Annotated in this window: 51 protein-coding genes and 1 pseudogene (1 of these 52 only partly in view); 9 read left to right on the top strand and 43 right to left on the bottom strand. The window is 72.6% G+C overall.

All coding sequences use genetic code 11. The features are described from left to right. Positions 1-125: 125 nt before the first annotated feature. On the bottom strand, positions 126-1,046 hold the full coding sequence (locus AB0469_RS32130; RefSeq protein ID WP_366455000.1) for a hypothetical protein: 921 nt from the start codon (positions 1,044-1,046) through the stop codon (positions 126-128). 186 nt (positions 1,047-1,232) lie between these two features. On the opposite strand from AB0469_RS32130, the gene AB0469_RS32125 reads away from it, so the two are divergent. Further along, a complete protein-coding gene (locus AB0469_RS32125; protein ID WP_366454999.1) occupies positions 1,233-1,910 on the top strand; it encodes a uracil-DNA glycosylase in 678 nt (225 codons plus the stop codon). Positions 1,911-1,940: 30 nt separating this feature from the next. On the opposite strand, the gene AB0469_RS32120 is transcribed toward AB0469_RS32125, so the two are convergent. The 6 genes from AB0469_RS32120 to AB0469_RS32095 form a co-directional block, all read right to left on the bottom strand. Beyond that, positions 1,941-2,747, bottom strand: coding sequence for a methyltransferase domain-containing protein (locus AB0469_RS32120; RefSeq protein WP_366454998.1), 807 nt, complete (start codon positions 2,745-2,747; stop codon positions 1,941-1,943). 48 nt (positions 2,748-2,795) lie between these two features. Further along, a complete protein-coding gene (locus AB0469_RS32115) occupies positions 2,796-4,004 on the bottom strand; it encodes an aminotransferase class V-fold PLP-dependent enzyme (RefSeq protein ID WP_366454997.1) in 1,209 nt (402 codons plus the stop codon). Then, the gene (locus AB0469_RS32110; protein WP_366454996.1) at positions 3,997-5,316 is read right to left on the bottom strand and encodes a pyridoxal-phosphate dependent enzyme; all 1,320 of its coding nucleotides are present in this window, start codon (positions 5,314-5,316) and stop codon (positions 3,997-3,999) included. The genes AB0469_RS32115 and AB0469_RS32110 overlap by 8 nt, the downstream gene beginning before the upstream one ends. Beyond that, positions 5,313-6,812, bottom strand: coding sequence for a Y4yA family PLP-dependent enzyme (locus AB0469_RS32105; protein WP_366454995.1), 1,500 nt, complete (start codon positions 6,810-6,812; stop codon positions 5,313-5,315). The genes AB0469_RS32110 and AB0469_RS32105 overlap by 4 nt, the downstream gene beginning before the upstream one ends. An 82-nt stretch (positions 6,813-6,894) precedes the next feature. Further along, a complete protein-coding gene (locus AB0469_RS32100; protein ID WP_366454994.1) occupies positions 6,895-7,446 on the bottom strand; it encodes a GNAT family N-acetyltransferase in 552 nt (183 codons plus the stop codon). Between the two features lie 42 nt (positions 7,447-7,488). Continuing rightward, positions 7,489-8,577, bottom strand: coding sequence for an exo-alpha-sialidase (locus AB0469_RS32095; protein ID WP_366454993.1), 1,089 nt, complete (start codon positions 8,575-8,577; stop codon positions 7,489-7,491). Positions 8,578-8,801: 224 nt separating this feature from the next. On the opposite strand from AB0469_RS32095, the gene AB0469_RS32090 reads away from it, so the two are divergent. Both AB0469_RS32090 and AB0469_RS32085 read left to right on the top strand, forming a co-directional pair. Then, positions 8,802-9,902: an NADH:flavin oxidoreductase/NADH oxidase gene (locus tag AB0469_RS32090; protein WP_366454992.1), complete on the top strand. Its 1,101-nt coding sequence runs from the start codon at positions 8,802-8,804 to the stop codon at positions 9,900-9,902. 123 nt (positions 9,903-10,025) lie between these two features. After that, the gene (locus tag AB0469_RS32085) at positions 10,026-10,391 is read left to right on the top strand and encodes a helix-turn-helix domain-containing protein (protein WP_366454991.1); all 366 of its coding nucleotides are present in this window, start codon (positions 10,026-10,028) and stop codon (positions 10,389-10,391) included. Between the two features lie 73 nt (positions 10,392-10,464). Here the strand turns inward: AB0469_RS32085 and AB0469_RS32080 are convergent, their stop codons facing one another. Further along, a complete protein-coding gene (locus tag AB0469_RS32080; protein WP_366454990.1) occupies positions 10,465-11,823 on the bottom strand; it encodes an FAD-dependent oxidoreductase in 1,359 nt (452 codons plus the stop codon). Positions 11,824-11,877: 54 nt separating this feature from the next. Then, entirely contained in the window at positions 11,878-12,534 is a 657-nt protein-coding gene (locus AB0469_RS32075; protein WP_366454989.1) for a DUF305 domain-containing protein, read from the bottom strand. A 77-nt stretch (positions 12,535-12,611) separates the two neighbouring features. Between AB0469_RS32075 and AB0469_RS32070 the strand changes: the two genes are divergently transcribed. Further along, positions 12,612-14,096, top strand: a complete 1,485-nt coding sequence (locus AB0469_RS32070; RefSeq protein ID WP_366454988.1) for a hypothetical protein — start codon at positions 12,612-12,614, stop codon at positions 14,094-14,096. Positions 14,097-14,102: 6 nt separating this feature from the next. On the opposite strand, the gene AB0469_RS32065 is transcribed toward AB0469_RS32070, so the two are convergent. The 3 genes from AB0469_RS32065 to AB0469_RS32055 form a co-directional block, all read right to left on the bottom strand. After that, on the bottom strand, positions 14,103-14,726 hold the full coding sequence (locus tag AB0469_RS32065; RefSeq protein ID WP_366454987.1) for a helix-turn-helix domain-containing protein: 624 nt from the start codon (positions 14,724-14,726) through the stop codon (positions 14,103-14,105). 116 nt (positions 14,727-14,842) lie between these two features. Next, entirely contained in the window at positions 14,843-15,778 is a 936-nt protein-coding gene (locus AB0469_RS32060) for a M56 family metallopeptidase (protein ID WP_366454986.1), read from the bottom strand. A 102-nt stretch (positions 15,779-15,880) separates the two neighbouring features. Beyond that, a complete protein-coding gene (locus tag AB0469_RS32055) occupies positions 15,881-16,438 on the bottom strand; it encodes a DUF5134 domain-containing protein (protein WP_366454985.1) in 558 nt (185 codons plus the stop codon). A 142-nt stretch (positions 16,439-16,580) separates the two neighbouring features. Here AB0469_RS32055 and AB0469_RS32050 point away from each other — a divergent pair, with 142 nt between their 5' ends. After that, on the top strand, positions 16,581-17,120 hold the full coding sequence (locus AB0469_RS32050) for a GNAT family N-acetyltransferase (RefSeq protein ID WP_366454984.1): 540 nt from the start codon (positions 16,581-16,583) through the stop codon (positions 17,118-17,120). 70 nt (positions 17,121-17,190) lie between these two features. Here AB0469_RS32050 and AB0469_RS32045 read toward each other — a convergent pair whose 3' ends face one another. After that, a complete protein-coding gene (locus AB0469_RS32045) occupies positions 17,191-17,883 on the bottom strand; it encodes a glycerophosphodiester phosphodiesterase family protein (RefSeq protein ID WP_366454983.1) in 693 nt (230 codons plus the stop codon). A gap of 191 nt (positions 17,884-18,074) precedes the next feature. Continuing rightward, positions 18,075-18,713 carry a PadR family transcriptional regulator gene (locus AB0469_RS32040; protein ID WP_366454982.1) on the bottom strand — a complete coding sequence of 213 codons (639 nt, stop codon included), beginning with the start codon at positions 18,711-18,713 and terminating at the stop codon, positions 18,075-18,077. 49 nt (positions 18,714-18,762) lie between these two features. On the opposite strand from AB0469_RS32040, the pseudogene AB0469_RS32035 reads away from it, so the two are divergent. Further along, a pseudogene (locus AB0469_RS32035) lies at positions 18,763-18,984 on the top strand (LLM class flavin-dependent oxidoreductase); the annotation flags it as partial. Between the two features lie 28 nt (positions 18,985-19,012). Here the strand turns inward: AB0469_RS32035 and AB0469_RS32030 are convergent. After that, positions 19,013-19,219, bottom strand: coding sequence for a hypothetical protein (locus tag AB0469_RS32030; protein WP_366454981.1), 207 nt, complete (start codon positions 19,217-19,219; stop codon positions 19,013-19,015). 163 nt (positions 19,220-19,382) lie between these two features. Here AB0469_RS32030 and AB0469_RS32025 point away from each other — a divergent pair, with 163 nt between their 5' ends. Then, the gene (locus tag AB0469_RS32025; protein ID WP_366454980.1) at positions 19,383-19,619 is read left to right on the top strand and encodes a helix-turn-helix transcriptional regulator; all 237 of its coding nucleotides are present in this window, start codon (positions 19,383-19,385) and stop codon (positions 19,617-19,619) included. Positions 19,620-19,672: 53 nt separating this feature from the next. On the opposite strand, the gene AB0469_RS32020 is transcribed toward AB0469_RS32025, so the two are convergent. Then, complete coding sequence (locus AB0469_RS32020; protein ID WP_366454979.1) at positions 19,673-19,903, bottom strand: hypothetical protein; 231 nt, start codon at positions 19,901-19,903, stop codon at positions 19,673-19,675. A gap of 135 nt (positions 19,904-20,038) precedes the next feature. Here AB0469_RS32020 and AB0469_RS32015 point away from each other — a divergent pair, with 135 nt between their 5' ends. Beyond that, on the top strand, positions 20,039-21,010 hold the full coding sequence (locus AB0469_RS32015; RefSeq protein WP_366454978.1) for a LuxR C-terminal-related transcriptional regulator: 972 nt from the start codon (positions 20,039-20,041) through the stop codon (positions 21,008-21,010). Between the two features lie 45 nt (positions 21,011-21,055). Here AB0469_RS32015 and AB0469_RS32010 read toward each other — a convergent pair whose 3' ends face one another. The 6 genes from AB0469_RS32010 to AB0469_RS31985 all read right to left on the bottom strand — a co-directional run bounded on the left by AB0469_RS32010 (position 21,056) and on the right by AB0469_RS31985 (position 24,716). Continuing rightward, positions 21,056-21,691 (bottom strand): class I SAM-dependent methyltransferase, encoded by a 636-nt coding sequence (locus tag AB0469_RS32010; RefSeq protein WP_366454977.1) that lies wholly within the window; start codon positions 21,689-21,691, stop codon positions 21,056-21,058. A 232-nt stretch (positions 21,692-21,923) separates the two neighbouring features. Further along, a complete protein-coding gene (locus AB0469_RS32005; RefSeq protein WP_366454976.1) occupies positions 21,924-22,433 on the bottom strand; it encodes a hypothetical protein in 510 nt (169 codons plus the stop codon). A 247-nt stretch (positions 22,434-22,680) separates the two neighbouring features. After that, positions 22,681-23,103 (bottom strand): hypothetical protein, encoded by a 423-nt coding sequence (locus tag AB0469_RS32000; protein WP_366454975.1) that lies wholly within the window; start codon positions 23,101-23,103, stop codon positions 22,681-22,683. Further along, positions 23,100-23,306, bottom strand: a complete 207-nt coding sequence (locus tag AB0469_RS31995) for a hypothetical protein (protein ID WP_366454974.1) — start codon at positions 23,304-23,306, stop codon at positions 23,100-23,102. Before AB0469_RS31995 ends, AB0469_RS32000 begins: the two co-directional genes overlap by 4 nt. Then, a complete protein-coding gene (locus AB0469_RS31990; RefSeq protein WP_366454973.1) occupies positions 23,299-23,457 on the bottom strand; it encodes a hypothetical protein in 159 nt (52 codons plus the stop codon). Before AB0469_RS31990 ends, AB0469_RS31995 begins: the two co-directional genes overlap by 8 nt. A gap of 83 nt (positions 23,458-23,540) precedes the next feature. Beyond that, on the bottom strand, positions 23,541-24,716 hold the full coding sequence (locus tag AB0469_RS31985) for a helix-turn-helix transcriptional regulator (protein WP_366454972.1): 1,176 nt from the start codon (positions 24,714-24,716) through the stop codon (positions 23,541-23,543). 93 nt (positions 24,717-24,809) lie between these two features. Between AB0469_RS31985 and AB0469_RS31980 the strand changes: the two genes are divergently transcribed. After that, positions 24,810-25,343, top strand: coding sequence for a flavoprotein (locus AB0469_RS31980; protein ID WP_366454971.1), 534 nt, complete (start codon positions 24,810-24,812; stop codon positions 25,341-25,343). 62 nt (positions 25,344-25,405) lie between these two features. Here the strand turns inward: AB0469_RS31980 and AB0469_RS31975 are convergent, their stop codons facing one another. From AB0469_RS31975 to AB0469_RS31875, 21 genes are all read right to left on the bottom strand, one after another. Next, positions 25,406-26,992 carry a hypothetical protein gene (locus AB0469_RS31975; RefSeq protein WP_366454970.1) on the bottom strand — a complete coding sequence of 529 codons (1,587 nt, stop codon included), beginning with the start codon at positions 26,990-26,992 and terminating at the stop codon, positions 25,406-25,408. Positions 26,993-27,001: 9 nt separating this feature from the next. After that, on the bottom strand, positions 27,002-27,268 hold the full coding sequence (locus AB0469_RS31970) for a hypothetical protein (protein ID WP_366454969.1): 267 nt from the start codon (positions 27,266-27,268) through the stop codon (positions 27,002-27,004). Between the two features lie 2 nt (positions 27,269-27,270). Continuing rightward, positions 27,271-27,534, bottom strand: a complete 264-nt coding sequence (locus tag AB0469_RS31965) for a hypothetical protein (RefSeq protein ID WP_366454968.1) — start codon at positions 27,532-27,534, stop codon at positions 27,271-27,273. A gap of 20 nt (positions 27,535-27,554) precedes the next feature. Next, on the bottom strand, positions 27,555-28,496 hold the full coding sequence (locus AB0469_RS31960; protein ID WP_366454967.1) for a peptidoglycan-binding protein: 942 nt from the start codon (positions 28,494-28,496) through the stop codon (positions 27,555-27,557). A 65-nt stretch (positions 28,497-28,561) separates the two neighbouring features. Further along, positions 28,562-28,915 (bottom strand): hypothetical protein, encoded by a 354-nt coding sequence (locus AB0469_RS31955; RefSeq protein ID WP_366454966.1) that lies wholly within the window; start codon positions 28,913-28,915, stop codon positions 28,562-28,564. Then, positions 28,912-29,391 (bottom strand): hypothetical protein, encoded by a 480-nt coding sequence (locus AB0469_RS31950; protein WP_366454965.1) that lies wholly within the window; start codon positions 29,389-29,391, stop codon positions 28,912-28,914. Before AB0469_RS31950 ends, AB0469_RS31955 begins: the two co-directional genes overlap by 4 nt. Positions 29,392-29,405: 14 nt before the next feature. Then, the gene (locus AB0469_RS31945; RefSeq protein ID WP_366454964.1) at positions 29,406-32,072 is read right to left on the bottom strand and encodes a hypothetical protein; all 2,667 of its coding nucleotides are present in this window, start codon (positions 32,070-32,072) and stop codon (positions 29,406-29,408) included. 20 nt (positions 32,073-32,092) lie between these two features. Continuing rightward, the gene (locus AB0469_RS31940; protein WP_366454963.1) at positions 32,093-35,287 is read right to left on the bottom strand and encodes a hypothetical protein; all 3,195 of its coding nucleotides are present in this window, start codon (positions 35,285-35,287) and stop codon (positions 32,093-32,095) included. Positions 35,288-35,435: 148 nt separating this feature from the next. After that, on the bottom strand, positions 35,436-35,873 hold the full coding sequence (locus AB0469_RS31935; protein WP_366454962.1) for a hypothetical protein: 438 nt from the start codon (positions 35,871-35,873) through the stop codon (positions 35,436-35,438). A gap of 17 nt (positions 35,874-35,890) precedes the next feature. Then, complete coding sequence (locus tag AB0469_RS31930) at positions 35,891-36,349, bottom strand: hypothetical protein (protein WP_366454961.1); 459 nt, start codon at positions 36,347-36,349, stop codon at positions 35,891-35,893. Between the two features lie 65 nt (positions 36,350-36,414). Continuing rightward, complete coding sequence (locus AB0469_RS31925; RefSeq protein WP_366454960.1) at positions 36,415-36,834, bottom strand: minor capsid protein; 420 nt, start codon at positions 36,832-36,834, stop codon at positions 36,415-36,417. Further along, positions 36,827-37,180, bottom strand: coding sequence for a minor capsid protein (locus tag AB0469_RS31920; protein ID WP_366454959.1), 354 nt, complete (start codon positions 37,178-37,180; stop codon positions 36,827-36,829). Before AB0469_RS31920 ends, AB0469_RS31925 begins: the two co-directional genes overlap by 8 nt. Beyond that, positions 37,177-37,488 carry a hypothetical protein gene (locus AB0469_RS31915; RefSeq protein ID WP_366454958.1) on the bottom strand — a complete coding sequence of 104 codons (312 nt, stop codon included), beginning with the start codon at positions 37,486-37,488 and terminating at the stop codon, positions 37,177-37,179. The genes AB0469_RS31920 and AB0469_RS31915 overlap by 4 nt, the downstream gene beginning before the upstream one ends. Further along, entirely contained in the window at positions 37,485-37,904 is a 420-nt protein-coding gene (locus tag AB0469_RS31910) for a hypothetical protein (protein WP_366454957.1), read from the bottom strand. The genes AB0469_RS31915 and AB0469_RS31910 overlap by 4 nt, the downstream gene beginning before the upstream one ends. A gap of 12 nt (positions 37,905-37,916) precedes the next feature. Further along, entirely contained in the window at positions 37,917-38,423 is a 507-nt protein-coding gene (locus AB0469_RS31905) for a hypothetical protein (RefSeq protein ID WP_366454956.1), read from the bottom strand. 9 nt (positions 38,424-38,432) lie between these two features. Next, entirely contained in the window at positions 38,433-38,765 is a 333-nt protein-coding gene (locus AB0469_RS31900) for a hypothetical protein (RefSeq protein ID WP_366454955.1), read from the bottom strand. 10 nt (positions 38,766-38,775) lie between these two features. After that, on the bottom strand, positions 38,776-39,366 hold the full coding sequence (locus tag AB0469_RS31895) for a hypothetical protein (protein WP_366454954.1): 591 nt from the start codon (positions 39,364-39,366) through the stop codon (positions 38,776-38,778). Next, complete coding sequence (locus tag AB0469_RS31890; protein ID WP_366454953.1) at positions 39,359-39,706, bottom strand: hypothetical protein; 348 nt, start codon at positions 39,704-39,706, stop codon at positions 39,359-39,361. The genes AB0469_RS31895 and AB0469_RS31890 overlap by 8 nt, the downstream gene beginning before the upstream one ends. A 4-nt stretch (positions 39,707-39,710) precedes the next feature. Further along, entirely contained in the window at positions 39,711-40,775 is a 1,065-nt protein-coding gene (locus AB0469_RS31885; protein WP_366454952.1) for a major capsid protein, read from the bottom strand. A 17-nt stretch (positions 40,776-40,792) separates the two neighbouring features. Then, the gene (locus AB0469_RS31880; RefSeq protein ID WP_366454951.1) at positions 40,793-41,584 is read right to left on the bottom strand and encodes a hypothetical protein; all 792 of its coding nucleotides are present in this window, start codon (positions 41,582-41,584) and stop codon (positions 40,793-40,795) included. A gap of 168 nt (positions 41,585-41,752) precedes the next feature. Beyond that, a protein-coding gene (locus tag AB0469_RS31875; protein WP_366454949.1) for a phage minor capsid protein crosses the window boundary here: on the bottom strand, positions 41,753-42,260 show its 3' end. Its footprint extends 641 nt past the window's final position; the window shows 508 of its 1,149 coding nt (coding positions 642-1,149); the start codon falls outside the window, past its right edge — the gene reads right to left on this strand; it ends in the stop codon at positions 41,753-41,755.

The raw sequence follows: 42,260 nt of genomic DNA, 5'->3' as shown, positions 1-42,260 counted from the left end.
AGCTTCCTGGGTCCCTGCGGCTTCCGGTCTCCCCGGATCTCGAAGTCCATCGCACCCCTTGAAGTGGGGTGTTGCGACGACTCCTAGAACCCAAGGCGTTCCGGACGGGCCCTCCCCGGGTGGTCCTACTGGGCCGGCGCGCCCAGCTGGATCCCCAGGGCCGCGCTGTACTGGGCGACGGCGAGCTTGCCGAGCGCCGGGTAGGCGCCGAGCACCTCGGCGGTGGCGCAGTCGGCCTCCTTGCAGGCCGTGTCCAGCAGCCCGTCGGCCGCCTCCGGGCCGATCAGGTACGGCGCCAGCGCGAGCTGGACCGCGCCGGCACCGCGCAGCTCCGCGGCGACCGCGGCCACGGAGCCCTCCTGGTCCAGCGCGGCGGCCATCACGGGCACCGCGAGCCGGGCGGCCAGCAGCATGCCGGTGATGCCGGCGGCCTGGACGGCCTCCTCGCCGCCGGTGGTGGCCAGGATGATGCCGTCGGCGGCGGTGGCCACGGTGAACAGGCGGGCGCGGTCGGCGCGGGCCAGGCCGGCCTCGGAGAGGCGCACGTGCAGCCCCTCGGCCAGCAGCGGGTGCGGGCCGAGGACGTCGGCCAGCTCGGCGGCGGCCGAGGAGTCCATCAGCGCCTGGCGCACGCGGCGCAGCAGGTCGGCGTCCGGGCCGGCGAGCAGGGGCACGACCACGGCGTCCGGGCCGGTCGGCGCGGGCACCTCGTGGCCGGCGGCGCGGGCGAACTCCGCACGCACGGTGCGCTCCTCGGCGACGGCGCTCAGCACGCCGGACAGCGAGGGGAACTCGCTGTCCTCGGTGTCCTCGCCCTCCAGGTATCCGATCCGGGCCTCCAGGCCCGGCAGCTCGGAGCGGCCGATGCTGATGATCTCCTCGGCGAGGCCCCGGGAGGCGGCCGAGGGGGCACCGGGCACGGCGAGCACCAGCGCGGGCGCGCCCTCGGGCGCCACCGCGGGCTCGGGCCGGCGGTGCCGTCCGGTCTGGCGGGGTCGCGGCATTCGTACGGGCAGGCCGTTTGCGGGCCCAGTGGGGGAGCTCATGGCGCCGCATGCTACTGGCTTATCGGAAGCAGGTGTTCGGGCAGGGCCCGCCCAGGTGGCATCTGTCCTCATTTATCCGTTGAATGTCATACACGCTTCAACCGGATCAACTGACGGACGGCGAGCGCCGGTCGACGGAACGTGGCGGTAACGCCCTGTCAGCGTGACCCAGTAGAGTGACGCAGCGTGGCACCACGACCCTTGAACGAACTTGTCGAGGCGGGCTGGGCGAAGGCCCTGGAACCCGTCGCGGACCGCATCGCGGGCATGGGGAACTTCCTCCGGACCGAGATAGCGGCCGGCCGGACCTACCTCCCGTCCGGGGCGAACGTCCTGCGCGCGTTCCAGCAGCCCTTCGACGACGTCCGCGTACTGATCGTCGGACAGGACCCCTACCCGACACCCGGCCATGCCATCGGGCTGAGCTTCGCGGTCGCCCCCGAGGTGCAGCCGGTGCCGGGCAGCCTGGAGAACATCTTCCGGGAGATGCACACCGACCTGGGGCTGCCCAGGCCCTCCAACGGGGACCTGACCCCGTGGACGAGGCAGGGAGTGCTGCTGCTCAACCGGGCCCTGACCACCGCGCCGCGCAAGCCCGGATCGCACCGGGGCAAGGGCTGGGAAGAGGTCACCGAGCAGGCCATCCGGGCGCTCGCCGCCCGCGGCAAGCCGCTGGTGTCCATCCTCTGGGGCCGCGACGCCCGCAACTGCCGGCCGCTGCTCGGCAGCCTCCCGGCGATCGAGTCGGCCCACCCCTCGCCCATGTCGGCGGACCGCGGCTTCTTCGGCTCGCGCCCCTTCAGCCGGGCCAACGAGCTGCTCGCCCGGGAGGGCGGCCAGCCAGTGGACTGGCGCCTTCCGTAACACCCCGCGGCCGGCGGCCGGGGCCGCCGGTCAGCGGACGGCGGCCAGGACGTGGCTCGGGCCGACCTGCCAGACGGCCCCCACGTCCGTGAACCCCGCCTCGCGCAGCAGCGCGACCTGGCCGGACACCGTGAGGTCGTTGCCCTCGCACGGGGCCCGCCCGCCCTCCCCGCCGTGGGAGAGCAGGGGGGCCAGCTCCGGGTCGCCGGCCGCTCCCGACCACCAGGACTCCCAGTCCTCCTCGTGTCCGCACACGGCATGGCGTTCGGCGTGGCGGCGCCCGACGTCCCGGGCGAGTTCGGACATCCTCGCCGAGTCCGGGCTGATGTGGTCGCCGTTGACCAGGATCCCGCCCGGCCGCAGCAGCCCGGCGAGCTCCCCGTACACCCGGCGCAGGGTCCGCTCCCCGAGGTAGTGGAGGGCGGTGGTCGACACCACCGCGTCCGCGGGCCGGTCCAGGCCCAGCCGGTCCAGCCAGCCCGGCTCGCCGATCATCGCGTTGACGAAGCGCAGGGCCCGGCCGTAGTGGGCGCTGCCGAGTTCCAGCAGCAGCGGGTCCGCGTCGACCGCGAGCACCTCGGCGCCCGGCAGCCGGGCGGCGAGCCGGGCGGCCAGGCACCCGGGGCCGCTGCCCAGGTCGAGCACCAGCGGAGCCGGCCGGCCGCCCGCGACGTGCTCGACGAGGTCGGCGATGACCGCGAACCTCTCCTCGCGGTCGACCGCGTACAACTGCTGCTGGCGCTCCCAGCGCTCGACCCAGCGCGCCGCCGTCCCCGTGCTCACACCCGCGCCCGCACCCATGCCCGTGCCCATGCCCGTGCCCATGCCTGTGCCCATGCCGCTCGCACTGCCTCCGTCGCCGAAGCCGCAACCCGCTCATGGAAATCATTCCAGACTGGCGAGGGCGGCGAGGAGCCGTTCCACCTCCTCGGGGGTGTTGTGGACGTGCAGGCTGACGCGCACCGAGCCCTCCCGCGCACCGGGTCCGGCCTGGCAGTGGCCGTCCGTCCGCACCATGAACCCGTGACTGAAAAGGATGAACCCGAGATCCCGCGAGTCGATCCCCCGATGGCGGAACGTGACCAGGCTGCGCCGCCGCTGGACCCGTGACCCGGCCGCCAGACTGGTCCGGCAGCCCAGCACCTCGTAGGCGTCCAGCCGGTCCAGCCCGTCGGTGAGCAGCGCGGTCAGCGCCACCGTCCAGCGCTCGATCCGGCCGGTGCCGGCGGCGTCCAGCCAGTCCAGGGCCGCCGCCAGGCTCGCGATCCCGGCCGTGTTCGGGGTCCCGCTCCAGCCGCCGGGCCGCAGCCGCGGGCCGCGCAGTCCGCGGGCCCAGACCGCGCCCGACCCGGGCAGGGCCATCGCCTTGTGGCCGGAGAACACCACGAAGTCCACGTCGAGGCCGGCCACCGAGACCGGCAGGTGGCCGATGCTCTGCGCCGCGTCCAGACAGATCGGCACCTGCGGCCCGACCACCTGGCGGATCCGGTGCACGTTCATGTCGGCCCCGTACACGTGGTGGACGTGGGTGGCGGCCACGAAACGGGTCCGCGGCCCGGTGACCGCCGCGAGCGCCCGCGGATCGTAGTCGCCGGAAGCCGCCTGGTACGGCAGCTCCCGGACCCTCACGCGCACCCCCTGGCGGGCCAGCAGGTCCCGGGCCTCCAGCCACGGCGCCAGGTTCGCCTGGTGGTCGGCGAACGGGACGACGATCTCGTCGCCGTCGACGAGCAGGGCCGGCAGCCAGTCCCGCGCCACCGTCCGCAGCCCCTCCGTGGTCCCGCTGGTGAAGTGGACCGAGGACCGCTCCGGATCCGGATCGCCCAGGAAGCGCTTGACCCGTTCCCGGGCGCCCTCCACCAGCGCCGTCGTCGTGTTGGCCCAGGGGTAGGAGCCGCGCGCCGCGTTGGCGTTGGAGGTGGTCAGGTACGCCTGCACCGCGTCCAGGACGGGCTGCGGCTTCTGGGAGGTGGCGGCGCTGTCCAGGTAGACCAGGTCCGGGTTGCCCCCGATGATCGGGAACTGGGCGCGCAGCGGCCGCTGCCAGTCGGCGAGCGCCGCCAGCTCGGCGGCGGGCACGGCCACGTCAGTCACGCACCAGGGGAGCGCCGGCGTCCCGCCAGGCGATGATCCCGCCGGCCAGGCTGCGGACGTCGGGGTGGCCCATGCGGGTCAGCAGGGCCGCGTACAGGGCCGACTTCTCGCCGACCGGGCAGGCCAGCAGCACCGGCCGGCTCCGGCCGAACGGCAGCCCGCCCCGTACGAGTTCGTCGAAGAGCTCGTCCACGATGTTCACCGACCCCTCGATGTGCAGCGCGGCGTAGGCGAACGGGCCGCGCAGGTCCACCACCAGCGGGTCGCGCTCCGCGATCCACGCGCGGGCCTCGTCGACGCCGATGACGGCGGCCGAGGCGGCCTCCGCCCCGGTCAGGGTGGCGACCGAGTTCCTGACGGGCGGCAGCCCGAGGAGGTCCGGGCGGCGCCGGCGGACGTAGCCGGTGTAGCTCTCCACCCGGTCGCAGACGATGAACACCGCCGTCCTGCGCTCCGTCAGCCCGGCGTCGAGCTCCCGCAGATGGCGGACCGCGCCGAAGTAGGCGGCCCCGCCGGTCGGTCCGGCCAGCAGTCCGCAGCGGCGCAGCAGCGTCAGCATCCCCTCGATGGCCTCGTCGGAGGTGACCGGCTCCAGTGCGTCGTAGGTGGCCGGGTCGAAGATGCCGACCTCCTGCACCTCGTCGATGGTGCGGATGCCCGGGATGAAGTCGGCCTTCTCGCCGACCAGGCCGAGGACGCGCACCTTCGGGTCGTGCGCGCGCAGCGCCCGCGCCACGCCGGTGGAGGAACCGGCCGTGCCCACGCAGGCGACGAACCAGTCGGGGGCCCGGCCGTCCAGGTCCGCGATGATCTCCGGGCCGGTCCCGGAGGCGTGGGCCTCGGTGTTGCGGGGGTTGAAGTACTGGTCGGTGTGGAGGTGGGCGCTGCCGGGCAGGTTCAGCTGCCGGTGGAAGAGGGTCAGCGGGTCGTCCTCGTCGGTGGGGTCGAGGCACTCGCTGCGGCCGGGGAGCTCCTCGATCTCGGCGCCGAGCAGCAGGAGCAGGTCCTTGACCTCGGGTATGCGCATCCGGTTGGTGACGCTCTTGAAGGGCAGTCCGTGCAGTCCGGCGATGAGCGCCAGGGCCTTGGCGGTGTTCCCGCTGGACAGTTCGACGACCGTCTCGCCGCGCTCGGCGGCGCCGGCGAGCGCGCCGCGGGTCATGTTCCAGGCGGCCCGGTCCTTGAGCGAGCCGAAGGGGTTGAGCATCTCCAGCTTGGCGTAGAGGTCGATGTGGCGCAGGCCGTGCACGGCCGCGTCGATGCGGACCAGCGGTGTCCCGCCGATCGCTTCGGTGATGCTGTCGTACCTCATCCCTGGGCTTCCCCCGTCCGTGTGAGCGGCCAGTACTGCTCGTCCAGGCACCACTGCCAGCCGCCGTCCTCCTCCCGGTGGACGGCGACCTTGCGCGCGACGGCCTGCCCCTGGGCGCGGGTGGCGCCGAAGTCCATGCAGTAGCCGGCGGTGTTGGCGAAGGCGAGGAGGTCGCCGGGGCGCGGCTGCCGGGGCAGGAACACGGTCCGGCGGGTGATCAGGTCCGATTCCAGGCAGAGGTTGCCCATGAGGTGCACCGCCACCGGCCCCGCCGCGTCGGCCGGGGCCGGGCCGCGGGGCAGGACCACCGGGTCCACGAGGACCCCGTGGTCCTCCAGGCCGACGTCGCCGGCGTTCATCGCGAGGCGCACCAGCTTCTCCCCGCCGTCGGAGTCCCGCACCTCCAGGACCCTGCCGAGGGTGAGCCCGCACTGGTCGGCCAGGGCGCGGCCCGGTTCGGCGTAGAGGTCGTAGAGGCCCTCCAGGAGCAGGGTGCCCAGCGGGCGGCCCAGCCCGGGCGCCGGATGCGCGAGCAGCTCGTCGAGGTATCCGGGGCCGGCGGTGGGCCGGTGGGCCGGGTAGAGGCCGAGCGCGCCGCGCAGGGTCCCGTTCTCGGCGCGCAGGCCGTAGCCGTGGCCGCCCCAGGACAGGGGCGGGCGGGTTCCCATGACGGCGCGGGTGAGCTCGGTGGTGTAGCGCTCCCACTGGGCGGCGCGGGCCAGGTAGCCGACGCCGAAGCCGCCGCCGACGTCGATCGCCGTCGGCCGCAGGCCGCGCGTCCTCAGCTCCTCCATGGCGTGCAGGCAGCCCTCCAGCGCCGTCGCCTTCTCCTCCACGCTGGTGGTGTCGAGGTGGTAGCCGACGCCGACGGGCTCCAGCTCCCCGCGGTGGCGGTCGAGGACGTCGAGCAGGTGGTGCAGGGACTTCACGGAGGTGCCGAAGCGGCTGCGGCGCGAGAGCCGCCGGGCCCCGGCGGCCTCGAACCCGGACAGCCGCAACAGGACGCGCAGGCGCGGCAGTCCGTGCCCGCGCACGAGGGCCGCCGCCCGCTCCAGCTCGCCGGGTCCGTCGGCGTTGACGAGCGTCCCGCTGCGCGCGGCGAGCCAGAGGAACTCGGGGTCCTTGGGACCGGTCGCCATCACGTCGGCTCCGGCGAACCCGGATCCCAGGGCGTGCTGCAACTCCGTGAGCGAGGCGGCGTCGAGGGCCGCTCCGGTGGTGGTGAGCCGGCGGACGAGGGCGCTGGAGCGGTTGGCCTTGTGCGCGAAGAAGACGCGTCCGGCGAGCCGGTGGCGGGCGAACACCGCGCGGAAGCCGCGGACGTTGTCGGCGATCTGGTCGGGCAGGATCACGTTGAGGGGGGATCCGAGGGCGTCGACGAGGGTGTGCAGGAGCGCCGGTGATTCCAGGAGGGCCGCCGCGCGCGGTGCGAGCCTCGGTTCCAGGTACAGGGGGGCGTGGTGCGAAGGGTCGCCGTACGAGGGGTCGTTGCTCATCCCAGCTGTTCCTCTCCGTCGAGGAATGCGTACCGGTGCCGGCGAACGGTCATAAGACCGTAACCCCCGCGGGGCATTTTTGTCAGAGGACGAGGCCCATCAGGATCTCGTCCCGGTCGTCGCCGGGCGCGACCCGCAGCGCGCCCGGCCACCGGCCGACCTCAACCCAGCCGAGCCCGCGGTAGAAGTCCTCCAGGCCGAGGCCGCCCCGGACGGCGATGGCCAGCCGTTCCAGGCCCATCTCCTCCCGGGCGACGTCGGGTACCCGGTTCATCAGGGCGGTGGCGATCCCGCGGCCGCGCAGCCGGGGGAGGGTCTGGACGTGGTTGACCGCCCCGCGGTGCGCGACGAGCGGGTGGCGGTCGCGGCGCACGACCAGCCAGCCGGCGAGCGCGCCGCCGACGGTGGCGACGAGCAGCCTGCCGAGGTCGGGGTCGAGGGAGCGGACGAGCCCCTCGACCACGGGGGCCACGTGGGAGCGGCGTACGGGAGGCAGCGGGAATTCGGCGGCGATGACCGCGCCGCCGGAGTTGACCACCGCCTCCCAGCAGTCGACGAGCTCCTCCCGGAGCTCCGGGGTGACCTCCTCGGGCCGGGTCAACTGCCGCAGTTCCGGGGGTTCGTGCGCGCTCATGCCCGCCAGCCTCCCAGACGCGGGCCCCTTCGCGCGGGAGGTTCAGGGCAGTACGGCGGCCCGGACGCAGAGCACGTCGGGGAGGTGGTCGGCCAGCAGCCGCCAGCTGTCGCCGTCGTCGTCGCTGGCGTACAGCTCGCCGTTGCGGTTGCCGAAGTAGACGCCCGCCGGGTCCGCGTCGTCCGTGCACAGGGCGTCGCGCAGCACCGTGCCGTAGTGGTCCCCGTCGGGCAGCCCCTTGGCCAGCGGCTCCCAGGTGGCGCCGGCGTCGCGGGTGCGGAAGACGCGGCAGCGGCGTCCCGCCGGGACCCGGTCGGAGTCGGCGTTCAGCGGGAAGACGTAGGCCGTGTCCGGGCGGTGCGGATGGGCGGCGACGGCGAAGCCGAAGTCGGACGGCAGGCCGGAGCCGATGTCGGTCCACTCGGCGCCCGCGTCGTCGCTGCGGTAGACCCCCCAGTGGTTCTGGAGGTAGAGCCGGTCCGGGTTCCCGGCGTCCTGGGCGATCTTGTGGACGCACTGGCCGAACTCGGGGTCCGGGTCGGGCAGGAACACCGCCGAGACCCCGTGGTTGGAAGGGCTCCAGCTCGCGCCGCCGTCCCGGGTGCGGAACACCCCGGCGGTGGAGACCGCCACCGTCACCGCGGCCGGGTCGGCGGGGTAGGTGATCACGGTGTGCAGCCCCTCGCCGCCGCCGCCCGGCACCCATGCGGAACGGGTCGGGTGCTCCCACAGCGGCCGGACCAGCTCGAAGGACCCGCCCCGGTCGACCGAGCGGAACAGGGCGGCCGGCTCCGTCCCCGCGTAGACCACGTCCGGGGCCTCCGGGCCGGCCGGGTGCAGCTGCCAGACCCGTTCCAGGGAGGCGCCGGTGTCCTTCGGGAACCTCACGGCGGGCGCGGCGGGCTCCTGCCAGGTGGCACCCAGGTCGTCGGAGGTGAAGACGGACGGCCCCCAGTGCGAGCTGTCCCCGCCGACCAGCAGGCGGGCCGCCGGGCCCCGCGCGTCGATGGCGACCGCCGAGACGGCCTGGGCGTTGAAGTGCGGTCCGTCGAGCTCCCAGGGGCCCGCGCCCCGGCGTCGGCCGATGAACAGCCCCTTGCGGGTCCCAGCGAGCAGCAGCACGTCGGTCATGGCCGACACCTCCGGACGTCCTTGTCCTGATACGGCAGGTTTCCCGCCAGTGTGCACCCCCGCACGGACAGGGCCCGCCGAGGCGGGGCCGGAGGCCGTCGCGGGGCACCCCCGAGCCGCTTGTACGGAAAGTCTCGTACTACGAGAAGTTCCGTAGTACGGTATCTCTCGTACTTAGCGCCGCACCGACCCCGGTGCGCGTCCGGTGACATCTGGAGAACCCCATGAGTGCCGCACCCGCTGCCTTCGCCGCCCTTTTCCAGCCCTACACCCTCCGGTCGGTGACCATCCCGAACCGGATCTGGATGGCGCCGATGTGCCAGTACAGCGCCGAGGCCTTCGGCCCGAACGCCGGCGTGGCCCTGGAGTGGCACTTCGCGCACTACGCGGCCCGCGCGACCGGCGGCACCGGCCTGATCATCCAGGAGGCCACCGCCGTCTCCCCGGAGGGCCGGATCAGCCCGCAGGACCTCGGCATCTGGAACGACACCCAGGTCGAGGCCCTCCGCCGGATCACCTCCTTCGTCAAGTCCCAGGGCTCGGTCCCCGGAATCCAGATCGGCCACGCCGGCCGCAAGGCCTCCACCGACCGGCCCTGGAAGGGCGGCGGCCCGGTCGGCGAGGAGGCGCACGGCTGGCGGCCCAGCGCCCCCAGCGCGGTGGCCTTCGACGAGGGCCACCCCGTGCCGCACGCGGTCACCACCGAGGAGATCCACGAGATCACCGGCCAGTTCGCGGCCGCCGCCGGGCGGGCCCTCGCCGCCGGCTACGAGGTCCTGGAGATCCACGGCGCCCACGGCTACCTCATCGGGGAGTTCCTCTCCCCGCACAGCAACCGGCGCACCGACTCCTACGGCGGCTCCTTCGAGAACCGCACCCGCTTCGCCCTGGAGGTCGTGGACGCGGTGCGGGCGGTGTGGCCCGAGGAGCTCCCGCTCTTCTTCCGGATCTCGGCCACCGACTGGCTGGAGGAGGACGGCTGGACCGCCGACGAGACGGTCCGGCTGGCCGCCCTGCTGGAGGAGCACGGCGTGGACCTGCTCGACGTCTCCACCGGCGGACTCGCCCCCCGCGTGAAGATCCCCACCGGTCCCGGGTACCAGGTGCCCTTCGCCGCCCGGGTCAAGGCCGAGACGACCCTCCCGGTCGCGGCGGTCGGCCTGATCACGGAGCCCGAGCAGGCCGAGAAGATCCTGGCCAACGGCGAGGCCGACGCCGTCCTCCTCGGCCGGGAGCTGCTGCGCGACCCGTTCTGGGCCCGCCGCGCGGCGGCCGGACTGGGCGCGGAGCTCCCGGTCCCCGGCCAGTACCGGCGCGCCTGGTGAACGAGGGGCGGCGCGGGGCGCACCCGCTCCCCGGCGCCGCCCCGGCCCGTTCGTACGAAGGTTCTCGTACGATGGGACCGGGCCCCGAGGCCCCGGCCGGAACCCGGAGGAGTGGAGCAGGACATGACGGAACGTGACGCGCCCCGTGCCCTCGCCCACCCCGAGGCGGACGAGATCCGCCTGGAGGGGGTGCTCCATGCCCTCTCCGACCCGCTGCGGCTCTCCATCGTCCGCGAGCTCGCGGACCGGGAGGTCGAGCTGGCCTGCTCGGACTTCGTCCTTCCGGTCACCAAGTCCACGACGACGCACCACTTCCGCGTCCTGCGCGAGAGCGGCGTCGTCCGCCAGACCTACCGCGGCACGGCGAAGATGAACGGCCTCCGCCGCCAGGACCTCCAGTCCCTCTTCCCCGGCCTCCTCGACACCCTCCTGACGGCGGCTGCCGCCCAGGAAGCCAGGCTGGGCGAGCGCCGGACGGAGACCTCCTGACCGCGACCGTCCGAGCGGTGCGGCAGGGGCGCGGCGGTGGTCGTGGCCGTTGGGCGGCGCGGCGGGTCCGGCCCTACGCCAGACCCGCCGCCGCGCGGAGGCCCGGCCAGTCGGGGATCTTGACCGAGCGCCGGCCCAGGGAGCGGCCCAGTTCCGCCTCGGCCGCCTCGATCGACAGCCAGCCCGGCCATTCCACCGGGCGCAGGCCCGCCGCGCGGAGCGCGTCCAGGGGATCGCCGCAGAGGTCGCGGCGGGCCAGGGCGCCCGCGTCCTGGAGCAGGGAGGAGACCGTCTCCTTGGCGCAGGGGCGGTTGGTGCCGATCACCCCCGTCGGGCCGCGCTTGATCCAGCCCGCCACGTACTCGCCGACCGAGGCGCGCCCGGCGCGGACCACCCGGCCCGCCGCGTGCGGCACGGTGCCGGTGGCCGGGTCGAAGGGCAGGCCGGGCAGGGGGACACCCAGGTAGCCGACCGAGCGGAGCACCAGCTGGGCCTCCACGTCCTCGTGGGCGCCCGTCCCGGTCACCCCGCCCCGGCCGTCCGGCGCGGTCCGCTCGAAGCGCATCCCGCGGACCCGGCCGTCCGGGCCGCCCAGCACCTCCACCGGGCGCAGGTAGAAGCGCAGGGAGACCTCCCGTTCCCGGTCCCCGCCGGGCTCCGGGCCCCCGGCCCAGCCCCGGAGCACCTCCAGGTTGCGCCGGGCCGCCGCGGGCAGGGCCGCCGCCGCGGCCGGGTCGGCGTACGCCGGGTCGAGGGCCAGCTCGGCGGGGTCCGTGCGGGTGCCCACCCCGGGCAGGGTGCCCAGCTCCCGGAGCTCCTTGGTGGTGAACTTCGCCTGTGAGGGGCCGCGCCGGGCCACCATCGCCACCGTCCGCACCCCGCTGTCCGCCAGCGCCCCCAGCGCGGGCTGGGGCATGTCGGTGGGCTCCAGCTCCGGTACGCCCCGGGCGAGGATCCGGGTCACGTCCACCGCGACGTTGCCCGCCCCGACGACCACGGCCGAGCGGACCCCGCCCAGGTCGAAGGAGCCCGCGTCGGGGTGCCCGCTGTACCAGGACACGAAGGCCGTCGCGGAGTGCACCCCGGCCAGCTCCTCGCCCGGGATCCCGAGCGTGCGGTCCCGCGCCGCGCCCACGCAGTACACCACCGCGTGGTACAGCTCCAGCATCCGGGCGGTGGTCAGCGGTCCGTCGCCGACCTCCACGTTCCCGAGGAACCGGATCCGCTCGTCCTCCAACACGGAGCGCAGGTTTCCGGTCAGGGACTTGATCTTCTCGTGGTCGGGGGCCACCCCGTACCGTACGAGGCCGTACGGAGCCGGCAGCCGGTCCAGCACGTCGACCCGTACGCCCGGGACCTCACGTTGCTCGACCAGTGTCTGGGCGGCGTAGACCCCGCTGGGGCCCGAGCCGACGACGGCGACACGAAGCACGGCGGAACTCCCTCCCGCAGGTGCTCCCCAGGATGCCACCGGCCCCGGCGCCCGTCAGCCCATCGCGCGCATCCGGTGGATCTCGGCGCTCTGGACGGCCACCACCTCGTTCGCCATCTCCTCGACGGCGCCGTTGTTCCCTTGGGCCAGCGCCTCGCCGGCCATCGTCACCGCCCCCTGGTGGTGGGCGGTCATCAGGGAGAGGAAGAGCCGGTCGAAGGCGGCGCCACGGGCCTGCGCCAGCTCGCGCAGCTGCTGCTCCGTGGCCATGCCGGGCATCGCGCCGTGGTCGTGGCCGCCGGGGTCGCCGGCCGGCGCGGGGTGGCGGGCCTGCCACTTCTCCATGGCCCCGATCTCGGGCCCCTGCGCGGCCGCGATGCGCTCGGCCAGCCTCCTGACCCCGTCGGCCGAGGCCCGGTCGGGGGCCAGGGCGCTCATCGCCAGGGCCTGCCGGTGGTGTTCGATCATGCGCCGCACATAGGCCCGGTCGGCGGCGTTGGGGCTGTCGTCGGGCCGCTGCCGGGCGGCCTGTTCGGGGGTGAGGGTCCGGGAGTCCTCTCCCGGCCGGCCCGGTGCGACCACCACCGGTGAGCCGTCGGCGGCCCCCCGCGGGGCACCGCCGCCGCCGGTGCAGCCGGCAAGGGGGAGGAGGAGTGAGGCGGCCAGCGCCGCCCCCAGGAATCGGCCGAGTAACGCGTTTGCCATGTCCATGGAAAGGAAGATACTGCCGGGGTCCAGGTTCCGCTCCCCACCCGGGAACGGAGCGCAGGGCCCCCACGGGAGGCACAGTGACCTTGCTGCACACCGTCAGAGTGCGCCACCGGAGTCTGGGGGCGGCCCTGGCGGCCGCCGGACTCCTCACTACGCTCCTCGCCGCCGGACCGGCGGCCGCCAGCCCCGACCCCGGCGACTCGTCCCCGGGCGCGGGCTCCCGGCGGAGCGCGGACCTCGCGCCGGGCCGCGAACTCGCCCCGGGGGAGATCCCCGGCCAGGACGAGGTCGTGCACAGCGCCAACGTCAGACCCCTGGCCAACATCCCCAACGCCGACCTCAAGGGCATCAACTCCGACCTGGCGTTCCAGGGCGACTACGCCTACGCCGGCAACTACGACGGCTTCACGATCTACGACATCGCCGACCCCAAGGCCCCGAAGATCGTCACCCAGGTCCTCTGCCCCGGCGGCCAGAACGACGTCTCGGTCTCGGGCGACCTGCTCTTCCTCTCCACGGACTCCTCGCGCAGCGACGACTCCTGCAACAGCGTCTCGCAGCCCGCCACGGAGAAGTCCTCCTGGGAGGGCATCAAGATCTTCGACATCAAGGACAAGAAGAACCCCAAGTACATCAAGTCCGTCGAGACGGCCTGCGGATCGCACACCCACACGCTGGTGCCGGGCGGCCGCGACATCTACCTCTACGTCTCCTCCTACTCGCCCAGCGAGGCCTTCCCCGACTGCCAGCCCCCGCACGACGGCATCTCCGTGGTCAAGGTCCCCAGGAAGGCCCCGACCCGGGCGGCCGTCGTCGGCTTCCCGGTGCTCTTCCCGGACGGCGGCAACCCCGGAGCGCCCGCCAACCCCGGGGTCTCCAAGACCACCGGCTGCCACGACATCACCGTGCTGCCCTCCGAGGACCTGGCCGCCGGCGCCTGCATGGGCGACGGGATCCTCTTCGACATCAGCGACCCGGAGCAGCCGCGGGTCATCGACCGGGTCCAGGACAACGTGAACTTCGCGTTCTGGCACTCGGCGACCTTCAACGAGAGCGCGGACAAGGTGGTGTTCACCGACGAGCTGGGCGGCGGCGGCGCCGCCACCTGCAACGAGGCCACCGGCCCCAACCGCGGCGCCGACGGGATCTACGACATCACCGGCCGCGGCGACCAGCGCAAACTCGTCTTCCGGGGCTACTTCAAGATCCCGCGCCACCAGGCCGACACCGAGAACTGCGTGGCCCACAACGGCTCGCTGGTCCCGGTCGGCGACGGCCGCGACATCATGGTCCAGGCCTGGTACCAGGGCGGGGTCTCGGTGTGGGACTTCACCGACTCCACCGCCCCCAAGGAGATCGGCTACTTCGAGCGCGGCCCGCTGACCACCGACAAACTGGGCCTCGGCGGCTCCTGGTCGGCGTACTACTACAACGGGCACGTCTACTCGAACGACATCGTCAAGGGCCTGGACGTGCTCAGGCTCGACGACCGGCGCACCGACAGCGCCAAACGGGTCCGGATGGACCGGCTCAACGTCCAGAGCCAGCCCGAGTACCACTGACCGGACTCACGGAGGGAACGTTCCGCCGGGCGGCCCCCCGTCCGGCGGGAACCCCCGCTCCCACTCCAGCCCGTACCGCTGGAACAGCTCCGCCCGCAGCCGGGAGGCCGGCATCGGCGCCCCCGGCAGCAGGACCGCCACCACCGCACCCATCAGCAGCGCGCGCAGCATCGGGTAGTCGGTGTCCACGTCCGCCGAGCCGTACCGCACGACCGTGTCCCGGAGCAGCTCCGCCAGCCGCTGCTGCTCCGGGCAGCGGATGAAGCCCTCCGCCTGGAGGATCCCGGCCATGTGGGTGCGCATCAGCCGGGGCTGGTCGCGGGCCAGGCCCAGGACGGCGTCGACCGCCCGGGCCAGCCGCTCCCGGCCGTCGTCCGTGCGCGGCTCGTGCTCCAGGGCCTCCTCCAGGGTCAGGTGCATCAGCCGGTGCACCGCCGACTGGAGCAGCTGCCGCTTGCCGGGGAAGTAGTACGAGACGAGGCCGCGGGCCGCGCCCGCCCGGTCGGCGATGTCGCCGAGCGTGGTGGCTTCGTAGCCGCGCTCGGCCACCAGTTCGACCGTGGCCTGCAGCAGCCGCTCCCGGGAACGTCTGCGCAATTCTTCATTGACCGATGCGCTGCGCGGGGACATGCTTACTCCTGCGTTGACTGGCTTCGAGCCAATATACTCAGCGCGAAGCCGTCTGCCCGGGGCGACGCGGGGGATCGCCCCGGGCAGGCACGCCCGGGAGCCGGGCCCGGGGCGGCCTACGCCAGCGCCCTGAGCCCCGGTACGAACGCCACCGCCAGCGGTACCGCCGGCAGCAGCGTGGCCAGTGCCGTGAGCCGCAGCCGGCGTCCGGCGGACAGCCGGGGCGTGGCCGACAGGAGGCGCCGTACCCGCTCGGGCACGTGCGCCTGGGCCGAGGCGGGGCCGAAGACGCCCCGGTCCTCGTTCAGTCCGACCAGAGCCAGCGCGATCGTCAGCCGCCCGTAGCGGCGCGAGGCCACGTCGTCGGCGGCCAGCTCCACCAGCCGGTCCATCTCCGCCTCGAACGCCGCGAACACCGGCACCTGCGGGAACCCCCGCGACAGGGCCCGCGAGCAGTGCAGCAGCCAGTCGTGCCGGGCGGCCACGTGCCCCTGCTCGTGCGCCAGCACCGCGTCCAGCTGGCTCCCCTTGAGCCGGCCGAGCGCGGCCGTCGTCACCACCAGGCGCGGCGCCGGCCCGGCCTGCCACCAGGCCTCCGGACGCGGGCCCTCCAGCACCACCAGCCGCGCCGCCGCCGGGTCCTCGCCGGGCAGCAGCGGGGCCCGCAGCCGCAGTTCGGCCCCCCGGGCACGCCGCCGGGCCCGCGCCCGCAGCACCTCCCGCGTCAGCATCGCCCCGGTCCACAGCCCTCCGCAGGCCAGTGCCAGGGCGGTGGCCGCGGCCCAGCGGCCGCCCCCGGGGCCCAGCCCGTACGCGTCCACCACCCCGTGCGGGGCCGCCGCGAACAGCCGCCCCCGTACGGCCTGCCAGGCGGCGGCCGCGCTCAGCAGCATCGACAGCCCCAGGCACAGCAGCGTCGCGCCCACCACGCACTGCCACACCCACAGCGCGACCACGGGTTCCCGATCGGGCCAGGCGGCGCGGGCCAGCAGGCGCGGCGCGAGGAACGCGGTCAGGGCGCCGAGGAGCAGAAGGGCGGCGGGGACCATCATGTCCGCCAGCCTATGAGCGCCGGGCTACCTACGGGTACGGGCCGGGGGGATTGGTGACGCAGGACACGTTCCGGCCCGCGCGGACCTCCGCCCGACGGGCCGTCACATGCTCAGCAGCATCGCCAACATCCCTATCCCCATGGCCAGTCGGCAGGCCCGGACGAGCTCCCCGGCCCCGCCGCCCCCCGTGCCCCCGGGGCCGGCCGCGGCGGACGGCGCGGCGCCGGCGGTCACCAGCCGGGCCCCGCCCAGCAGTACGTAGCCGGAGTAGTAGAGGAGCAGCGCCCCCGTCACCAGGGGGAGCCCCGCCCGGCCGTGCCCGTGCCCGGCGGTCGCCGACAGCGCCATGTACGCCATCGCCAGCGTGCCCACCAGGTGGTGTGCGTGGTGGCTCCCGCCGCGCAGCAGCCACAGCGCGTGCACCGAGGCCCCGCAGCAGACCGCGAGGAGGATCTGCGGCCCCCACGGCCCGGCGCCGGAGGGCACGGCCATCGCCGCCATCCCGAAGCCCATCACCGCCTCCCCGGCCGCCATGCCGCGGGCCCGGCGGTCCGCTCTGCGCGCCCGCAGCAGGCAGTACGCACCGCTGACGGCGCAGAGCAGGACCAGCAGCCAGGCGGAGGCGGAGGAGGCGGAGAGGGGCGTCGCGGATCCGTGCACGGCGGAACCTCCCGGTTCGTCGGCGTCACGGGAAGGGATGCCCTGCTCACACCCCCTTCACGCGGGACCGGGATAGGCTCTCTGCGACCCCGGCGGCATGTCATATGCCGCTGCTCTGCCGCCGTACCGAACGGAGCGCCCGATGTCCACCGCCCAGCCCGCCGCCCTGAGCTTCCGCAGCGCCGTGGAGGAGGACGTGCCCGCCCTGGTGGCCCTCGTCGAGTCCGCCTACCGCGGGGACGCCAGCCGGGCCGGCTGGACGACCGAGGCCGACTACCTGGACGGCCAGCGCACCGACCCGAGTGGGGTCGGCGCGATCATCGCGGACCCGGACAGCACGCTCCTCGTCGTCGAGCGCGGGGACGAGCTCGTCGCCTGCTGCCAGCTCGAACACCGGGGCGACCACGCCTACTTCGGCATGTTCGCCGTACGGCCCGGGCTCCAGGGCGCCGGCCTCGGCAAGGAGGTCATGGCCGAGGCCGAGCGCCGCGCCCGGGAGGACTGGAAGGTCGCCGAGATGCGGATGACCGTGGTCAACGTGCGGGAGGAGCTCATCGCCTACTACGTGCGGCGCGGCTACCGGCGCACCGGCGAGCTGAGCCCCTTCCCCTACGGGGACGAGCGCTTCGGCATCCCGCTCCGCGACGACCTGGCCTTCGAGCTGCTGGTCAAGGCGCTCTGACGGCCGGGGCGCCCCGGAGGCCGGGACCCCGCCACGACGGCGGGCACGGCCCCGGCGGTACGGAGGAGGCTCAGGCCGTGAACCGGCCGGTGCTGCGGATCTCCGGGAAGTCGGTCGCCGCGCCGTCCAGTTGGAGGGCGCGCGCCAGCCGGAGCCGGTCCAGGGTGTTGACCGACCAGCCGGTCACCCGCAGCCCGGCCGCGTGCGCCGCCTCCACCGCCTCCAGGCTGAGCCGGCGGATGTCCACCGCGACGGTCGCGGCCCCCGCCGCCCGGGCCGCCGCCACCAGCTCCCCGGCGTCCGCGCCGGGCCGCTCCACGTGCAGCGCGGTACGGACCCCGGGGGCCCGCCGGGCGACCTCGCCGAGCAGCTCCGCATCGCCCGAGGCCACCTCCATCCGGGCGGTGAGGTCCTCGCGCGCGAGCAGCTCCACGAGGGCCGCGGCGGCGGCAGGATCCTGGACCGACACCTGGAGCGGGATCCGGACGGCGTCCAGCACCTCCTCCAGGACCGGCACCCGTTCGCCCAGGCCGGCATCCAGTTCGCGCAGCTCGGCGAGGGTCAGGTCGGTGACGGCGCCCGCGCCGTCCGTGGTGCGGTCCACCTCGGCGTCGTGCAGGACGACGAGGGCGCCGTCCTTGCTGAGGCGAACGTCCAGCGCGATGGCGTCCATCCCGCAGCGTTCCGCCCGGATGAACGACCGCAGGGTGTTCTCCGGTTCCACACCCATGACCCCGCGGTGACCGATGGTGAGGAAAGTCAAGGTTCTCTCGCTTCCGTCGACGGCGGCTCCCGGCGCGGTCGCGGTGTCCCGACCGGCCGCGCCCGGTGAGGACGCATGCTAGTGCGCACCGCGCGCGTTGGGACCGGGCGTGCAGGGGGCTCGCGGAAGCCGTCCACCCGCTTCCCGCCGGGGCCGTGAGCCCCGCGGCGGGCCCGGGGCGCCCCGCCGCGTCACCCGGGGGTGGGCGCGTCCCCGTCGGCTTGACGTTCCGCCCGCCCGGGGTGCGCCCCCGCACGCCGGCCGGCCTCCGCGAGGTCCTCCAGCAGGGCCCCGCCCAGCTCCAGCTCGGCCAGGTGCTGGCGCTCGCTCCAGCGCAGGGCGAGGGCGGGGAAGGCCCACTCCGGCACGTCCGCCGCGTGCGCCATGGCCTCGCGCACGGCGGCCAGTTCGCCCCGGGTGCGCTCCAGGTGGTCCGCCACCATCGCGCGCAGCCGCTCCGGCTCCGACAGGTGTCCGAGCCAGATCCGCAGCAGCAGCCCGTGCTTGAGCACGGGCGGTCCTGCCTCGGCGGTGTCCGCCGCCCAGCCCGCGAGGGCCTCGCGGCCGGCGTCCGTGATGGCGTAGCGGCGCTTGGCGCGGGCCTCCTCCGGCCCCGAGCGCGCGGAGGAGGCGTACCCGAGCTCCTCCAGCCGCCGCAGTTCGGCGTAGATCTGGCTGATGGCGGGCGACCAGTAGAAGAAGCGGAGGGAGGAGTCCGCCCACTTCTTGAGCTCGTACCCGGTCCGCTCGCCGGGGAAGGACAGCAGGCCCAGAACCGCCCACGCGGTCGGCGGCAGGTCTTGCTTGTTGGCGATATGACTACTAGTCATATTTCTAATCGAAGCAAGACCGGGCACGGGACGCATCTCTGGAGGCATCGTGAAATTCTCCGTGATCTTCGAGGCTCAGCTGGCCGACCCCACCGTGGAGCGGGAGCACCAGGTCATCCGCGACTGCGTCGAGCAGGCGGTCTTCGCCGAACGCATGGGATTCGACCGGATCTGGGCCGTCGAGCACCACTCGCTGAAGTGGTACGCCCACATGAGCGCACCCGAAAAATTTCTAGTGCGCATAGGTTCGAATCGGCGGTCTCCCCGGCTCCAGGGGTGCGGGGGTGTGGGTCGTGAGTCTACTGGGTCGCCTCGTTCAGCAGCCGCAGGGCATCGTCAAGGGCGCTCCGCAGTCGTTCGATCATGAGGATGGACGCCGCGCCGTCGAGGGCCGCGAGGTCGGCGATGCGTGATGAGGCGAGCGCGCGCGAGGCGGCGTCGGCCCGGGCCCGCTGCGTGAGGGACAGGGGGGCGCGGGGTGGTTCGGGGTCCGGCTCGTCGTGCACTTGGTATCACCTTGGATCGTCGTGCGGTCGGTCTGTCAGCAGCACAACTTGTTGAAGCGGCTGACGCAACAGGTTTCGGTCGTCTGGCCGGTATGTGTGTGAGATCGTTAGATTTACCTGCCCAGGTAAAGACAACGGCGCAAGATCATCACAACGTGTACAGGTGTCGAAAGATCCGCCCCCGGCCTGGGTCCTGGCCCGCCGTCGGGCGATCGGCGCGCGTGTACGCGATGCTCGGACAGTCGCCGGCCTCACTCAGGAAGCGCTGGCCCAGCGTGTGGGGATCGACCTCAAAACCGTGCACCGGATCGAGTACGCGATTTCGGACCCCAGCCTGACCGTCCTGCTCCTGATCGCTGCGGCACTCGGCGTGTCGCTGGCCGAGCTGGTACGCGAATAGCCCCGGTCGAATGCGGAGTGCGACCGGGGCTCTGATTCGGCGTTACTCGATCATTACCCCCATCCAACGTCGCTGGTGGTAGCGGTCGGGGTCGGCTGAGGGGTCGCGCCCGGCGCGGATCCCCATCCGACGTCGATCTGTCGCACGTCGCCGCTGACGCTGGGCTCAGGGTCGGCGGACGCGAGCGTCGCGGTGCCGATGAGTGCCGAGGCGGTCAGGAGCGCGGTGGCCGTGACCTGGAAGATCTTTCGCATACCGGTCCTTTCGGTGATGCCGTGGAACATATCGAACACCTCTCCGCAGCGCTACGGGTAGATGTAGCGTGCCACCAGCACATGCCGCGATCCAAGAGATTGACTCCTTCGGGAATCCGAACTTCGGGATCCCGCACACGGCAAATAGGGGGATAGGTGTGCACAGTGACGGACTCTCAGGACCCGCACGACCTCACGACCGAAGACCAGGCCCACTACAAGGCGCTGGCCGCAGGCGAGCACCTGCCGGCCGAGACTGACCTCAGCCGCCTCGCCAGTCTCGGGCTGGTCGATGACGACCCGTACGACGAGGGCTCCCACATCGCCACGGACCCGCGGGCCGCGATTCAGCGGCTCCTGGAGGCCGAGCACGCCCAGCTGACGGCCAGCCTGGAACGCCTGGCCGCCATCCCCGTCCTGGAGGGCCTAGCGCCCGCCTACGAACACAGTCGCCGATTCGACCACATGGGCAGCGAATTCCTCCCCACCCCGAGCCTCATGAACGATCGAATCGGCACCATCACGGGCAAAGCCGCCGTCGAGCTCCTCGCCGCTCAGCCTGCCCTCCCCGCGGACCGGGACCCGGCGATCCGGAAGCTGGGCAATGACCGGTCCCTGGCGGCGCTGGAGCGCGGCGCAACCCTGCGGCTGCTGTACCGGTCCACGGCGGCGGCCGACCGGGCCACGCAGGCATACGTGGCCGCGCTGATCGATGCGGGTGGAGAAGTGCGGGCGGTCGCTGGCCGATTCCCGCGAATGATCATCGTGGACCAGAAGAGCCTGTTCGTCGACGACCACGTCACCCGCAGACCCGATGCCCACAGCGGCTGGCACGTCGCAGACCGGAGCTCCGTGATGTGGGCCCGGAATGTCTTCGACATCTACTGGGAGAACGCCATGCCGTGGGCTCAGGCCGTGGCCGTGGCCGATGAGGTCGTACTGACCGATCGGCAGATGGACATCCTGGAGCAGCTCCACGCAGGCGAATCCCAGGACGGTGCAGGCCGGCGGCTCGGGATCAGCGACAGGTTGGTGAATCGTGGCCTTGCGGAGGCCCGAGAGCGGCTCGGCCTCCGAAGCACCTTCCAGCTGATGATCTGGTACGGGCGGTGGCTGGAGCGGACCGCGCAGCAGTGAGCGGCCCCCGACCGGGAACGGCGCCAGCGGCGTATCCCGTCCGGCCTAGCCCCAGCTGCGGAGTACGACGGTCGGTGCTGCCGTGCTTCGGTGAGGCGGGTGGATGGTACAGACGGACGGGGTCAGGAACTCGTGGTCGGTGAGCAAGTTGGCCCACTGGTACGCCTCCCCCTCCCAGCGGAGCACCGTGCCCGGGCCGGAGCGCGAAGCTGTTGGGCCGTGGGTCTCGAACCGTCCCCCCGGGGCGAGGTGCGCCAGCACAAGCACTCCGCCGGGCTTCAAGCGGGCGCGGACGGCGGGGAGGAGCACGTCCGGGTCCGTGAACCAGTGCGCTCCGAAGACGGAGTACACGGCGTCGTACTCGGCCGCGGTGTGGCGCAGGAAGTGGACGGCGTCAGCCTGGTGGAGCTCCAGCGCCGGCCCCCACCGGGCGCGACCGCCCGCTATCTGCACGGCGGAGATGTCGACGCCGACGGCATGTACGTCCAGCGCGGCCAGGGCGGCGAGACGGTTGCCCTTGCCGCACCCGAGCTCCAGGACGCTGGCGCCGGGGTCGACGTCGAGTAGCTCGGCGCCCGGGCCATGTCCGGGGTGGACGGTCCAGCTGAACGGAGGCGGGGGGCCCTGGCGGCCGGCGGGAGTGAGGCGGGCGTAGTTGTCCCAGCTGGACTCGGTGGTCATGTAGGGGACTCCGCAGGGGAAAGGGGCCCGGCCGCACGAGGCGGCCGGGCCGGGGTCGCGGTCAGTCGTGAGACGGCGGCTGCATGATGAATCCGCGCGCCGGGGGTTCCTCCGGGTCGCGGGATGTCGGCTGCTGCGTTTCACGCCAGACGTCGACGAGCTCGGCGTACCGAGGGTCTGTCCACTCCTGCATGAGTCCTCCCATCGGAGTGGAGCGTAGCGGTCAGGCGGGCTACTCGCTGGGCGGCGGCGGGTCCGGGAGGCACTGCGGGGTGGGCATCGGCTGGATGGGCCCGCAGTTCGGCGCGTGCTGGCAGGACGCGGCCACCTCGACGATCCCGTTGTCCGGGCCACGCCACAGCTCCCGGTCCACCGGGAAGCCGGCCCGCTCGATCGCGGCCATGGTGCGGTCGATGAACGCGGGGTCGTAGCGGCCGGAGTCCGGGGGCTCGGGGTAGTGGTGGACGAAGCCGCCGAGGCGCTCGCACAGGCCGTCGTAGATGGCGGTGTGCAGGATGAGGGCGTGCCAGCCCTCGTCGACGACGCGCGACGGCGCGATGCCGCGCTCCGTGCCGCTGGCCGCGACGGCGACGAACTTGAGACCCTCGACGACGACTCGTTCGGCCATCGTCCAGCCCATGTCGGGGTTGTCCTTGGCGACGGTCGCGGTGACGGCCATGAAGTCATCGGGGTCGAGGAGCCCCCGGGCGTCGCGGACGCCCGGTTCGAGCATCAGGGTCATGGTGCCTCCTGTCTGTGCGGGTGTCGGAGGGGTGGGGGCCTTGCTGCTGCACGGAGGGGGCGGGGCCGGAGTGGACATGCGTCTCCCTTGGTCGTGTGCCATGGGTGGTGGTGTGGGCCCTGCGGGCCGGGACACAGCCCCCCCCGCGGAGCGAGGTCGGCTGGAGGGGGCTGTGCGCCGGCGCGCAGGGATGAGCCTGTCGAACGCCGGAACGGAGCGTGGTCGGTTCTGAGGCGGGCTGAGGCGCTTACGGCTCGGGCTTGGCAAGCGGGCACGGTGGGACAGGTGTCTCCCACGCGTAGAGCTCGGCTGGCCTGGAGGGTGGGCGCGGCCGCGGGCACGCCGCGAGAACCCGCACGACGACCCGATCGTGCCGGTCGACGTAGTGAGCCCACGGCGTCTGATCCTGCTGACGGTGGAGGTACTGGCGGGTGTACAGCGTTGCGTGGACGTACCCGTGAGCGCCCTCCGACCAGGGTGGATACGCGGCGAGTTGCTGCTGCATCCAGGTGGCCGCTTCCTCGGGCTCCAGCAGCGTGGCCACGATCTCCGCGGCTGGCCGCTTCAGCCAGTCGTCCGGATCGAGTGACCACTCCTCATCGTCCGGGGTGACGCCGGGTGGGCTGGTGTAGGCGTAGGCGTGCCAGTGGGGCCCAGTCTGGAGGTTCACGCGGGCTCGATGTTCTCGACGGCGGTGCTGAACTCGCGGCCGGATTTGTTCCGGATGTAGGCCAAGTCCACCCATCGCTCGATGCCGGTGTCCGAAACGTTCTCGGTGATGACGGCCATCAGCGTGCCCTCGACCCCGGACGGAATGTCACGGACCCGCTGTCGAAGCAGGTGGTGAGGTTGGTACTCGTACCGCTCACGCATCGGCCACCTCCGCCTCGGTGCGGAGGAAGCGCTGCCAGCCGGCCAATGCCCGGTCGAGGAGGTCCGCGCTGGGCAAGGCCAGCTCTGCGGTGTCGGCGTCCGAGCCATCGGGGGTGTCGAGGCTCAGCACGCTGCGGGTCGGGCTCATCACGAGGGGCTCCCTACCGTCGTCAGCGGGTGGAGACACCAGCGTGACGGCCCCGGCAGGGAGGAATGCTCACAGATTTGTGAGTGCTACAGCCCGACCCAACGGGCCATCCCGCCCAAGCTGTCCGGCGCCCGGCGAGACAGGTGCACCAGCCCCCGAATCGTGGCCCGGGTCCCGGGTAGGTGCCGGGTCTGCTCGGGCGCTACCTTTCGCGCCTCGGCAAGGAACTTGAGAGACCCCTTCGCGGAGCCGGCCTCCATCTCGACGAGCGCGCGGTCAACGAGGTAGCGGGCCCGGCGGGAGGTCAGCGTCGACTCCGGAAGCTGGATCGTGCGGGCCCGGCCGAGAGCCGTGTCGAAGTCGTTCATCGTGATCGCGGCACCCAGCTCGTGCAACCTGACATTGACCTGGCCGAAGGACAGCCAGTGCACGTCACCAGCCTCGCCGCCGACTCGATCAGCCATTTCCCGCGCCGCAGCAAGGTGAGTCTCCACTGCGGTGGCATCCTCGTTCTTCGCGGCCACCGTCGCGAGGCCGAGGTGCAGCTGCCCGGTCACAGCGAGGGCCTCGCGGCTCGTCTCCCCCGCGAGGAGCGCCTGCCCGGAGGTGATGAGCGGCGCCGAGGTGGCGCACCGCCACAGGATCGCCCGCTTGTACCGCTGCACGGCCTCGATGCACGGATCCGATGCGCGGCCCGCAGCCCAGCCCATGCGGTCCAGGGCGACGCGCGCGAGGTCTGGGTAGTCGAGCTTCAGCGCGACGTCGTGGGCGGTCCGGTAGGCGGAGGCCAGGCCTCGCCACGCATCGGTGGTCGGAGCTGTCCAGACCGTGTGCGTTAGCTCGACGATCAGCGCGGGCAGGGCCTTCGCGGCTGCGCGGAGGTGGGTGGCCCGGACCTGCTGGCACAGGGTGTCCGCCTCGGCGATCAGGTCCGATGTGGGGCGGACTTGGGTGAGGTCGGGGTTCGGGCCGAGGTCGAAGCGATCAAGGGCTTCCCGGATCGGGGCGACCAGGGCGAGCAGCCGGTCGGCGGGGAGTGCGGTCACTGCGGGGGGTCCTGTCAGCTTGGACGAGTCCACCCGCAGTGCGTGGGCCACAGCTGCCACGAAGCCAGGAGTCGCGGGGCGCGCTCCGCACTCGACCTGGTTTAGGAGGCTGAGGCTGTACGGGATCCGGTCGGCCAACTCGCGTTGTGTCAGGCGGGCGAGGCGCCGTTGTTCCCGGATCCGGGAACCGGTGTGGTCATCGTCAGGTAGAGGCATACTGGTCTCCGTCCAAGACTCGTCATCATGGACGGTACCGTCGATCGCCCCCGACTCCACCCGGATCGGGGGCGGTTGCGTAGGGTCAGGATCATGACGACGAGGACTCTGTACCTGCTCTGCTCGGCGGCACCGCCCGTCTTCGAAATCGCCAGTGTGGTTGAGGATGCGCAGGCTCGCGGCTGGGATGTGTGCCTCGGGCTGACGCCGACGGCCGCCGAGTGGCTGGAGGACAACATCGACGGGCTGGCCGCTCTGACCGGGCACCCGGTGCGCTCCCGGTACAAGCGGCCCGGCCACCCGGACGTGTGGCCGCCAGCGGACGCGGTCCTCGTGGCTCCGGCGACAATGAACACCATCAACTCGTGGGCGCTCGGAATCACCGGCACGTGGCTGGTCGGGTTCGTCTCGGAGGCCATCGGCAAGGGGATCCCGCTCACGGCGATGCCGTGCGTGAACAGCGCCTACACCCAGCACCCGCAGTTTCCGCTGTCCCTGGAGACGCTGCGCGAGGCCGGAGTCCGGGTGCTGTTCGGCCTGGACGGGTTCGAGCCGAACGCCCCTGGCGAGAAGAAGCCTTACCCCTGGGGTGCTGCGCTGAATGCGGTCGACGAGCACCGCCAGTAGATGGCTGGCCTGGACGCGCAAAATCGCCCCCTCCCGCCCGTAGGCGAGAGGGGGCATGTCGTTCAGGAGACGCCGTACCACTGGCTGGCCCAACCCGTGTTGATGATGGAGGTCGACTGCGAGGCCAGCGTCAGCGAAGCCGGCAGCGACGTCTGTCCGGTGAGCATGTTCGAGTAGCGCAGGCTCGGCGCCGTGAGCCCCGCGTTCACTGAGATGCCCGCGCCGCTCGACTTGAAGGTGAGGCTGTTCGTGGCCCAGGTGCCGTTCAGCAGCATCGCGATGTAGTAGAAACCCGGGGCCGCCATGAACGGCGTGGCCAGCGGCAGCGCCTTCGCCGTCGCCCCCGACATGAGCAAGGACGAGATGTCTGCGGTGACGCCGCGAAGCGTGCCCGTGGTGTCGTACACCCCGAGGTAGCAGTTCGACAGGACCGCCGCCGCGTCGACCCCCGCCAGCCCAATCCAGATGGAGGACCACGTGATCGTGTTCCGAATCGGGATCCGCACCAGCGTGACCCGCCCGGCGACGCCGGCGGACGACTGGGCGGTGACGTGCCCGGCCATCGCCGGATCGTAGGTCCACGCCAACAGGTTCTGTTCGCTGGGCTGGTCGGTGATGCCGTCGCCCGGGGTACTGCTGTCCGTGATCAGGCCGACCGTGGAGAGGCCGGAGAGGAGGCTGGCCAGGGCCGAGCCGTCGCTCCGGGATCCGGTGACGGTCCGCCGGGTGACCGGGCTCGCGCCGTAGAGACCGATGGTGTTCGCGGCGCCGTCGAGGACGTGCCGCGTCGTCCCGTACAGGGCGTCGACGTGCTCGACCTTGCCCGCGATCTGGAGGTTCTGCGCGTCCGCGGACAGACGCAGGTAGGAGCGCTGTGTCCCGTCGAAGTTGGGCCCCGACCAGTTGGAGACGATCAGGTCTGAGCCGGTCGCCTCCAGATCGAGGCTGGCTCCGCCGCGCCGCAGCCGGTATCCCCGCCCGGTGCCGCTGATCGCGAGGTCTGCGCCGGAGATGGTGACCCCGCCGGTGAAGGTCGCCCCGGCCAGCGGGGCGAGCGCGGCGAGGGCGGATGCCAGGCCCATGACCTGTGCCTGGGTGAGGGTGACCGGGTCCGACCCGGCGGCCGCGTGCGAGGCTGCGTGCGCGGTCGGCGTCCTCGCGTTGGTCGTCGTCGGGTCGGTACTGCGCAGTGCGACCGCGGCGCCGGCGCCCGCCGCGCCAAGCGGCGGTTGCGGCCCCTGCGGGCCGACGTCGCCAGTGTCGCCCTTCGGACCCTGCGCCCCGGCCGCGCCCCGCACGTAGCCGGGCAACCCCGGATCCGCGACGACCAGCGAGAGGACCGAGACGGGACTGCCGTCGCCCTTCGGCAACTCGAACACGCGCCGGCGTACGGGCACGCCCGCGATGGACTCCTCCAGCTCGTAGTAGCGGCCGACGCTCGGCTCGATCCCCGGCTCATCGGTGGGGACCAGGGCCACGGACCAGGCCCCGGCCACAACCGGAACGGGATGGTCGGGGGCGACGAGCAGCTGGCCGCCGGCCTCGTCGGTCCAGCGGCGAGGCAGTGCGCGGAGGACCACTGTGGCGATCTGCCCGGCGCCAGTGAAGAGATCGGCAACGCTGCCGGTCACGGTGCGCCTGCTCGGCATGGTGGCCTCCTACCTGGCGACGAGGGCGATCGCGCCCGTGATCGCCCCGCCAAGGCCGGCGAGGACTCCGATGGTGGGAAGCGGCCAGCGGGCCCGCTCCAGCCCGCGGAGCCTGGTCTCGTGGTCGTCGACGTCCTTGCGGAGGTCGCCGGTGGTGTCCAAGATCCCGTCCAGCTTGTTCTCGATCCGGGACACCGTCTCGGACAGCCCCCTCACCTCCTGGTACATCTGGCCCGTACTGATGTAGATGCCGGCGGGCTCGGGGGCTGTCGTCACGGCTACACCCCCCGGGCGGTGGACGCGCTGTTGGGGTCGCCGACGAGACGGGCAGCGAGGCCCTTGAGGAACGTGCCCGCAGCGATGAGGCCAGCCGTGCCCACGGACTGCCAGAACGAGCCGTGGAGCATGTCGGCCGGGCCGGACGCGACGAGGAGGCCGCCGGTGGCCGCGGCGAACGTCCAGACGGTGCGCTCGGCAACGTCCTTGGCGTAGGTCTTGCCGGTCTTGACGATGACGTCGACGGGCGGGAACGAGTTGGTCATGTGGTTCTCCTTGGTGGGGGTCAGACGTTGGGGACCTGGAGCCGAGCCCAGGACGTAGGGCCGGGGATGCCGTCGGCGTCGGAGCCGGAGTAGCCGAGATGACGCTGCCACGCGGCGTAGCTGGCCTTATCCCCGGAGCCCCAGACGTCGAGGTTCGTGTTGGTCTGGTAGCGGTTGCAGCCGACGGCGACGAGCCGGGCGTGCATCGCGGCGATGATCGGCGAGCGCCGGCCCGTCACGAACCACCCGGCGCCGGGGAACGGCTCGTAGGCGGGGGCGGGGGGCTGCGTGCCCCCGCCACCGGCCCCCGCGGAGCCCCCGGAGGCCAGCTCCCTGGCGTACTGGACGACCAGGTCCATCCGCATGTTGCCGGGGTCGCCGTGGTCGTTCCCGTCGGGCACGTGCTGGTGGCCGCAGTGCCCCCTGAACGAGGCCCACTCGTCCAGCGTCATCCGCTGGCCGTTGCTGCTGCCGTAGCTGTCCGGGTAGGGCAGCCACGGCCGCGTGGTCAGGACGAGGGGAACGCCGTGCTCTGTGTACAGCCAGGCGATGTACCGGGCGTACTCCCGCAGCGCCCAGTCCGGGGCCTCGGGCCAGTAGATGTAGTCCACGCCGGCGCGCAGGCTGCCCCAGCTGGTGCGCCGCTTCGGGTCGCAGGAGCCGACCAGTTCGACCTGGTGGCAGTTGTTGCGGTTGGTCCGGACCGTGGTGGCGGAGGAGTCGACGAGGGCGCGTGCGCTCATGTCCGCGGGGAAGTGGGCGTAGGCCCGGAGTCTCTGGTTCGGGATGTCCGGCAGCAGCGTGGTGTTGGGCGCCATGGCGCCGTCGTCGTAGTCGGGGAGGGTGGTGCCCTCGGTGGTGTGGGTGACGCAGCAGTTGATCTCCTGCATCAGACCCTCGTAGGTACCGTCATACCGGTAGGCGGTCGACGCCCCCGGGTAGAACTGCGCACCAGCGGACATGGGGCCTCCAAGGCATGAAGAACGCCCCGGCCAACTGGCACGGGGCGGTGAGGTTGGCGTACGGGCTACCAGCCCGGCGGCAGCAGCCCGGCGGGCCGCTGCTCCTCGGCGGGGTCGAACGGGAACTCGGGCTCCGCCAGCGGGCAGCCGCACGCGCCGCCGCCCTTCCCGGGGCCGGCGCACGCCGCCTCGTGGACCTGCGAGGCGATCCCCGGCGGCAGCGCATGGGAGGCGCAGGCGTACACCGGCACCGTTGCGTCCGCCCCGGGGGCCGGCGTGTCCTCGTCGAGAACCGCCCCCAACGCCCGCGCGGCCGCGCGCCGGGTCTCCTCGGCCCGCACGATCCGGTCCAGCTCGGCCTCCGTCGGCCGCCGGCGCCACTGCACCACCGCGGCCGCGCCGCACGCGCAGGCGGTCATGACCTGATCCACTCGACGTACATCATCGAGGCGGCCTCGTTCGCGAACGCCGTGGACAGGGCACCGCCGGAGTTCTGACCGCCCGCGACCTCGACGTAGTCGCCGACGGCCAGGGACAGGATGTGACTGACCTCGGAGATCCCGTTCAGCGTGCCCGCAGCCGCCAAGTTCGCGGCCCCTTGGATGAAGGACCCGTTCTTGTGGATGCGGGCCCCCCGGGAGCCGGTGGAGTTGGTGGCGAACGCGGCGCGGCCGGTGATGCGATACCAGCCCGCGTACTGGCAGGTGTAGCGGCTGGTGTTGCTGCTGGTGGAGTGGCCGTTGTTGGGGTCGGTGATCTCGCTGTCGAAGGTGATGACCGCCCATGCCCCGTTGGCCACGGACTGTGTGACGGTCTGCTGAAGGATCGCGATCGGTTTTGCGTCGATCAGCTGGAGGATGGCGGAGGTGATCGTGCCCCCGGCCGGGATCGGCATTGGGCCTCCTCTCTCTACAGGGCGGCGATGGCGGGCTGTGCGAGGGTCACCGCGTCGCCCGCAATGTGGGCGCCGGCGAACCCGTTCACGCCGCGGGTCACGGTCATGGTCTGGGGGCTGCTGCTGCCGGACACGGCGGTGACGGTCATGACCTCGCCGCCGATCTCGATGCTGATCGGCCAGTCCCCGGCGCTGGTGGACCACAGGGGGCCGCTGGTCGTGGCCACGGACAGGCTCGTCGCGGAGGCCGAGACGGGCGAGGCGAGGGTGGAGCCAGACGTCTCCGCCTTGGAGAGGTCGGCGATGGCCACCACCCAGGGGCTCGCGGGGCTGCACACCAGGGACAGCTCCCACGTCTCCGAGCCGATGTGCTCCGTGAGCCCCTCGACGAGCAGGTCCAGCGGCCCGGGCGGCAGATGCGAGGGCAGCCCGGTCACGCGGATGACCGAGCCGACGTCCAGGCGGGTCACGGCGTCGATGTACTGCGGGTATTTGTGCAGGTAGAGCCTGATCTCCGGGTAGCGGGCCTCGTCGACGGTGCCGAGGTGCACCAGCCACTCGGCGATCGGCTGGCACTGGGAGTCATCCGACAGGCTGAGGGTCACCTCGTCGTCGTAGATGCCCACGCCAGTCGGGAATGCCGCGGTGGAGAGAGGGCCGGTGGCCTGCTGCGCACGACCATAACCGCCATCCTGCCGGCGGACGGTGCGGTCGTTGCGGATCCGGGAGTCATCGTCCCGGGGCGGCCCGAACTCCGCCAGATGCCCGTACGGGATGGTCAGGATCGGGTTCTGGGCGTACATGGTGCTGCGCGCGCGGTAGACCAGTCCGAGCCGGTCGCGGTCCTCCAGCAGGATCCCGCCGTCCGCGGCCTCCGCCTCGGCGAGGACGTCGAGCAATTTGCCAGGCCGCTGGTAGCCCAGGGCCTGCTGACCGGCGGTGACGCCCCACACGTCCACCGGCACGGACTCCTCCCGGCACAGGCGGGTAGCCCGGGCGCCGGCGAGCTCTCCATGCCAGGCGAGGTCGTAGTTCTCGTAGCCGTAGACCTGGTTGGAGAAGATCGCGATGTGCCCGATGGAGACCTTCCCATCGAGGGCGGCGAAGTAGTCGGTGGCCACGTTGGTGATCCGACCCATGGTCGTGCCGGTGAGCGTGTTGGAGCCGAGGTTGCCGACGACGGTCAGATCAGGGCCGGAGGGGAGGACCCAGATGACCATCCGGTTCCAGGTCCCGTCGAACAGGCCCGTCATGCTGCTGCTGACCACAAGGGTGGTCGCGCCGGCCCCGTCATCGACGCTCAGGTAGGCGAGGTTGTTCCCGAAATACAACGTCCAGATCTTCCACGGGCTGCCTGTGGTCGTCCACCGCAGCACCGGGCCCGAGGAACTCGGCACCGTCGAGACGCGATACACCAGGTGAACCGTCCACGCCGAGGGCGTGTGCACCGGCACGGGCCCGTTCAAGGATGCGCCCGTCGCCAGAGTCGGCAGGGGATCCGACGCCGGGTTCGTGGCATCGGCCCCCATCCGCAGACCGGAGACGGCCAGCGGCGCCACGCCGGGGATCGGACTGTAGGCGAGGGTGGCGTCACTGCCGTCCTCCAGCGGCCAGTACGCCACCGGGCCCAGGCTCGGCATGCCGCGCGTCAGCGTCGACCGCAGCGGCTTGCGGCCCTGGTTGAGGCGGTGCATGATCCCGGACGCCGTCAGCGGGGCGCGGACGTCGTTGCCGGAGATGTGCCAGCGCGGCGCCCATTCGGACACCTCCGCCACGGCTCGGTAGCGGCGGGACGTGATGACGGCCGTGCCCTCGGTGGCCCACGGCCTGCCGGCGGAGTCGGTGAAGGAGGTCGTGCCACTGGCCAGGCTGGTGAAGGAGGGGTTCGCGACGATCGTGCCGCCGATGCCGTTGCGGACCTGCACGGCGTGGACGAGACGGCCGATGGCCTGTGTGTCGATGTCGGGCATGTCGCCGACCCGCAGCGGCGACGACCCCGCCCAGATGCTCGTCGTCCCGGCCTGGACGATCGGGTCGCCGAGCTGCGCCCAGGTTCCGGAGATGCTGCTGGAGGTGTAGAACGTGACCGTTCTACCGCCCGCGCCGTTGTTGACGTCCAGGGTCGCCCGGATCGCCGCCCGCTCCCCGGGCGCGAACCGCACGGACGCGTTGCTGTCCACCTCCAGAAGGGTGCTGCCGTCCGCCGACCAGCCGAGGCTCAGCGTGCCGTCGTCGTTGACGACCAGGTACCAGCTGGCGTCGGCGTAGGTGTAGCGGCCGCACACCTCCCAGGCCTGGTTGAGGCGGATCCCGGTCCAGGCGACCGGGGTGATCTCGGCACGGACGTCGAGGTCGGTGACGGCGAACGACGCGTGGTTGGCGGTGGCGGCCCGGCCGACCGTCCCGGGGGGGATGGACAGGGCGACGGCCGCCCCGTCCACCGAGTACCGCAGGGGAACGTTGCGGCCGAGGAGCCCGTAGTAGGGGCTGCGCGGGTTGCGTGAGTTGTAGCGGCCGGTCGGGTCGTTGAGGGTGAGGCTGGTCTGGGAGGCGTCGACGCGGGCGCCCTCGGAGCCGCGCCCGCGCCGATGCCGGAGTCCGTCCTCCATGCGGACGGGGGCGGTGACGTTCGTCCACACGCCCCCGATCTGGAGCTCGACCTGGGGGTTGTGCACTCCCACTGTGGGAGCCTCCTCTCTGGTCAGACGGGCTGACCCAGGACGGTCTGGACGTTGCCGCCGTCGTTGGCGACGATCCGCCTGATCAACTGCTTCATCTCCTGCGGGCCAGCCAGCTCCACCGTGATCCGCGGTGCGGACCCGCCAGCGGTACCGCCGGCTGCGGCCATGCCCCCCACCGGAGCCAGGGTCATGCCGGGCAGGCTGCCGGTCAGGCCGGACAGCTGGTCTTCCAGGCCGGGCGTCGCGAGGCTGATACCGCGCTGGAACCCCTCGATCACGGAGCGGCCGGCGGGGGTGAGGAGCCGGGCATCCAGGGTCTCCGGTCCCTTCCAGCTGGGGATCATGGAGGTGATCCAGCCCAGGTGATCGCGCAGGGACGGGATCATCGCCCGCAGGCCGTTGATGAAACCGATCATGGCCGATGCGCCCGCGTTGTAGAGGACGCTACCGATGTTGCCGAACGCGTCCCTGACCAGCTGCGGCAGCTCGGTGAAGCGGAGGACCGCATCCCTGACAAGGCCCCGCAGCGCCTGCTTGGCGTAGTCGGCGGCTCCGGAGAGGTCGCCGCGCATCAGCGCTCCGAGGGACTGGAGCAGGGGGACCGCCACGTCCCGGATCGAACGGGCGAAGTCACTGATCAGGTAGGCGGCGATCTTGACGAACAGATCCAGCACCGGCTGAAGCGCCGGGAGCAGGTGCTGGAGCAACTCGGTGGACATCTGCGCCCACATCGCAATCAGCGGCGACAGCGCCACCATCAGCTGCCCCAGCGACTGACCCAGAGTGACCAGACTGGGAGACAGCTGCACCAGGATGTCCCCGATAACCCCCAGCCACAAGGCGAGCTGGTCGCCCAGCATTTTCGCCAGCGGCCCGATGATGCCCGGCAGGGCAGCGAGGACCGGTTGAAGGGCGGCGACGAGTGTGTCCGCCACCTGCCGCACGACCGGTGCCAGCGCATCGAACACGACCACCAGGGCATCGAACAGCGGGGTGACTGCGGGCAGCAGTGCCGCCACGAGCGTGCCAACCGTGGTCAGCAGTGGTGCGGCGGCCGTGATCAGCGACCCGAACGCGCGTGCCGCGGCCACCAGGACCGGGCCCAGGGCCTTGATAACCGGCTGGAGTCCGGCGCCCAGGGCGCGGATCACGATCTGGATCGGCGGCCCGAGCGCGGTGAACACAGGGGCGATGGCCTGGAGAGCGTCCGCGAGGAGCGGGCCCACCGTCTGCCCCAGGACGGACATCGTCTCGTAGATCGACTTCAGCCCGGCCTGCACGGCGGGCGTATCGAACGCGTCCGCCATGGCCTTCGTGACCTGCTGGAGAACCCCGAGGAACCCGCCGCCCGAGGCCTGAGCTGCCCCGAACAGGGACCCGAGCATCGACCCGACGTTGCCGATGACGTCGAAAAGCTGCCCGACAAGAGTGATCGCCTGCTCGATCGCCTTTTGCATCCGGCCGCTGGCGAAGCTGTCGGCCATCTTCGCGGCCAGCCGGTCCAGGGCACCGCCCGCGGCCGCCGTGAGCCGCTCGAAAGCGGGCCCAGCCGCCGCCGCAACCTGCCCCAGACCGGTCACGATCTGGCCCGGCGCCCGAGAGAGGTTACGCAGCCCGGCAGAGGCCGAGGCCATCGCCCGGCCCAGCGTCCCCGAGTCCGCGAGATTCCGCGCGGCGTCCAGGACGCCGCGGCCCATCAGGTTGAGCGCGCCGGCCGAGTCGACCAGCTCACGCCGCAGCACGGGCAGGACACTGCTCGCGGTCCGGGTCATCTCCCCGGCCAGGCCCTGCATAAGGGTTTGCTGCACGTCCAGGCGCAAGCCCTCCCACGCGGGCTTGAGGTCCAGCAGCGCCTGGACAAACGCCTTCGCGGCTGGCGCCAGCTTGCCCATGGCCTCGGCGAACGGATCGGCCTGGCCGCCGGTCGCCTCGGCGAGCGCGGCCTGAGCGCGCCGTACCTGCTCGATGCCGTCCGCCGCGGTACGGGCAGCCTCCTGGCGGGCGTCCGCCAAGTCCCGCTCGCGGTCAGCGACGGTGCGCTGGGTGTCCGCGATCCGCTCCTGGGCCTGCCGGACTGCGTTCGTTCCCTCCACTCCGTCCGCGTTAGCCTTCGCGGTCTCCTGCCGGAGCCGGGCGGTTTCGGTCGTCTGCTCCTTCAGGCGCTGGACGGCCCGGTCGTAGGCCAGCTCGGCGCGGGCGATCTCCTTCGGGTCGCCGCTGGCGCGGGCCTTGGCCAGCGCCTCCTGAGCGTCGGCGACGTCCAGGACAGCGTCACGCTGCGACAGCTCGGCGTCCACCAGCCGGTTGTTCAAGTCCTCCAGGTCCCGGGCGCCCTGCTCGCGCGCGTCATTCAGCGCCATCTGGGCCGCCCGCGCCTCGCGCTGCGCTTCGGCCAGCCCGCGCTCCGCGGTGGCAACCTGCTTGGCCGCCTGCTCGTTGGCCCGGGCCGCCGACTTGACCGCGTCCGATAGAGACTGCTGCGCGGACGCTGCTGCCTTGGCGCCGCTCGCTGCCGTCGCCGCCGCCTTTCCGGCCGCGCCTAGTGCCTCGGCGATCCCCGAAGTGCCGAGCTTGACCGCCCCGAATGCCTGTCCAAGGGCGAACACGGCCGTGGCGCCGAGCCCAGCGGCCGGGAGGATGTTCTGAAGCGCGGCCACCAGGCCAGCCGCCGCCGGGAGAGCGGAGGCGATCCCCACGCCCATCAGGGCGCCCTTGGACGCGACGGCGGACCCCACAGCCCCGGCGACTGAGCCCAGGTGCCCTAGCGTGAGAGAGAACCGGCGGCCCTCGCGGTCGCCCGTGCTCAGGCCGAGCGCGGCCCGCTCGCCCGCGGCAATGAACCGGCCATCCAGACCGCGCAGGCGCCCGGAGGCGTCCGTGGTGTAGCCCGCGACGGATGTCTGGGCGTCCCGGACCGCGCGCCGTACGCCGCTGCTGTCCCCACCGATGCTGAGGCGGACGGGGTGGCTGAGGTCGGCGAGGCGGCCGTCGAGGGTCCGGAGGGAGCCGTCTGCGGCCTCCACGAAACCGTGGACGCGCAGCTCAGCCTCCCGCAGGTTCCCCACGGACTGGAACCGCCCGTTGAGCGCCCGCAGCCGCCCGTCCGTGCTCCGCTGGAAGCCGCGCATCTCCAGCTCGGCGCGGGACAGCCCGCGCGCGAACCCGGCGTCGTCAGCGTCGATCCGGGCGACGAGTTCACCGATGGTCAGCGCCATGCGCGGCCTCCCTGTCAGGTAGCGAGAGAGGCCAGCGCGGCCCTGATTTGGTCGGGGTCGTCGACCACGTTGATCTCGTCGCCCGCCATCCGCCGCCACATGGCATCAGCGGACAGACCAGCCACGAGGACCCAGAACCGGCGGCGGGTCAGGTGTGGGATCTGCTGCGCCCCGATGCCGTACTCGCGCTGGAAATCGGCTTCGAGCGCCCACCAGTAGCGGCGGAGCGCTGCCTCCGTGCGGCTCGGTTCGGCGCGGCTTTTCCCGCCGGGTCGCCCTGCTCGACCAGGGCGAGGGCGTCGGCGAAGGACAGGTCGCGGCCGCTCGCGCGGGCGAGGCCCCAGGTGAGTACGGTTTGGAACTCCTTCAGCCCCATGCGGGCCTTCCGCCACTCCTCGATGCAGTCGGTGCCGAAGATCAGCGCCACGAGTTCGGCGACGTCTTCCAGCTCGGTGGAGTCCTGGAGTTCCTGGATTCGCTTCTCGACGCCGAGGGGCATGTCCGTGGGCACCTGCACCATGACGCCTCGGATCTCGACCTGCTCGCGCGGGGCCGCTTCGGCCCAGAACGCGTCCCAGGACTGCATCTTACTGACGCGGCCCGTCACGGCTTGGCCGCCGTGGTCGACAGGCCGGACCGGGTGAACGTGGCGCTCCACGACACCTCGTCGTTGTTGCCGCCGCCCTGGTCCCCGAGGGTGATGCGGGTCTGCGCCCATACCGTCCAGGTGGTGTCGGTGGTGTGCGCCCACCGGAACCCGGTCAGGCTCTGGACGCCGAGCCGGTCGTTCATCGCTTCGACGATGGCCTGGCCGGGGTCCAGGGCGCCCGTCGCCGGGTCGCGGAGCCGGAAGCCCTCCAGCTGGAGGGACTTGCCGATCTGCATCTTCATCGACTCGGCCTGACCCGCGCTGCCGAACGTCGTGGTGTCGGTGGTCTCCTCGTCCTCACTCTTCGTGAAGGTGTTGATGGCGAGGGGAGAGATCGGCACCCACGTGCCGGGGCTGGCGTAGTTCTCGATCTGGAACACGATGTCCCTCGCGTTGTACTTCTGAACTGCCATGGCTCCTCCAGGGCATGACGAAATGCCCGGCGCGGCGGAGCCGGCGGGCTGAAGATTTGGGTGGATCAGACGCGGTGCGCGGTCACAGAGCGGACCTGCACCCGCAGGTTCACGACATGCTCGTGACGGCGGTTCTCGTCGGTGCCGAGTCCGGACACGTTCCGGGCGACGGCCAGCAGCAGGTCCGTGCCGTCGGGGAGAACCACTGGACCCAGGCCGTGGAGCTCGGCGCGGATCGCGAGCGCCCGGGCGCGGGAAATCCGCGGGTCGGTCGTGCCCCGTACGCGGATCTGGACGGCCACGGTGTCGTAGCCGATGCGGGAGTCCTGTTCGGCGCCGTCGTCGTAGACCCCGAGGACGACGCACACATCCGGGGTGCTGGGCAGGGACTCGATGAACAGGTCCCCGCCGCGGCCAGCGGGGTCGTACGTAGCCAGGCCTCGGGCAGCGAGGTGACGGGCGAGGCCGTCGAGGAGGTCAGCCACGCAGCCACCGCCTCAGGGACACCTGCATGAGCCGCAGCAGCACTTCCCGGTCCCGGTTGAGTGGGATCTCCAGGTACTTCGCCGACCGGCCCGGCAGGTGCTTCCAGGTCAGCTCTTCGTGCTGCCGCTTGGCGTACACGGTGTCGTAGGTGACGGCCCCATCGAGGCCGTCGCGGACGACGCGCCCGGAGCGCTCCAGGGTGCCCTCACGCAGCGGCACCAGCTTCCGAGACTCGGCGAGGAGATGCTCCAGCGCCCGCTGGAGCCCTTCCTCCGCGCCCCGGCGGCCGCGTGTGCTCGCTCCCAGGCGGCCGCCCTCCCAGCGCAGTTCGGTGTACTGCCTCACGTGAGGGTCACCTCCCTGTGATCGGGTGTGCCGAGGCCCGGCGCGGAGTGCAGCGCCGAGGTGATGACGGACGCCGTCCGGCCGGAGGGAGTGGTGACCAGGGACTCCGGCGGGCAAGCCTGGTCCGGGAAGAGGTAGACCGTGGTGGAGGCTGTCACCTCCTCGCCTCGCTCGTCGCGGACGGTCCGGATCTGCTCCTCGACCCGGGCCCGCGCAGTAACGGGGGCGGCGTACTGCGGTCCGTACGCGCTGTCGCCCAAGTAGGCCTGGATCGTCACGGTCTGCATGAGCAGCCAGCCGGGGATCACCAGGCCACCATCCCGATCCGGAGCCTGTCCGGGGCGAGGTCCGGGCTGCGGAGCGCGTCCCACACCGCCGGGGCGACCTGTCGGCCGGGGGAGTCGGCGCCGGACACCGCGGTGACCGACCGGGACAGGCGGACCGACCCGATCTCGACCGAGCCCCACCCGGCCCCGGCCGCCCCGGTGACGTCACCGACCTCGACGCCCCACTCGGCCTGGGCGCACACGGCGGCCGCGAATGCGGCGGCCACGACCTGATCGGTGGGAAGGCCGCTGGCCGCATCGGCGGCGTAGGTGCACAGCCGGAACACCTGGCTGTCCAGGAACCGACTGGCGCGGGCGAGGCGGGCGTCGATGTCGGGCGGCGCGGCCGCCCCGGTGTAGGTCTCGTACTGCTCGGCGGTGGCGTAGACGCGGGCCATCGCCACCACCTCCTACGCGGAGCAGCCGACGATGACCACGTCGTAGGTGACGCTGGTCGACCCGGCGCTGTTGGTGACCTTGAGGATGTCGCCGGTCGCCGCCGTGACCGGCCAGCCCACCGCGTCACCTGCGCCCGCGCCGAAGCCGCACCACCCGCCCGGCTTGAGCGTCACGGTCCCGGTCGAGTTCAGCAGGGTGGCCCACGGGTTGGTGCCAGCCCCGATCACCACGTTGTTGGTGTTGGAGGAGGACGCGGCGATGAACAGACCCTTCACTCTCACGAAGGTGATCGTCGCGCCGTAGACGTCGGTGAGGATTCCCGCCAGGTCGAGATCCTCGGTCGCGCTGGCGGCCAGCGTGCGCTGGTCGTGGAACGCCTTGTCGGCCTGGCCGGCGCTAGTGCCGGATTCCAGGTGGGTGCTCCAGATCCTGGAGAGGGGGTCGGATGTGAGGGTGAAGTCTTGCGCCTTGGTCTGGAGGACGGAGGCAGTCAGGCTGAAGTCGCTGATCATGGGCATGTCTGCCCCCTACTTTCGTCGTCGGGCTGCGGGCGGCGCCGAACCGGTCTCGGCCGGTTCGTCCTCGGCCGGGCCCGCCCCCGGGGGCACCGGAGCCGGCGGCCCGTCGGACTCGGCGGCCGGGGCGGGCTGCTCCAAAGCGTCAACCCGGTAGCCGGGCTCGGCCCGGAACCAGGCCAGCGCCCGCGCGTGCTGCGGGTCGTCCTCGAACAGGGCCTGACCGTTGGCGAAGGCGACGCCCATGACGCCGCCGGTGACCGGCCCGGGTGCCGCCACGCGGTACCGAGCCGGCGGTACGGGCGGTGGCGTGGCCTGGCCGTCGGCGTCCTCGATGGGAGCCATGTCGCCCGCCTCAGGTGAGGACGACGTACGGCACGAAGCTCTTCGCCGTGACGCTCGTGATCGTGGCCGGAGCCGTCGCGGTCAGCGACGAGCCGGACGACTGGGAGAGGTTGCGCTCGCCAGTCACGATGGCCGGGGCCGCGCACCCGCCGAGCAGGGTCGGTGGGGTCGTCGCCGCCACCATGATCCCCACCCAGTAGATCCCCGACCTGGTGATCGTCACCGGGGCGGACAGGGTCAGGCTCTTCGTGGTGTTCGCCGCCCACGCCGTGCTGGTCTGGTCAGCGGACTGCGCCAGCAGGGCCGGGGTGGCCGAGCTGTCGTAGAGCGCCACCCAGTAGTTCGTGGGCGTGCCGGCCGCCGTGCCGCCGGAGCGCACCGACACGGTGGTGATGACGTCACCCGAGCGGAGGTGGACCGGCACGGACGTCATTACACCGGTGGCCAGGGCGACCTGACCGGAGTCGCTGGCCGAGTCGTACAGGCCGATGCGCGGGAGGTTGCGGCGGAAGAACGTGTCCGGGCTGGCGGGGTCGCCCGCGTTGGCGTGTGCGAGGTAGTCACGGACGTTGCGGGTGTACCCGCCGAGCTGCTCACTCACTGGGCTGGCCCTTCTTCAGGATGGTGGCGCGGGCATCGCCCGCTTCTTCGGCGGCGAGCACGCGGGCCCGCTCGTCCTCGTCGGCGTCGGCGAGGTAGGCCAGGACGTCAGCCACGTTGTGCTCGGACGGGTCGAAGTCGGCGGCGGCCGCCGCCGGGGCGGCCGGGCTGCTCGCATCCGTGGGGGCGTCGTCGACGACGCGGTAGCCGCAGCGCCGGAAGTAGGCCAGCGCGGCCCGCGCGCTGGGCGCTTGCGGGTCGACGGTCGCGGCGCCGCCGGTGAAGGAGACGCCGCCGACCTCGCCGGAGAACCCAGGCTCGGGGCTGTGAACGGTCAGCACGTGATCACGCGACCTTGATGTTACGGAGGACACCACAGGAGCGTGTGTTGCGGAGCACCGCAGCGACCGGGCCCATCTCGATTTCGCCGGTCTTGACCGCGCCGGGCTGGGTGAAGTCCGGCATGTAGGTGTTGACCAGCGGCTGGCCGGCGACAGCGGCGCCGTGCAGGGCGTCCAGGCCGAAGCTGACGGCGTACAGGTCGGTCAGGTTGGTGACGTTGCCGCCACCGCCCGCACCATCGGGGTCGCGGGTCTCGACCGGGATGATCGGGGCCGAGCCGATGGCGTTGTCTCCGAGGTCGACGAGGACCCACGGGCCGTACATCTCGATCTGCCGGCCGAGGTCGTCGCGGGTCGCGGTGTAGATCGCAGCCCACCGGGCGAGCGCCCGCATGCGGGTGATGCTCTTGGTGTTGCCGAGGATCGCCTTCACCCCGGGCGGGAGCGCACCCGGGGCGCCCGCGTCGCCGCCGCCCGTGTGGGACGGCACGATCCGGGAGAGGAAGTCGTCGACGACGTCGAGCTGGGCCATGGCCTCGGGCTGCGTGTCGATGGTGCCCCGGGTCCAGTCGAGGTAGCCGGAGGTGACGCCCTCGTTGACCGGCAGGTACTCGGTCGACTGGCCCGTCAGGCTCTTGTCGAGGCCGTCGAAGCCATCGGCGTTGACCGCGGTGTCGCCCCGGATCAGTTCGTACTGGAAGGACGTGCGGACGCCCGTCAGCAGCTGCTGCATCTGGAAGCTGATCTCGTTGGTCTGCGACGCGCCGAGCCGGGACAGGACCCGGTCGATGGTGAACGCGCCGCCCAGCGGCTTGAGGTCCACGCTGTAGCGCTGCCGGTTCGCCTGCGCCGGGGTGTACTCCGAGTTCATCGCGCGGAACTGGGCGCCGCGGCCGGCGGTGAGGCGGGTGTAGCCGTAGGTGAGGCTGGCGCCGCCGGTGCCGGGGGTGACGGTGTCGTCGAACGCGATCTGGTCGAGGAGCCAGCTGTAGCGGCGGAGGTTGTCAATGACGGCGTAGTCGATGTCAGCCTGGCTGTTGATCTGGGCCTGGGCGAGGGTGACGGGCACGGGGTGCTCCTAGGGGGTCAGGTGCCGAAGGCGCCGCGTACGGCGGCGTGGAGTGAAGTGGGGCGCTGCCGGGTGCTGCCTTCGCCGGTCCCGCCGGAGAGGTCACCGCCGGACGCGGTGGCGGCCGGGGTGGCGGCGAGGCTGGGGTTGTCCTTGACGGCGGTCTTGATGGCGTCGTCGAGGGCCGCAGCGAAGCCCTTGTCCGTCGGATCGAGGCCGCTGGCCGCCTTCATGAAGGCGCGGGAGTCCAGGAGCGCGTCCGCCTTGGCGCCGGCCTTGGCGGCGCGGGCCCAGACGGCAAGTTCGACGTCGCGGGCTCGGAGCTGGGCGTCTCGCTCGGCAAGTACGCCCTCCTTCTCCTGGATGGCCTTCGCGAGCGCGGCCGGGTCCGGCGGGGCCTCGTCGGCGACGAGACCGAGCGCCTTGCCGAGCTTCTCGGTCAGGGCCTTCACGGCGTCGTCGGCGGCCTGCTGCTTGGCGGCGGTGCGGTCCTTGCCGGCTTCCGAGCGGGCGGTGCGCAGCTCGCGTTCGAGGCGCTTCACGGTGGCCGCGAGGTCCTCGGCGTCCGTCCCCTGGCCGCCGCCGGTCTCGACCGTCGTCGCGGCCGATCCGGAGAGCTGTCCGGAGGATCCGGACGGGTCTCCGCCCTGGTCAGAGGCCTGGCCTCCGGTGCCGTTGTCGGCGGATCCGGATGCGTCTCCGGCCCCGCCGTCGGCGTACAGGTACGGGTCGAAAGGGCCGGTGCGGTAGGGGTGGGACCAGCCGGCGCCCGCGTGGGGTGTCGGGCGGGCGAGGGTGTGTCGCGGCATGGGTGCGCCCTCCGGGGCGTGCGGGCGGCCCGCTCCCGGCGGTCCGCGGTCGGGGTGGGGTTGGCGCCGCGCCTGGCGGTCGCCGGGGGTGGCCGCTCGGCGGCCGTGGTGCGGATGGCCCGCTCCTGGCGGGCCGGCGTTCCCGGCCCGCTCCAGGCAGGCCGAAGTTCAGTGGGCGCGGCCGATCTGCTCGCGCGCAGACTGGCGGACGATGTGCTCGTGCGCGGCTACGTGCTCGCGGGCGGCTGTCTGCCATGCGCGGACCTTCGCCCGGGCGCGTGTGCGGGCGGCGTCGTCCATCGCAGCGGCTTCGGCGCGTTTCCAGCGGCGGATATGCCGCTCGATGGCCCGCTGGCGCTGGGTGTCCTCGTAGGTGGTGCCCGGCGTTGCGTGCTGCGGGGGCCGGGTCGTCACGCCGGGCAGGTACAGGGACAGGGAGTGCCTGCAATTCGGGTGGAACAGGCCAGCTGCTCGGGCCTCAGGGAGGCTTCCGGCGATGTGCACCGCGACCGTGCGGGGCGGCGCGAGCAGGCCCCGGAGGCCGGTCGGTTGTACCGCGTGCTCCGTGCGGACCGTGCGCGGTCCGGGCGGCCCGGTCAGGGCGAGGACTTCGCCCTCCCACGGCGCGCACAGCGGGCATTCCAGCGGCGCGTCAGACACGATCACCAGGCCCTGG

Origin of the sequence: Streptomyces sp. NPDC093801 (assembly GCF_040701585.1) — a bacterium.
Lineage (GTDB): Bacteria > Actinomycetota > Actinomycetes > Streptomycetales > Streptomycetaceae > Streptomyces.
The sequence above is the reverse complement of the archived record's forward strand: the minus strand, read 5'-3'. Positions and strand labels throughout refer to the sequence as shown.

Coding starts and splice junctions, on each gene's coding strand:
- AB0469_RS31950 (WP_366454965.1), bottom strand. CDS start 29,391: ATGCCGATCCCGGCCGGGGGCACGATCACCTCCGCCATCCTCCAGCTG.
- AB0469_RS31935 (WP_366454962.1), bottom strand. CDS start 35,873: ATGCAGTCCTGGGACGCGTTCTGGGCCGAAGCGGCCCCGCGCGAGCAG.
- AB0469_RS31905 (WP_366454956.1), bottom strand. CDS start 38,423: ATGCCCATGATCAGCGACTTCAGCCTGACTGCCTCCGTCCTCCAGACC.
- AB0469_RS32065 (WP_366454987.1), bottom strand. CDS start 14,726: ATGTCCCCGCGCAGCGCATCGGTCAATGAAGAATTGCGCAGACGTTCC.
- AB0469_RS32005 (WP_366454976.1), bottom strand. CDS start 22,433: ATGACCCTGATGCTCGAACCGGGCGTCCGCGACGCCCGGGGGCTCCTC.
- AB0469_RS31975 (WP_366454970.1), bottom strand. CDS start 26,992: ATGCCGAGCAGGCGCACCGTGACCGGCAGCGTTGCCGATCTCTTCACT.
- AB0469_RS31900 (WP_366454955.1), bottom strand. CDS start 38,765: ATGGCTCCCATCGAGGACGCCGACGGCCAGGCCACGCCACCGCCCGTA.
- AB0469_RS31955 (WP_366454966.1), bottom strand. CDS start 28,915: ATGACCGCCTGCGCGTGCGGCGCGGCCGCGGTGGTGCAGTGGCGCCGG.
- AB0469_RS32095 (WP_366454993.1), bottom strand. CDS start 8,577: ATGACCGACGTGCTGCTGCTCGCTGGGACCCGCAAGGGGCTGTTCATC.
- AB0469_RS32050 (WP_366454984.1), top strand. CDS start 16,581: ATGTCCACCGCCCAGCCCGCCGCCCTGAGCTTCCGCAGCGCCGTGGAG.
- AB0469_RS32075 (WP_366454989.1), bottom strand. CDS start 12,534: ATGGACATGGCAAACGCGTTACTCGGCCGATTCCTGGGGGCGGCGCTG.
- AB0469_RS31995 (WP_366454974.1), bottom strand. CDS start 23,306: ATGCGTGAGCGGTACGAGTACCAACCTCACCACCTGCTTCGACAGCGG.
- AB0469_RS31880 (WP_366454951.1), bottom strand. CDS start 41,584: ATGCCGCGACACACCCTCGCCCGCCCGACACCCCACGCGGGCGCCGGC.
- AB0469_RS32130 (WP_366455000.1), bottom strand. CDS start 1,046: ATGAGCTCCCCCACTGGGCCCGCAAACGGCCTGCCCGTACGAATGCCG.
- AB0469_RS32120 (WP_366454998.1), bottom strand. CDS start 2,747: ATGGGCACAGGCATGGGCACGGGCATGGGCACGGGCATGGGTGCGGGC.
- AB0469_RS32105 (WP_366454995.1), bottom strand. CDS start 6,812: ATGAGCAACGACCCCTCGTACGGCGACCCTTCGCACCACGCCCCCCTG.
- AB0469_RS31940 (WP_366454963.1), bottom strand. CDS start 35,287: ATGGCGCTGACCATCGGTGAACTCGTCGCCCGGATCGACGCTGACGAC.
- AB0469_RS31910 (WP_366454957.1), bottom strand. CDS start 37,904: ATGGCCCGCGTCTACGCCACCGCCGAGCAGTACGAGACCTACACCGGG.
- AB0469_RS32060 (WP_366454986.1), bottom strand. CDS start 15,778: ATGATGGTCCCCGCCGCCCTTCTGCTCCTCGGCGCCCTGACCGCGTTC.
- AB0469_RS32110 (WP_366454996.1), bottom strand. CDS start 5,316: ATGAGGTACGACAGCATCACCGAAGCGATCGGCGGGACACCGCTGGTC.
- AB0469_RS31965 (WP_366454968.1), bottom strand. CDS start 27,534: ATGACCAACTCGTTCCCGCCCGTCGACGTCATCGTCAAGACCGGCAAG.
- AB0469_RS32010 (WP_366454977.1), bottom strand. CDS start 21,691: ATGACCACCGAGTCCAGCTGGGACAACTACGCCCGCCTCACTCCCGCC.
- AB0469_RS32090 (WP_366454992.1), top strand. CDS start 8,802: ATGAGTGCCGCACCCGCTGCCTTCGCCGCCCTTTTCCAGCCCTACACC.
- AB0469_RS31980 (WP_366454971.1), top strand. CDS start 24,810: ATGACGACGAGGACTCTGTACCTGCTCTGCTCGGCGGCACCGCCCGTC.
- AB0469_RS32040 (WP_366454982.1), bottom strand. CDS start 18,713: ATGACTAGTAGTCATATCGCCAACAAGCAAGACCTGCCGCCGACCGCG.
- AB0469_RS31960 (WP_366454967.1), bottom strand. CDS start 28,496: ATGTCCGCTGGTGCGCAGTTCTACCCGGGGGCGTCGACCGCCTACCGG.
- AB0469_RS32085 (WP_366454991.1), top strand. CDS start 10,026: ATGACGGAACGTGACGCGCCCCGTGCCCTCGCCCACCCCGAGGCGGAC.
- AB0469_RS31985 (WP_366454972.1), bottom strand. CDS start 24,716: ATGCCTCTACCTGACGATGACCACACCGGTTCCCGGATCCGGGAACAA.
- AB0469_RS31930 (WP_366454961.1), bottom strand. CDS start 36,349: ATGGCAGTTCAGAAGTACAACGCGAGGGACATCGTGTTCCAGATCGAG.
- AB0469_RS32100 (WP_366454994.1), bottom strand. CDS start 7,446: ATGAGCGCGCACGAACCCCCGGAACTGCGGCAGTTGACCCGGCCCGAG.
- AB0469_RS32020 (WP_366454979.1), bottom strand. CDS start 19,903: ATGTTCCACGGCATCACCGAAAGGACCGGTATGCGAAAGATCTTCCAG.